At 67.4% G+C, this 55,786-nt stretch carries 54 protein-coding genes, 1 tRNA gene and 1 pseudogene (1 of these 56 only partly in view); 34 read left to right on the top strand and 22 right to left on the bottom strand.

Annotated elements, in window-relative coordinates:
• Nucleotides 1–499 carry the 5' portion of a lipoyl(octanoyl) transferase LipB gene (gene lipB / locus ACRY_RS13905; RefSeq protein ID WP_012039940.1) on the bottom strand. 188 nt of this gene lie to the left of the window's left edge, so the window shows 499 of its 687 coding nt (coding positions 1–499); it begins with the start codon at nt 497–499; its stop codon lies off the left edge, out of view.
• Nucleotides 500–523: 24 nt separating this feature from the next.
• Here lipB and ACRY_RS13900 point away from each other — a divergent pair.
• The 4 genes from ACRY_RS13900 to ACRY_RS13885 all read left to right on the top strand — a co-directional run bounded on the left by ACRY_RS13900 (nt 524) and on the right by ACRY_RS13885 (nt 5,910).
• A tRNA-Leu gene (locus ACRY_RS13900) sits at nt 524–609 on the top strand.
• A 147-nt stretch (nt 610–756) separates the two neighbouring features.
• Entirely contained in the window at nt 757–3,030 is a 2,274-nt protein-coding gene (locus ACRY_RS13895; protein ID WP_012039939.1) for an NADP-dependent malic enzyme, read from the top strand.
• A gap of 84 nt (nt 3,031–3,114) precedes the next feature.
• Nucleotides 3,115–5,049, top strand: a complete 1,935-nt coding sequence (acs, locus tag ACRY_RS13890) for an acetate--CoA ligase (protein WP_007423262.1) — start codon at nt 3,115–3,117, stop codon at nt 5,047–5,049.
• Nucleotides 5,050–5,910, top strand: coding sequence for an alpha/beta fold hydrolase (locus ACRY_RS13885; protein WP_081432891.1), 861 nt, complete (start codon nt 5,050–5,052; stop codon nt 5,908–5,910).
• 296 nt (nt 5,911–6,206) lie between these two features.
• Here the strand turns inward: ACRY_RS13885 and pcp are convergent, their stop codons facing one another.
• Nucleotides 6,207–6,851, bottom strand: coding sequence for a pyroglutamyl-peptidase I (gene pcp / locus ACRY_RS13880; protein ID WP_231295267.1), 645 nt, complete (start codon nt 6,849–6,851; stop codon nt 6,207–6,209).
• A gap of 112 nt (nt 6,852–6,963) precedes the next feature.
• On the opposite strand from pcp, the gene ACRY_RS13875 reads away from it, so the two are divergent.
• The gene (locus ACRY_RS13875) at nt 6,964–7,719 is read left to right on the top strand and encodes an HpcH/HpaI aldolase family protein (protein WP_007423259.1); all 756 of its coding nucleotides are present in this window, start codon (nt 6,964–6,966) and stop codon (nt 7,717–7,719) included.
• A 58-nt stretch (nt 7,720–7,777) separates the two neighbouring features.
• On the opposite strand, the gene ACRY_RS13870 is transcribed toward ACRY_RS13875, so the two are convergent.
• Entirely contained in the window at nt 7,778–7,990 is a 213-nt protein-coding gene (locus ACRY_RS13870; RefSeq protein WP_041665081.1) for a hypothetical protein, read from the bottom strand.
• A 617-nt stretch (nt 7,991–8,607) separates the two neighbouring features.
• Here ACRY_RS13870 and ACRY_RS19190 point away from each other — a divergent pair.
• The 5 genes from ACRY_RS19190 to ACRY_RS19185 all read left to right on the top strand — a co-directional run bounded on the left by ACRY_RS19190 (nt 8,608) and on the right by ACRY_RS19185 (nt 13,219).
• Nucleotides 8,608–8,769 carry a LuxR C-terminal-related transcriptional regulator gene (locus ACRY_RS19190; RefSeq protein ID WP_013640651.1) on the top strand — a complete coding sequence of 54 codons (162 nt, stop codon included), beginning with the start codon at nt 8,608–8,610 and terminating at the stop codon, nt 8,767–8,769.
• A 215-nt stretch (nt 8,770–8,984) separates the two neighbouring features.
• Nucleotides 8,985–9,281 carry a transposase gene (locus ACRY_RS13865; protein WP_196796268.1) on the top strand — a complete coding sequence of 99 codons (297 nt, stop codon included), beginning with the start codon at nt 8,985–8,987 and terminating at the stop codon, nt 9,279–9,281.
• 262 nt (nt 9,282–9,543) lie between these two features.
• Nucleotides 9,544–11,106 carry a magnesium-protoporphyrin IX monomethyl ester anaerobic oxidative cyclase gene (bchE, locus tag ACRY_RS13860; protein WP_012039934.1) on the top strand — a complete coding sequence of 521 codons (1,563 nt, stop codon included), beginning with the start codon at nt 9,544–9,546 and terminating at the stop codon, nt 11,104–11,106.
• Complete coding sequence (gene bchJ / locus ACRY_RS13855) at nt 11,103–11,705, top strand: bacteriochlorophyll 4-vinyl reductase (protein ID WP_331271425.1); 603 nt, start codon at nt 11,103–11,105, stop codon at nt 11,703–11,705. Before bchE ends, bchJ begins: the two co-directional genes overlap by 4 nt.
• Before the next feature lie 839 nt (nt 11,706–12,544).
• Nucleotides 12,545–13,219, top strand: coding sequence for a hypothetical protein (locus ACRY_RS19185; RefSeq protein WP_231295266.1), 675 nt, complete (start codon nt 12,545–12,547; stop codon nt 13,217–13,219).
• Nucleotides 13,220–13,293: 74 nt separating this feature from the next.
• Here ACRY_RS19185 and glmS read toward each other — a convergent pair whose 3' ends face one another.
• Both glmS and glmU read right to left on the bottom strand, forming a co-directional pair.
• Complete coding sequence (gene glmS, locus ACRY_RS13850; RefSeq protein WP_012039929.1) at nt 13,294–15,117, bottom strand: glutamine--fructose-6-phosphate transaminase (isomerizing); 1,824 nt, start codon at nt 15,115–15,117, stop codon at nt 13,294–13,296.
• The gene (glmU, locus tag ACRY_RS13845; RefSeq protein ID WP_012039928.1) at nt 15,117–16,430 is read right to left on the bottom strand and encodes a bifunctional UDP-N-acetylglucosamine diphosphorylase/glucosamine-1-phosphate N-acetyltransferase GlmU; all 1,314 of its coding nucleotides are present in this window, start codon (nt 16,428–16,430) and stop codon (nt 15,117–15,119) included. Before glmU ends, glmS begins: the two co-directional genes overlap by 1 nt.
• Nucleotides 16,431–16,502: 72 nt before the next feature.
• On the opposite strand from glmU, the gene gph reads away from it, so the two are divergent.
• The 9 genes and pseudogenes from gph (at nt 16,503) to ACRY_RS13800 (ending at nt 23,581) form a co-directional block, all read left to right on the top strand.
• The gene (gph, locus tag ACRY_RS13840; RefSeq protein WP_012039927.1) at nt 16,503–17,153 is read left to right on the top strand and encodes a phosphoglycolate phosphatase; all 651 of its coding nucleotides are present in this window, start codon (nt 16,503–16,505) and stop codon (nt 17,151–17,153) included.
• Between the two features lie 121 nt (nt 17,154–17,274).
• Nucleotides 17,275–17,742: pseudogene (locus tag ACRY_RS13835) on the top strand (SUF system Fe-S cluster assembly regulator).
• 8 nt (nt 17,743–17,750) lie between these two features.
• Nucleotides 17,751–19,202, top strand: a complete 1,452-nt coding sequence (gene sufB / locus ACRY_RS13830; RefSeq protein WP_007422813.1) for a Fe-S cluster assembly protein SufB — start codon at nt 17,751–17,753, stop codon at nt 19,200–19,202.
• Between the two features lie 9 nt (nt 19,203–19,211).
• Nucleotides 19,212–19,955 (top strand): Fe-S cluster assembly ATPase SufC, encoded by a 744-nt coding sequence (gene sufC / locus ACRY_RS13825; protein WP_012039925.1) that lies wholly within the window; start codon nt 19,212–19,214, stop codon nt 19,953–19,955.
• The gene (gene sufD, locus ACRY_RS13820; RefSeq protein ID WP_012039924.1) at nt 19,952–21,151 is read left to right on the top strand and encodes a Fe-S cluster assembly protein SufD; all 1,200 of its coding nucleotides are present in this window, start codon (nt 19,952–19,954) and stop codon (nt 21,149–21,151) included. Before sufC ends, sufD begins: the two co-directional genes overlap by 4 nt.
• On the top strand, nt 21,148–22,392 hold the full coding sequence (locus ACRY_RS13815) for an aminotransferase class V-fold PLP-dependent enzyme (RefSeq protein WP_012039923.1): 1,245 nt from the start codon (nt 21,148–21,150) through the stop codon (nt 22,390–22,392). The genes sufD and ACRY_RS13815 overlap by 4 nt, the downstream gene beginning before the upstream one ends.
• Nucleotides 22,389–22,844 (top strand): Fe-S cluster assembly sulfur transfer protein SufU, encoded by a 456-nt coding sequence (gene sufU, locus ACRY_RS13810; RefSeq protein WP_007422209.1) that lies wholly within the window; start codon nt 22,389–22,391, stop codon nt 22,842–22,844. The genes ACRY_RS13815 and sufU overlap by 4 nt, the downstream gene beginning before the upstream one ends.
• Complete coding sequence (locus tag ACRY_RS13805) at nt 22,834–23,199, top strand: DUF59 domain-containing protein (protein WP_012039922.1); 366 nt, start codon at nt 22,834–22,836, stop codon at nt 23,197–23,199. The genes sufU and ACRY_RS13805 overlap by 11 nt, the downstream gene beginning before the upstream one ends.
• Before the next feature lie 10 nt (nt 23,200–23,209).
• Nucleotides 23,210–23,581, top strand: a complete 372-nt coding sequence (locus ACRY_RS13800; protein ID WP_012039921.1) for a HesB/IscA family protein — start codon at nt 23,210–23,212, stop codon at nt 23,579–23,581.
• A gap of 144 nt (nt 23,582–23,725) precedes the next feature.
• Here the strand turns inward: ACRY_RS13800 and hisI are convergent, their stop codons facing one another.
• The 4 genes from hisI to ACRY_RS13780 are packed head-to-tail and all read right to left on the bottom strand — an operon-like array spanning nt 23,726 to nt 27,111.
• The gene (gene hisI / locus ACRY_RS13795; RefSeq protein WP_012039920.1) at nt 23,726–24,076 is read right to left on the bottom strand and encodes a phosphoribosyl-AMP cyclohydrolase; all 351 of its coding nucleotides are present in this window, start codon (nt 24,074–24,076) and stop codon (nt 23,726–23,728) included.
• Complete coding sequence (metC, locus tag ACRY_RS13790) at nt 24,073–25,329, bottom strand: cystathionine beta-lyase (RefSeq protein WP_007422205.1); 1,257 nt, start codon at nt 25,327–25,329, stop codon at nt 24,073–24,075. The genes hisI and metC overlap by 4 nt, the downstream gene beginning before the upstream one ends.
• The gene (locus ACRY_RS13785) at nt 25,326–26,180 is read right to left on the bottom strand and encodes a sulfurtransferase (RefSeq protein WP_012039919.1); all 855 of its coding nucleotides are present in this window, start codon (nt 26,178–26,180) and stop codon (nt 25,326–25,328) included. Before ACRY_RS13785 ends, metC begins: the two co-directional genes overlap by 4 nt.
• Before the next feature lie 52 nt (nt 26,181–26,232).
• On the bottom strand, nt 26,233–27,111 hold the full coding sequence (locus ACRY_RS13780; protein ID WP_007422203.1) for a helix-turn-helix domain-containing protein: 879 nt from the start codon (nt 27,109–27,111) through the stop codon (nt 26,233–26,235).
• Nucleotides 27,112–27,328: 217 nt separating this feature from the next.
• Between ACRY_RS13780 and ACRY_RS13775 the strand changes: the two genes are divergently transcribed.
• Both ACRY_RS13775 and ACRY_RS13770 read left to right on the top strand, forming a co-directional pair.
• Nucleotides 27,329–27,715, top strand: coding sequence for a YraN family protein (locus ACRY_RS13775; protein WP_012039917.1), 387 nt, complete (start codon nt 27,329–27,331; stop codon nt 27,713–27,715).
• A 53-nt stretch (nt 27,716–27,768) separates the two neighbouring features.
• Nucleotides 27,769–29,802, top strand: a complete 2,034-nt coding sequence (locus ACRY_RS13770; RefSeq protein WP_012039916.1) for a hypothetical protein — start codon at nt 27,769–27,771, stop codon at nt 29,800–29,802.
• A 6-nt stretch (nt 29,803–29,808) separates the two neighbouring features.
• Here the strand turns inward: ACRY_RS13770 and gabT are convergent, their stop codons facing one another.
• From gabT to ACRY_RS20270, 6 genes are read right to left on the bottom strand one after another with little or no spacing between them, the layout of a single operon-like run.
• Nucleotides 29,809–31,089: a 4-aminobutyrate--2-oxoglutarate transaminase gene (gabT, locus tag ACRY_RS13765; RefSeq protein WP_007422200.1), complete on the bottom strand. Its 1,281-nt coding sequence runs from the start codon at nt 31,087–31,089 to the stop codon at nt 29,809–29,811.
• Nucleotides 31,086–31,766 (bottom strand): CoA transferase subunit B, encoded by a 681-nt coding sequence (locus tag ACRY_RS13760; RefSeq protein ID WP_007422199.1) that lies wholly within the window; start codon nt 31,764–31,766, stop codon nt 31,086–31,088. Before ACRY_RS13760 ends, gabT begins: the two co-directional genes overlap by 4 nt.
• A gap of 10 nt (nt 31,767–31,776) precedes the next feature.
• Complete coding sequence (locus tag ACRY_RS13755) at nt 31,777–32,478, bottom strand: CoA transferase subunit A (protein WP_012039915.1); 702 nt, start codon at nt 32,476–32,478, stop codon at nt 31,777–31,779.
• Nucleotides 32,479–32,502: 24 nt separating this feature from the next.
• Entirely contained in the window at nt 32,503–33,675 is a 1,173-nt protein-coding gene (locus ACRY_RS13750; RefSeq protein ID WP_007422197.1) for an acetyl-CoA C-acetyltransferase, read from the bottom strand.
• Between the two features lie 56 nt (nt 33,676–33,731).
• Complete coding sequence (locus ACRY_RS13745) at nt 33,732–34,793, bottom strand: alpha/beta fold hydrolase (protein ID WP_231295265.1); 1,062 nt, start codon at nt 34,791–34,793, stop codon at nt 33,732–33,734.
• Nucleotides 34,741–35,124: a hypothetical protein gene (locus tag ACRY_RS20270; protein WP_231295264.1), complete on the bottom strand. Its 384-nt coding sequence runs from the start codon at nt 35,122–35,124 to the stop codon at nt 34,741–34,743. Before ACRY_RS20270 ends, ACRY_RS13745 begins: the two co-directional genes overlap by 53 nt.
• 87 nt (nt 35,125–35,211) lie before the next feature.
• Here ACRY_RS20270 and ACRY_RS13740 point away from each other — a divergent pair, with 87 nt between their 5' ends.
• The 6 genes from ACRY_RS13740 to ACRY_RS13715 all read left to right on the top strand — a co-directional run bounded on the left by ACRY_RS13740 (nt 35,212) and on the right by ACRY_RS13715 (nt 39,326).
• The gene (locus ACRY_RS13740) at nt 35,212–35,982 is read left to right on the top strand and encodes a sulfite exporter TauE/SafE family protein (RefSeq protein WP_012039912.1); all 771 of its coding nucleotides are present in this window, start codon (nt 35,212–35,214) and stop codon (nt 35,980–35,982) included.
• Nucleotides 35,983–36,091: 109 nt separating this feature from the next.
• The gene (gene phaR / locus ACRY_RS13735) at nt 36,092–36,685 is read left to right on the top strand and encodes a polyhydroxyalkanoate synthesis repressor PhaR (protein WP_012039911.1); all 594 of its coding nucleotides are present in this window, start codon (nt 36,092–36,094) and stop codon (nt 36,683–36,685) included.
• 25 nt (nt 36,686–36,710) lie between these two features.
• Nucleotides 36,711–37,643 carry an NAD-dependent epimerase/dehydratase family protein gene (locus tag ACRY_RS13730; RefSeq protein WP_012039910.1) on the top strand — a complete coding sequence of 311 codons (933 nt, stop codon included), beginning with the start codon at nt 36,711–36,713 and terminating at the stop codon, nt 37,641–37,643.
• A 91-nt stretch (nt 37,644–37,734) separates the two neighbouring features.
• A complete protein-coding gene (rplM, locus tag ACRY_RS13725) occupies nt 37,735–38,211 on the top strand; it encodes a 50S ribosomal protein L13 (protein WP_012039909.1) in 477 nt (158 codons plus the stop codon).
• 2 nt (nt 38,212–38,213) lie between these two features.
• The gene (gene rpsI / locus ACRY_RS13720; protein WP_007424752.1) at nt 38,214–38,705 is read left to right on the top strand and encodes a 30S ribosomal protein S9; all 492 of its coding nucleotides are present in this window, start codon (nt 38,214–38,216) and stop codon (nt 38,703–38,705) included.
• A 156-nt stretch (nt 38,706–38,861) separates the two neighbouring features.
• Nucleotides 38,862–39,326 carry a MarR family winged helix-turn-helix transcriptional regulator gene (locus tag ACRY_RS13715; protein WP_007424751.1) on the top strand — a complete coding sequence of 155 codons (465 nt, stop codon included), beginning with the start codon at nt 38,862–38,864 and terminating at the stop codon, nt 39,324–39,326.
• Between the two features lie 95 nt (nt 39,327–39,421).
• Here ACRY_RS13715 and ACRY_RS13710 read toward each other — a convergent pair whose 3' ends face one another.
• Nucleotides 39,422–39,907 (bottom strand): DUF2380 domain-containing protein, encoded by a 486-nt coding sequence (locus tag ACRY_RS13710; protein ID WP_231295263.1) that lies wholly within the window; start codon nt 39,905–39,907, stop codon nt 39,422–39,424.
• A 49-nt stretch (nt 39,908–39,956) separates the two neighbouring features.
• On the bottom strand, nt 39,957–42,689 hold the full coding sequence (secA, locus tag ACRY_RS13705) for a preprotein translocase subunit SecA (RefSeq protein WP_043509192.1): 2,733 nt from the start codon (nt 42,687–42,689) through the stop codon (nt 39,957–39,959).
• A gap of 269 nt (nt 42,690–42,958) precedes the next feature.
• On the opposite strand from secA, the gene ACRY_RS13700 reads away from it, so the two are divergent.
• The 3 genes from ACRY_RS13700 to ACRY_RS13690 all read left to right on the top strand — a co-directional run bounded on the left by ACRY_RS13700 (nt 42,959) and on the right by ACRY_RS13690 (nt 45,853).
• Entirely contained in the window at nt 42,959–43,894 is a 936-nt protein-coding gene (locus ACRY_RS13700) for a peptidylprolyl isomerase (protein ID WP_012039907.1), read from the top strand.
• A gap of 10 nt (nt 43,895–43,904) precedes the next feature.
• Nucleotides 43,905–45,134 (top strand): bifunctional glutamate N-acetyltransferase/amino-acid acetyltransferase ArgJ, encoded by a 1,230-nt coding sequence (gene argJ, locus ACRY_RS13695; RefSeq protein ID WP_012039906.1) that lies wholly within the window; start codon nt 43,905–43,907, stop codon nt 45,132–45,134.
• Between the two features lie 155 nt (nt 45,135–45,289).
• Nucleotides 45,290–45,853 (top strand): fasciclin domain-containing protein, encoded by a 564-nt coding sequence (locus ACRY_RS13690; protein WP_012039905.1) that lies wholly within the window; start codon nt 45,290–45,292, stop codon nt 45,851–45,853.
• A gap of 302 nt (nt 45,854–46,155) precedes the next feature.
• On the opposite strand, the gene ACRY_RS13685 is transcribed toward ACRY_RS13690, so the two are convergent.
• From ACRY_RS13685 to ACRY_RS13670, 4 genes are all read right to left on the bottom strand, one after another.
• The gene (locus tag ACRY_RS13685) at nt 46,156–46,845 is read right to left on the bottom strand and encodes a GntR family transcriptional regulator (RefSeq protein ID WP_007424745.1); all 690 of its coding nucleotides are present in this window, start codon (nt 46,843–46,845) and stop codon (nt 46,156–46,158) included.
• 57 nt (nt 46,846–46,902) lie between these two features.
• Nucleotides 46,903–48,843 (bottom strand): peptidoglycan D,D-transpeptidase FtsI family protein, encoded by a 1,941-nt coding sequence (locus ACRY_RS13680; protein WP_012039904.1) that lies wholly within the window; start codon nt 48,841–48,843, stop codon nt 46,903–46,905.
• A 3-nt stretch (nt 48,844–48,846) separates the two neighbouring features.
• On the bottom strand, nt 48,847–49,104 hold the full coding sequence (locus ACRY_RS13675) for a hypothetical protein (protein ID WP_013640632.1): 258 nt from the start codon (nt 49,102–49,104) through the stop codon (nt 48,847–48,849).
• 214 nt (nt 49,105–49,318) lie between these two features.
• Nucleotides 49,319–50,107 (bottom strand): IclR family transcriptional regulator, encoded by a 789-nt coding sequence (locus ACRY_RS13670; RefSeq protein WP_007424743.1) that lies wholly within the window; start codon nt 50,105–50,107, stop codon nt 49,319–49,321.
• A 266-nt stretch (nt 50,108–50,373) separates the two neighbouring features.
• Here ACRY_RS13670 and ACRY_RS13665 point away from each other — a divergent pair, with 266 nt between their 5' ends.
• From ACRY_RS13665 to ACRY_RS13650, 4 genes are read left to right on the top strand one after another with little or no spacing between them, the layout of a single operon-like run.
• Nucleotides 50,374–51,405: an ABC transporter substrate-binding protein gene (locus ACRY_RS13665; protein ID WP_007424742.1), complete on the top strand. Its 1,032-nt coding sequence runs from the start codon at nt 50,374–50,376 to the stop codon at nt 51,403–51,405.
• 5 nt (nt 51,406–51,410) lie between these two features.
• Entirely contained in the window at nt 51,411–52,925 is a 1,515-nt protein-coding gene (locus ACRY_RS13660; protein WP_012039903.1) for a sugar ABC transporter ATP-binding protein, read from the top strand.
• Between the two features lie 8 nt (nt 52,926–52,933).
• The gene (locus tag ACRY_RS13655; protein ID WP_007421931.1) at nt 52,934–53,905 is read left to right on the top strand and encodes an ABC transporter permease; all 972 of its coding nucleotides are present in this window, start codon (nt 52,934–52,936) and stop codon (nt 53,903–53,905) included.
• On the top strand, nt 53,902–54,888 hold the full coding sequence (locus ACRY_RS13650; RefSeq protein WP_012039902.1) for an ABC transporter permease: 987 nt from the start codon (nt 53,902–53,904) through the stop codon (nt 54,886–54,888). Before ACRY_RS13655 ends, ACRY_RS13650 begins: the two co-directional genes overlap by 4 nt.
• Nucleotides 54,889–55,207: 319 nt before the next feature.
• Here ACRY_RS13650 and ACRY_RS20595 read toward each other — a convergent pair whose 3' ends face one another.
• A complete protein-coding gene (locus tag ACRY_RS20595; RefSeq protein ID WP_196796267.1) occupies nt 55,208–55,384 on the bottom strand; it encodes an RES domain-containing protein in 177 nt (58 codons plus the stop codon).
• Nucleotides 55,385–55,786 lie beyond the last annotated feature (402 nt).

The following is a 55,786-nucleotide window of genomic DNA, read 5'->3' as shown; positions in this document are numbered from 1 at the left end:
AGCTGACCCAGCGCGACACCCGCACGCCGATCGCCGCGATCTTCGATTCGCCGCCCAACGGGTTGGCCACCCAGATGCCGACGCGCCCCTCGCGCAATTCGCCGCGCACGCCGAACCCGGCCAGCGTGTCGATCAGCCAGGCTTCGAGCCCGGCGACGAACCCGCGCACATCCCGCGCCGGAACGCGGCCGTGCGGCCGGGAGAGGTCGAGCATGACATAGGCCACGCGCTGCCCGGGGCCATGATAGGTCCATTGCCCCCCGCGCCCGCTGCGGAAAACCTGCGCATCGCCGGGGTGCAGCAGATCGGCGTCCCGCGCCGAGGTTCCCGCCGTGTAAAGCGGCGGATGCTCGACCAGCCAGACCCGCTCCGCCTCCTCTCCCGCCCGGATCGCCGCCGCGCGGGCCTGCATTTCCGCCAGCGCAGAGGGATAATCGGTCAATCCGGGCGCTTTTGCCCATTCGACCGCATTCGTGGTTGTTGATACCGCGCGATCCATCGGCTATAGCGCTCCCGCTACGAGGCGGTCGTGGCGGAATGGTAGACGCGCAAGCTTGAGGTGCTTGTGGGGGAAACCCTGTGGAAGTTCGAGTCTTCTCGACCGCACCAGATTTCCGAGCCGGGACGCCAGGCTCGCACCGGGCGAGGTCATTTCGCCTGCTGACAAATTCGTCATCGCTATCCTGCCATGTGAAAGCCCGGTTGTCCGGGCCGCCCTGATCGCGCATTCTTGCTCCACTCAGGGGGGCACCGGATATGGATGAAACGCTTCGCAAGGCCGCACTCGATTACCACCGCCATCCGCGGCCGGGCAAACTCGCGATCACGCCGACCAAGCGCATGGAAACCTCGCGCGACCTGGCGCTGGCCTATTCTCCTGGCGTGGCGGCGGCCTGCCTCGCCATCAAGGACGATCCCGATACCGCTTATGACTACACGACGCGCGGCAATCTCGTCGCGGTGATCACCAACGGCACGGCGGTGCTCGGCCTCGGCAATATCGGCGCGCTCGCCTCCAAGCCGGTGATGGAGGGCAAGGCCGTCCTGTTCAAGAAATTCGCCGGGATCGACACGTTCGACATCGAGGTCGACCAGCCGGACCCGGACCGGTTCATCGAGGTGGTGGCGGCGCTGGAGCCGAGCTTCGGCGGCATCAATCTCGAGGACATCAAGGCGCCGGAATGTTTCCGCATCGAGCAGACGCTGCGCGAGCGGATGAACATCCCCGTGTTCCACGACGACCAGCACGGCACCGCCATCATCGTCGGCGCCGCCGTGCAGAACGCGATGATCGTGCAGGGCAAGACGATCGACGATGTCAGGATCGTCACCTCCGGCGCGGGGGCGGCGGCGATTTCCTGCGTGCGCATCCTGATCGCGCTCGGTGCCAACCCCGAGAACATCGTGATGACCGATATCGAGGGGGTGATCTACAAGGGCCGGCCGAACCTGAACGAGACGCTGGAGCCCTTCGCCCGCGACACTGCGGCGCGGACCCTGCCGGAAGTGCTGGACGGGGCGGACATCTTCCTCGGCCTGTCCGCCCCCGGCGTGCTGAAGCCGGAATGGCTGGACAAGTTCGCCGCCAACCCGCTGATCCTCGCGCTGGCCAACCCGGAGCCGGAAATCCGCCCCGAGCTGGTGGCGGAACACCGGCCGGATGCGATCGTCTGCACCGGGCGGTCGGATTTTCCGAACCAGGTCAACAACGTGCTGTGCTTTCCCTTCATCTTCCGCGGCGCGCTGGATGTGGGGGCGACCGCCATCACCGAAGGGATGAAGCTCGCCGCCGTCACCGCCATCGCGGAGCTGACGCGGATCGAGGCCTCCGAGACGGTGGCGGCGGCCTATGGCGGCGTCGCCCCGGTATTCGGGCGGGACTACATCATTCCGAAGCCGTTCGATCCGCGGTTGATCCTGCACATCGCCCCTGCCGTGGCGCGGGCGGCGATGGATGAAGGAGTGGCGCGCCGGCCGATCGCGGATTTCGACGTCTACCAGCACGATCTCGAACGCCTCGTGTTCCGCTCGGGCCTGCTGCTGCGCCCGGTGATCGAGGTCGCGCGCTCGGCGAAGGTGCGGATCGTCTATGGCGAGGGCGAGGACGAGCGCACGCTGCGCGCCGCCCAGAGCGTGATCGACGACCGGATGGGCACGCCGCTGCTGGTCGGCCGCACCGCGGCGATCATGCAGCGGATCGCCGCACTCGGCCTGCGGATGAAGCCGGAGCAGGATTTCCGCATCGTCGATTTCGAGCGCGAGCAGGGGCTGTTCCGCCGGCTGCTGGAGACGTACCAGCACATCGTCAACCGCCGCGGCGTGCCGCCGGATGCGGCGCAGCGCCAGCTCTCGCGCCGGCCGACCGTGGCCGCCGGGATGCTGCTCGCCGCCGGCGAGGCGGATGCGGCGATCTGCGGCGGGCTCGGCGACTGGTCGCGCCAGTTCCGCTACGCGATGCCGATCATCCCGCGCAAGCCTGGGATCAAGCGGGTATCGGCGATGACGGCGCTGATCCTGCAGAGCGGCAACCTCTTCTTCTGCGACACGCACGTGAACGAGGACCCCTCGTCGGAGGACATCGCCGAGATGACCCATCTGGCGGCGGGAATGGTCTCGCATTTCGGGATCACGCCGAAGGTGGCGCTGCTGTCGCATTCGAATTTCGGGGCGTCGAACTCGGCCTCCGCGCGCAAGATGCGCCGGGCGCTGGCGCTGATCCACGCGCAGGATCCGGAACTCGAGGTCGATGGCGAGATGCACGCCGACGCGGCACTGTTCGAACCGATCCGCGCCCGCGCGGTGTGCGACAGCCGGCTGACCGGCTCGGCCAACCTGCTGGTGATGCCCTCGATCGACGCGGCGAATATCGGCTTCAACCTGCTCAAGGCCGCTGGCGAGGCGGTGACGGTCGGCCCGTTCCTGCTCGGCTTGTCGAAGCCGCTGCATATCGCGATCCCGAGCGTGACCGCCCGCGGCCTCGTGAACATGAGCGCTGTCGCCGCGATGGAGGCCGCGCTGATGGCGGGGTAACGGCGCTGCGGTTTTTGCACCGCAGCACTTTCAGATTTCAGGGAAACTTGCCATACTCGAAAGAAATTTTAGGAGGAAACAGGCATGTCGCAGCCCGAAACCATTCCCGTGAAGCCGGAGATCGCCGCTAACGCGCTTGTCGATCGTGCGAGATACGACGACATGGCGCGCCGCGCGGCGGAAAATCCCGAGGCGTTCTGGGCCGAGGAATCCAAGCGCATCACCTGGATGACGCCGCCGACCCGCATCAAGAACGTCACCTTCACCGGCAATGTCTCGATCAAGTGGTTCGAGGACGGCGTGCTGAACGCATCGGCCAACTGTCTCGACCGGCATCTCGCCACCCGCGGCGACCAGGTTGCGATCATCTGGGAAGGTGACGATCCCGGCGAACAGAAGCATGTGACCTATCGCGAGTTGCACGCCGAAGTGTGCCGCATGGCGAATGTGTTGAAGTCGCTCGGCGTGCGGAAGGGCGACCGCGTCACCGTCTACATGCCGATGATCGTCGAGGCGGCGGTGGCGATTCTCGCCTGCGCGCGCATCGGCGCGGTTCATTCCGTGGTGTTCGGCGGGTTCTCGCCGGACAGCCTCGCCAACCGCATCCAGGATTGCGACAGCTCGATCCTGATCACCGCCGATGAAGGCCGCCGCGGCGGCCGCAAGGTGCCGCTGAAGGCCAATGTCGATGCCGCGGCGAAATCCTGCCCGATGCTGAAGAAGGTTGTCGTGGTGAAGGCGACCGGCGGCCAGGTCGACATGCAGGACGGCCGCGACGTCTGGTATCACGAGGCGGCGGCGACCATGCCGCTCGACTGCCCCCCCGAGCCGATGAATGCCGAGGACCCGCTCTTCATCCTCTACACCTCCGGCTCCACCGGCAAGCCCAAGGGCGTGCTGCACACGACCGGTGGTTACATGGTCTGGGCGAGCTTCACCCACCAGTATGTGTTCGATTACCATGACGGCGAGGTCTACTGGTGCACCGCCGATGTCGGCTGGGTGACCGGCCATACCTATATCGTCTATGGTCCGCTCGCCAACGGCGCCACCACGCTGATGTTCGAGGGGATTCCGAACTACCCCGACACCAGCCGCTTCTGGCAGGTGGTGGACAAGCACAAGGTCAACATCTTCTACACCGCCCCGACCGCGATCCGCGCGCTGATGCGCGACGGCGAGGGGCCGGTGAAAAAGACCTCGCGCGCCTCGCTGCGGGTGCTGGGTTCGGTCGGCGAGCCGATCAATCCCGAAGCGTGGCTTTGGTACTATCGCGTCGTCGGCGACCAGCGCTGCCCGATCGTCGATACCTGGTGGCAGACCGAAACCGGCGGCATCCTGATCTCGGCGCTGCCCGGCGCGATCGACCAGAAGCCGGGCTCGGCGACGCTGCCGCTGCCCGGCGTGAAGCCGGTTCTGGTCGATGGCGACGGCAACGTCCTGGAAGGGGCGACTGAAGGCAATCTCTGCCTCGCCGACAGCTGGCCCGGCCAGATGCGGACGGTTTACGGCGATCACGAGCGGTTCATCCAGACCTATTTCTCGACCTTCCGGGGCTTCTACTTCTCCGGCGACGGCGCCCGCCGCGACGAGGATGGATATTACTGGATCACCGGCCGGGTAGACGACGTCATCAACGTCTCCGGCCACCGGATGGGCACGGCCGAGGTCGAGAGCGCGCTGGTCGCGCACGCCAAGGTGGCCGAGGCCGCGGTGGTGGGCTTCCCGCACGACATCAAGGGACAGGGCATCTACGCCTATGTGACGCTCGTCGCCGGCGAGGAGCCGACCGAGGAACTGCGCAAGGAACTGGTGATGTGGGTCCGCAAGGAAATCGGCCCGATCGCTGCGCCGGATGCGATCCAGTGGGCGCCCGGCCTGCCCAAGACGCGCTCGGGCAAGATCATGCGCCGAATCCTGCGCAAGATCGCCGCGAATGAGACCGACAGCCTGGGTGATACCTCGACCCTCGCCGACCCGGCGGTGGTCGACGATCTTGTCCGCAACCGGATGGCCTGATTGACCGGCGCCGAAGTGAGCGGGATGATCGAGCACGAGGCCGGCCGGGTCCATCGGGTGATGGGCTCGGGCGGTGTCGGATTGCATGTGCGGGAATGGGGGAGCGAGCACGCGCAACCCATCCTGTTCATCCATGGCTGGTCGTCCTGCTACCTCGCGTGGCGGTCGCAGTTCGACAGCGCGCTGCGCGAGCGGTTCCGCCTGGTCTGCGTCGACCTGCGCGGGCACGGGTTTTCCGACAAGCCGCTCGACCCCGCGATGTACCAGACCAGCGCCCACTGGGCCGACGATATCGCGGCGGTGATGATCGCGCTCGGGCTCAGGCGGCCGGTTCTGGTGGGCGCGAGCTATGGTGGCTACGTGATCGGCGATTATCTGGCCCGCCATGGCACCAAGAATGTGAGCGCTGTAAACTTCGTGGGTGCCGCCGTGATTTCGTCGAACCCGCCCGTCAATATCGGTCGCCGCTTCATCGAGGGGGCCTTGATGGCGGCCAGCGACGATCCCGCCGTGATGATCGAGGGGGCGCGCAGCGTGATCCACGCCACCACGCATCGCCCGCTGCCGCCGGCCGATGCCGAGCGCGCGCTGGTCGCGTTCGCGCTCACGCCACCCGCGATCCGCGCCTTCCTGCTGATGCGGACGCTCGATTTCACAAGGACATTGGCCGAACTCGACCGTCCGGTGCTGATCACCCAGGGGGATGAGGATGCGATTGTTCTGCCGTCGATGGCCGAGCATATTGCCGCAACCGTCCCTGAGGGACGGTTGTCTCTGTATCCGGAATGCGGTCACACGCCACAATACGAATTTGCCGAACGGTTCAACGGGGAACTCGCCGAATTTGCGGGCGCGGTCTGACGAAAGGCGACTTATGCAGGTTATGCGATAAATTCATGGCGGGTTCACAGAGTGAACCCTTTATTCCCGTCCGTGCCGTCTTATGTGACAGACAGGCCGGTTGCTCCGGTCGAGAGTTCGGCAGAGATGCCGCGAGTGATCCGGTCCTGACCGACCGGATAGGGATCTTCGGATCCCGACGTCTCCCAGACGTGAAGCCTCCCTGTTGACTTCCCCGCCGGTCCGCCGGCGGGGATTTTTTTGTGTCAGATCGGCAACACCATGATTTTGTAGCCAAATGTTGCGGAAATCGCAATCTATGCAATCGTTCCACCGCTAATTCGCGGTCCGGTGTTGCCATCGAGACACGCTTTGATCACGGCGCGGCCTGCCGCGATCATCCGATCGAGTGGCAGGGATGCGGCGCCGTCCTGGGCGGCGGGCATATCCGGCAAGCAGGGCACATGCACGAACCCGACCAGAGCCGGCCGGGCCATCGTCTCCGCGATGTGCCGCGCGAGATAGAAGGTGGCGTTGCACACGAAGGTGCCCGCGGTATGCGAGACGGCGACGGGTATGTCGGCCGCGCGCACCGCCTGCAGCGCGCCCTTGACGGGCAGGGTGCTGAAATACGCCGCGGGGCCGTCGAAGGCGACAGGCTCGTCGATCGGCGCATTGCCGTCATTGTCGGGAATGCGGGCGTCGACCAGGTTGATGGCCACCCGCTCGATGCTGATGCCCGATCGTCCGGTGGCGAGGCCGAAACCAATCACCACGTCGGGCGCCCAGTCCGTCATCGCCTCGCGCAGGGCGCTTTCGAGCGGCGTGAACGCGCAGGGCAGGACGTGCCGGCGGATCTCGGTGCCGGCGACAGGTTCCGCGGCAAGTCGCTCGACGAGCAGGGCGGAGGGATTGACGCTGTCGCCGCCGAAAGGCTCGAACCCGGTGACGAGGATTTTCATGCCTTCGATATAGGCACCGGCGCATGCCGACGCCACCGGGCAGCGGCGCTACCCCAGTTTGTCTCCGCCGCGCGAGTGTGGAATTCTGCCCGCTCATCGAGCGGAGGAGCGGATGACATTCAAGCAAATCTGGGAGTCGGGCCGTGCCGTGCTGAACGGCTGGCTGTCGGTTCCGGCCGGGTTCGCCACCGAACTCATGGCGCGTCAGGGCTGGGACAGCCTGACGGTCGACATGCAGCATGGGCTGATCGAGTATGGCGACGCGGTTCGGATGCTCACCGCGATCGCGACGACCGGGGTGATCCCGATGGTGCGGGTGCCCTGGTTCGAGCCCGGCATCGTCATGAAGTCGATCGACGCCGGCGCGCTCGGCGTGATCTGCCCGATGATCAATTCCCGCGCCGAGGCCGAAGCCTTCGTCTCCTGCCTGCGCTACGCGCCGCGCGGCCGGCGCAGCTACGGCCCGATCCGCGCCGCGCTGATCCATGGCGCCGACTATGCGCAGCGCGCCAACGACATGGTGACAGGCTTCGCGATGATCGAGACCCGCGCGGCGCTCGAGGCGATCGACGACATCGTCTCGCTTCCGGAACTCGACGCGGTCTATATCGGCCCGAGCGATCTCGCGCTGTCGCTCGGCGAGGCGCCGCGGTTCGATCCGGTGGACTCTCCCGTTCACGACGCGATCCTGCATATCCTCGCCCGCGCCAAACACCACGGCAAGCGTGCCGCGGTGCATACGGGCTCGGCCGCCTATGCGCGCAAGATGGTCGATGCGGGTTTCGATCTCGTCACCGTCGGCTCGGATGCCGCCTTCATCGCGCAGGGCGCCTCGGCGGCGGTGCAAGCCTTCCACGGAGGGACCTGACGCCGATGCCGCCGCCCCGGCAAGACTGCCGGATTTGACGCGCCCCGTGCCGGCGAGGTCATGCGCGGCAACTTTCATGTCGCTGCGCATGCGGGTCATGTTCGGCATCATCCTGGTCACGCTTGGCGCCGTCGTCATCCGGAACGGATGACGGCATGTGCATGCCGAGCTGAACGCGGCGCAGGAGGTCGCGAAAGCAACCGTTCTGAACGATTTCCGGCTGTTGCGCGACCGGCCGGATCGCAACGGCGTTCTGCGCGGCCTCGTGCATATCTTCGACGGCTCGCGCAACATCCGCGCCATGCTTTACGATTCCGCGCGCCGGGAACTCGCGGCGTCGCGACTGCGGGAGCCCACGACATCATCGTGCTGGATCTCTCGGCGCGCGACGAGACATCCGAGGTGTGAGCCAACATCTCGGATGACACGCTGTTCGTCGTTCTCTTCGTTGGCGCCTCCCTGCTGCTGGGCTGGCGGCTGATCGGCTGGATCCTGGCGCCGCTCGCCAAGCTGGCAAGCGGCATCGCCGATCTGCGCGCCGGCCGCACCGCCGGCCCGCGTGAACGGCGCTCGTTGGTCGCCGCCTTCAACGGTCTGGTGCGCGGCCTCGCGGCACGCGCGGCCGAGGCACGCCAGCTCAGGATCAGATGGACCGGATTCAGGAGGAAGAGCGGGTCGACCTTGCCGTGACCTGCACGACGATGTCGGTCCGCAACTCTCTCTCACCAAGATAGAGTTCGACACGCCGAGGCCATGCCGGTGCGATGCTGGTGGTGACGGTGTTCAGATCCGGATGTCCTCGCGCGCGCTGGCCAGAAGCCGTCCCGAGAGCCTGAGGTCGACGCCACGCTCTCGCCGCGCCAGGCGGAGATCGTCCATCTGCTCGGCATGGGCAATTCGATCGGCCAGATCGCCGATGCGATGGGGGTGAGCTACAAGACGATCGCCAACAACTGCACGCGGATCCGCGGCAAACTCGGGCTTGCCGATGTAAAGGAGCTGGCGCGCCACGCGGTCGAGCGCCGCTTTCGCGGCACCGGGTTCGGTTAGAGCATCTTTATCAATACAATCGAGCATTACATCCGATCTGGAAGGATCGGAAAATGCTCGAGGTTCTGTACCATTTCCGTGACCACGGAGCGTTAGATTCAAGCCTCCACGCAGGGCTTGGAACATGGCGGACCGCTTCTGACTGAACGACACGCGATGGGCGGCGATCGGCCGATCGAGGGGTGGACGGACGACCAGGATCCATGCCGCCGCGGATGAGCAGGGTGCGCGTCGCCGCCGTCCTCCTGACGCCGGGACAGGTATCCGACATCAGCGGCGCCCGATTGCTTCTGCCGACCATGCCGCCGCCAGAAGACCTGATCGCCGACAAGGCCTACGACGCCGATGACCTCCGCGCCTTCCTCACCAGGCAGGGCACAAGGCTCGTGATCTCGACGACGCCCCACCGCCGCGCCATACCGGCTTTCGACTCCGTCGCCTACAGATTGGGCAATCTCATCGAGTGCGCCTTCTGCAGGCTCAAGGACCGGCGCGCCATCGTCACACGCTAGGACAAAGCCGCACGTGACGTTCTTGCCGTTAGATGTCTCGTCCTCGCCGTCACGGCATGGGTCTGCTGAGTCCAGAACCTAGGACTAACATTCCGTAGTCCCAAATCTTTCGACATGGACACCATATGATCATATTTTATGTAATCAAATGATATACTTCATCTGAAAGCGTCATCACTCGGCATCCCTCCTTGATGCAGATCAAAGTGACATTTTGAATTGTCACTATAACCTGACATATCAAAATCACCGGGAGGGATGGATGCGGATCCTGCTGTTGCATCCGAATTATCATTCGGGCGGCGCCGAAATCGCCGGAAACTGGCCGCCCGCCTGGGCCGCCTACATCGCCGGCGCGCTGAAATCCGCCGGCTTCACCGATCTGCGCTTCATCGACGCGATGACCAACGACCTGTCGGACGACGCCCTGCGCGACATCCTCCGCGCCGAACGGCCGGACATCATCGGCAGCACCGCGATCACCCCCTCGATCTACAAGGCCGAGCGCCTGCTCAAGATCGCGCGCGAGGAACATCCCGGCGCGCTGACGGTTCTCGGCGGCGTGCACGCCACCTTCATGTATGGCCAGGTTCTCGCCGAAGCCCCCTGGATCGACGTGATCGTCCGCGGCGAGGGCGAAGGGATCATCGTCGATCTCGCCCGCGCCGTGGCGGCGGGGAATTTCGCGGCAACCCGCCACGACATCCGCGGCATCGCCTTCCGCGAGGCGGGCAAGGTCGTCGCCACCGAAGCCGCCCCCACCGTCAAGGATCTCGACGCCCTCGCCCCCGACTGGAGCATCCTCGACTGGGACCGCTACCGCTACATCCCGCTCGGCACCCGTGTCGCCATCCCCAACATGGCGCGCGGCTGCCCCTTCACCTGCTCGTTCTGCTCGCAATGGAAATTCTGGCGCGACTACCGCTACCGCGATCCCTCGAAAGTGGTCGATGAAATCGTGCGTCTGCGCGATGAGCACGGCGTCGGCTTCTTCATCCTCGCCGACGAGGAACCGACGATCAACCGGAAGAAATTCGTCGCCTTCTGCGAGGAGCTGATCGCACGCGATGTCGGCCTGCTCTGGGGCATCAACACCCGCGTCACCGACATACTGCGCGACGAGGCGCTGCTGCCGCTCTACCGCCGCGCCGGGCTCATCCATGTCTCCCTCGGCACCGAGGCCGCCGCCCAGATGAAGCTCGACCGTTTCAACAAGGAAACCACGATCGAGCAGAACCGCAAGGCGATCGCCCTGCTGCGCGCCGCCGGCATCGTGGTCGAGGCGCAGTTCATCGTCGGGCTGGAGAACGAAACACGCGAAACGCTGGAGGAAACCTACCGCATGGCGCGCGACTGGGCGCCCGATCTCGCCAACTGGTCGATGTACACGCCCTGGCCCTTCTCCGACCTGTTCCGCGACCTGGCCGACAAGGTCGAGGTGTTCGACTACGAGAAATACAATTTCGTCACCCCGATCATCCGCCCCGCGGCAATGGACCGCGCCGAACTGCTCGACCGGGTGATGCACAATTACCGCCGCTTCTACATGCGCAAGGCGTTCTTCTCCTACCCCTGGGCCGGCTCCGGCGCGCGGCGGCGCTACCTGCTCGGCTGCCTCAAGGCGTTCATGAAATCCGGCTTCGAGCGGAAATTCTACGATCTCGGCCGGGTCGGCTACTGGGGGCCGCAATCGAAGCGCAAGGTCGATTTCCATTTCGACGGCGCGCGAAGCAAGGCCGGCGCGGAACAGGTCGAATGGCGCACCATGCATGACAACAAGCGGCACCCAAGCAAGGCGCCCAGCCCTGCGGAACCACCACCCTGACCGCGCTCGACAATCCGTCGGGGCCGCGCATCGGGCCGAACGCGATCCTCCAGGTCTTCGCCGCCCTCGCCGCCGCCGGCGGGCCAGCCTGCGTTGCCAGGGTCGCGCGCGTGGCCGGCGCCGAATCGCATCTCTCCCATCCGCCCGTCGCGATGGTCTCGGTGGCCGAGGTGCTGGCGCTGCACCGCGCGGTGCGCGCCTGCCTCGGCGCCGGGCCGGGCGGGGCGGTGCTGCGCGCGGCGGGCGAGGCGACCGGGCGCTATCTCCTCGCGCACCGGATTCCGCGCGCGGTCCGCCTCGCGCTCCGCGCCGCCCCGGCGCCGCTCGCCGCCCGCCTGCTGGTCGCGGCGATCCGCCGCCACGCCTGGACTTTCGGCATGCCGGACGGGCTCGATGCCGCCTGGCGCGGCGGGCTGCGCCTGTTCCTCGCGGCAAACCCGATCGCGGTGCCCGGCGCGGCCGGTCCCGGCTGCGACTTTCACGCCGGCACCTTCGAGGTGCTGTTCCAGGCGCTGGTCGACCGCCACCTTGTCGTGCGCGAAACCGCCTGCCGCGCCGCCGGCCACCCCGCCTGCGTCTTCGCGATCCGGCGCGGCTGATCTCCCGGCAATAGACCGGCGGCGCGGATGATGCTCTACCGGCCTGCCCGATACCCACCCGGCCTCGCCGCCGCGAGGGCTTCGCCTTCGATTTCGGCGCCCAGTTCTGGGTCTGAACCAAACGCCGTGCGGCCTTGAGGGGATTGATCTGTGGTCTGCCCACTTCTGCTACCAGATGGCCTGGAGGAAAAGGTCGGTGGGTATAAAGACATGGGACAGCAGTCTGTCGCTGCCGGGCTTGATCGTGGAGCGCAAGATGCTCGTTGGCGGTGTTGTGCAGATGTCGGGCCGGCTGTCCGCTTCGCAGGCAACGTGTCCGGACTACGGCACGCCGTCGACATCCTGCAACAGCCGGCGCGATCGCATGCTCTCGGAAATGCCCGTCAGTGGGAGCGCGGTCCAGCTTCGGCTATTGATACGACGTTTCGGTGCGGACACGCCTCTTGCCGGCGGCAAACGCTCAGCGAGCCGTTAGCACCCGCATTTGGCCGCCGGTACGGTCGGTGGGTCGGGCGCTGCAATGCGCTGGTGTGCGCGGTGACCCGCTGACAGAGCCACCGCCGCCCGCGCGGGTGAATCGGTATCGACGACTTCTCCTGGCGCCGCGGGGATAGCGACGGCGGCGTCGTCGTCGATCTCGAAGTCGTCAGGTCATCGACCTGTTGACGGACAGGTGGCGCGAGACCGTGACCGCCTGGCTTGAGCAGAGCCCGCAGGTCGAGATCATCTGCCCCGTGATCGCGGCCCTGGCTATGGCGCTGCCGCCACCGCAGCGGCGCCCCAGGCGCGTCAGGTAGCCGAGCGCTGGCACATGTTCGAGAATGCGTCTGCGGTGTTCCTTGCGCGGTTCGATCCGAGATGCAGTGCCTGCGCCGTACGCCCGCACCCGCGCGGCCGGTCATCCCGCGACCCTGACCCGCGCCGAGCATATCCAGTGGGATGGCACTCAGCTTCGCCAGGCACTCAACCGACAAATTGTGGATCTTGCCGGGCGAGGCGTGCCGATCAAGGCGATGGAGCGCACCACCGGCGCGTCGTGCCAGACGTTCCGCAAGATCCTGAGCGGCCAGCGCCACGATACATTCTGGCAGCGTCAGAGCGCGCTCGATGCCTGGTCGCTCACGCTCGAGGCCGAGTGGAACGCAGGACGCAGGGTTGGTTCCGAACTCTGGCGGCGCTTGAAGGCATCAGGCTTTACAGGCTCGCTGCGCATGGTCAGCGAACGGACCACGCGCCGCCGCTGTCTCGTCGCCATGGGCCAGCGGTCAGGTCGAAGGCAAAATTACACGCCTCAAATCCATAAAGTGCCAGATGTACGGCCGCGCCAAGATCGATTTGCTCAAGGCGCGGTTCATGGTGCCCGCATGACCACATCTGCAGGGAATTTGAGTCAGACCCTGCCATCCATGCCGGCCACCTTCACCAGTACGGATTCTGGATCAGAATTCTGCGCAAGCTGGAATCGCCCATCAATTCAATCCGATCGCAAAACACCCGAGGATAAATCTCTATGATCTGGAATACATCTTTATTATCTGGTTCACAATTTCATTATCCATCGACAACTAAAATTCGTCCCGATGATTGATTATTCGACGGTTACCGATTTCGCAAGATTACGAGGCTGATCGACATCGGTGCCCTTGAGGACGGCGACATGGTAGGCGAGAAGCTGAACCGGGATCGCGTAGAGAATGGGCGCGACGAACGGATCGCACTCGGTGATGATGATGGTCCGGTTCGCGATGCCAGCGAGGCGGGCGGCGCCGGCCTTGTCGCTGAACAGTATGATCCGTCCACCGCGTGCCGCGGCTTCCTGCAGGTTGGACGCAGTCTTTTCGAAGAGCGGGCCGGAAGGCAGCACGGCGATGACCGGCACCGAGGGATCGATCAGCGCGATCGGCCCGTGCTTCATTTCGCCGGCGGGGTATCCTTCGGCGTGGATATAGCTCAGTTCCTTCAGCTTCAGCGCGCCTTCGAGGGCGATCGGCATCATCGAGCCGCGGCCGAAGAACAGCACGTCGCGCGCATCGCGGATGTCTTCGGCAAGGGCGCGGATCTCCGTATCATCGGCAAGGAGCTGGGCCATCTTGCCGGGAAGCTCCATCAAGGCGGCGACCAGCGGCGCGATTTCCGCATCGCTCCGCGCGCCGCGGGCGCGGGCGAGGGCGAGGGTGAAGCCGGCGAGCACGGCGAGCTGTGCGGTAAAGGCCTTGGTGCTGGCAACACTGATTTCCGGGCCGGCGATGGTTTCCAGCATCAGGTCGCTCTCGCGCGCCATCGTGCTTTCCGGCACGTTGACCACCGACATCACCTTGCAGCCCTGGCGCTTCATGTAGCGCAGCGCCGCCATGGTATCGGCGGTTTCGCCGGACTGGCTGATGACGAGGCCGAGCCCCGCGGGGTCGAGCGGTGGCTCGCGGTAGCGGAACTCGCTGGCTACATCAGCATCGACGGCGATCCGCGCGATCTCCTCCAGCCAGTAACGCGCCGTCAGACCGGCATAGTAGGCCGAGCCGCAGGCCGAGAGGCTGATGCGCGGAATGGCGGCGAGGTCGACCGCGAGGTCCGGCAGGACCGGCAGGCGGGTTGCCGGGTCGATCATGCGGTTCAGCGTGTCGCCGATGATCGCGGGGTTCTCGTGCAGCTCCTTTTCCATGAAATGGCGGAAATTGCCCTTGCCGATGGACGCGCCGGTCAGGCGGGTCAGCTTGACCTCGCGGGTGACCGGGTTGTTCGCGGCGTCGCGGAATTCGGCACCGCTGCGCGACACGATCACCCAGTCGCCATCGTCGAGATAGGCGATGCGGCGGGTCAGCGGCGCGAGGGCAAGGGCATCGGAGCCGAGATACATCTCCTCCTCGCCGAAGCCGACCGCGAGCGGGGCGCCGCGCTGCGCGCCGATGATCAGCTCGGGATGACCGGCGAAGATCAGCGCCAGCGCATAGGCGCCTTCGAGCCGGGCGAAGGCGGCGGCGGCGGCCTCGACCGGGGCGAGGCCGCGGGCGAGATGAAGATCGACGAGCTGGGCAACGGTTTCGGTGTCGGTCTCGGTGGAGAAGACCTGGCCGGCGGCTTCGAGCTCGGCGCGCAGTTCGGCATGGTTCTCGATGATGCCGTTATGCACGACGGCGACGCGGGCGGTGCCGTGCGGATGGGCGTTGCCTTCGGTGGGCGCGCCATGCGTCGCCCAGCGGGTGTGGCCGATGCCGGTGGTGCCGGCGAGCGGTGCCGCGGCGAGGCTGGCGGCGAGGTTGGCGAGCTTGCCCTCGGCCCGGCGGCGGGTGATCGCGCCCTCGACCAGGGTGGCGATGCCGGCGCTGTCATAGCCGCGATAGGCGAGGCGGGAGAGACCGTCGAGCAGCAGGGGGGCGGCGTCGTTCCGCCCGATCAGTCCAACAATGCCGCACATCAGCGTTTTCCCTTCGTCATGCGCAGTTCGGCCGCGCGGCCGGGTTTTTCGACCTGCCGGCCGCGCGCGAGCGCCAGCGCATCCGCCGCCACCGGGTCGGTGATGACGCTGCCGGCGGCGATGATCGCGCGGTCGCCCACCGAAACAGGGGCGACGAGGGCGACGTCCGAGCCGATGAAGGCGTCGGCGCCGATCGTGGTGCGGTGCTTGGCGAAGCCGTCGTAATTGCAGGTGATGGTGCCGGCGCCGATATTGGCGCGCGGACCGATTTCGGCATCGCCGAGATAGGTCAGGTGGTTGGCCTTGGCGCCGGCACCGAGGCGGGCGGCCTTGAGCTCGACGAAATTGCCGACATGGGCGCCGGCGCCGATGTCGCTGCCTGGGCGCAGCCGCGCATAGGGGCCGATGATGGCGCCGGCGGAGATGGCGCAGCCCTCGAGATGGGAGAAGGCGCGGATCGTGACATCCGGCCCGACCGTCACGCCGGGGCCGAAGACGACATGCGGCTCGATCGTGACATCGGCGGCGAGTGCCGTGTCGGCGGCGAGGAAGACGGTTTCGGGGGCGGTCATCGTCACCCCGGCGGCGAGGGCGGCGGCGCGCAGGCGGGACTGCATCGCCGCCTCGGCGGCGGCGAGCTCGGCGCGGGAATTCACGCCCCGGCATTCGTCCCACGGCGCCTCGACCACGGCGACGGAGGCACCCTCGGCGCGGGCGACGGCGACGAGGTCGGTAAGGTAGTATTCGCCTTTCGCGTTGTCGTTGCCGATGTTCCCGAGCCAGCGGCGCATGTCGGCGGCGGCGGCGGAGAAGCCGCCGACATTGCACAGGCCGACGGCGCGCTCGGCCTCGGTCGCGTCGGCGAATTCGACGATGCGTTCGGCGAAGCCGGCGGGCCCGATGATGCGGCCGAAGGCGCCGGGTTCCGGCGGGCGGGTGCCGAGCAGCACCAGCGCCGCATCCCCCGCGCCGAGCCGCGCGCCGAGGCGCTGGAGAGTCGGGCCGGTGACCAGCGGATTGTCGCCATAGACGAGGGTGACGGCGCCGGCACCGAAATGGTCCGCGGCGGCGAGGGCTGCATGGGCGGTGCCGAGGCGCTCGCGCTGGATCACGGTCGGGTGCGGGGCGGCGGCGCGGGCGACTTCGTCCATGTCCGGCCCGGTGACGACCACGGTGGCCGCGAAGGCCGTCTTGCAGGCGGCGAGGAGATGGGCGAGCATCGGCCGGCCGGCGATGTGGTGCAACACCTTGGGTCGGCTCGACTTCATGCGGGTGCCGAGGCCGGCGGCAAGAATCACGGCGGTATTGTGCATGAGCGAAGCGGTAGCCCTGGCCAGCCGCGCCTGTAAAGTGTCCGGCCATCAAATAGGATTTCGGAGTGTGTCATGAATGCTGCACGCGGTGTTGTTTTCGATCTGGACGGCACGGTCATCGACAGCCTGCCGGATCTCGCGGCAGCGCTGAATCGCTCCCTCGCGCGCCATGGCATGGCGCCGGTCCCTCGGGAAGAGGTGGCGCCGATGGTCGGCGATGGCGCGAAAATGTTGCTGAAGCGGGGCTATGAAGCTCGCGGAATGACGCCGGATGACGAGGACGAGGCCATCTTCCTCGCCGATTACGAGGCCCATGTGACCGACCTGACCGAGCCCTATCCGGGCATCGCCGAGGCGCTCGGCACGTTGGCCGCGCGCGGCTACAGCCTGGGGATGTGCACCAACAAGCCGGAGGCCTCGGCGCGCAAGGTGCTGGCGGCGCTGGACCTCGATCGCTTCTTCCCGGTCCTGATCGGCGGCGACGCCACCACGTTCCGCAAGCCCGACCCCCGCCATCTCGGCGCGGTGCTCGAGGCAATGGCGGTCGGCAAGGATGCGGCGGTGATGGTCGGCGACCACCACAACGACATCGCCACCGCGGACGGGCTGGGCGTGGCGTCCATCTTCGTCCGTTGGGGGTATGGGCGCGCGGAAGCGACGGTGTCGATCGACGAAACGGCGGCGCTCGTGCCGGCGGTGGAGCGCCTGCTCGGGGCGGGCTGATCGGCTGCCCCGCGCACGCGGCCGATTCGCGTGGGCGCCATCCCGCAACCGGCCTTGACGGGCGCTGCCCGATAGCCCATGTGCGGAAACAGGACCTGCATTGTCCGCAATCGGGTGAACCATGTTGAGATTGTCACGACTGACCGACTACGCCGTGGTGGTTCTGGTGCGTCTGGCCCAGGCTGGATGCGTCGAGACCGCGCCCTCGATCGCCGCCGGAACCGGCATCCCGGAGCCGACCGTGGCGAAGGTGCTGAAGGGATTGGCGCAATCCGGCCTCGTGTCGTCGCAGCGTGGCGCGCATGGCGGGTATCGGCTCGGGCGGCCGCTCGCCGCGATTCCGATCGCCGATGTGATCGTGGCGATCGACGGACCCATTGCGCTGACCGCCTGCGTCGAAGGCACCGGCGGATCGTGAGACAGCGCTTCGCTGTGCCCGATGGCGGGGCGCTGGGGCGTCGTGAACGATGCGATCAGCGATGCGCTCAACGCGATCTCGCTGGATGACATGCAGGCGGCCGCATTGCCCAGGGCGTTGCGGGTCGAAGGATCGGATGTCGCGGCGCGCGCGCCGTCAACTGTCGAATAGGGGTTTCCATGCCTGCCGTGAACGAGACGATCGAGACCGTCGACCGGATATCCGGCGGCGGCTACAAGTTCGGCTTCGAGACCAATATCGAGATGGAGTTCGCGCCCAAGGGGCTGAACGAGGACATCGTCCGGCTCATCTCGGCGAAGAAGGGCGAGCCGGAATGGCTGCTCGAATGGCGGCTCAAGGCCTATCGCGCCTGGCTCTCCATGGAAGACCCGGCTTGGGCGCGCATCCGCCATCCGAAAATCGACTATCAGGACCTGCATTATTACGCGGCGCCGAAGAAGCCGGCGCCGAAGTCGCTGGACGAGGTCGATCCCGAACTTCTCGCGATGTACGAGAAGCTCGGCATTCCGCTGAACGAGCGCGCGGCGCTGGCGGGAATCGCCGTCGATGCCGTGTTCGACAGCGTTTCGGTCGCGACCACGTTCCGGGAGTCGCTGGCCAAGGCCGGGGTGATCTTCTGCTCGATTTCCGAGGCGGTGCGCGAGCATCCCGATCTGGTACGGAAATATCTCGGCAGCGTCGTGCCGGCGGGCGACAACTATTACGCGGCGCTGAACTCGGCGGTGTTTTCCGATGGCAGCTTCGTCTTCGTGCCGAAGGGCGTGCGCTGCCCGATGGAGCTTTCGACCTATTTCCGCATCAACGCCCGCAACACCGGCCAGTTCGAGCGCACACTGATCGTCGCCGAGGCTGGGGCCAGCGTGTCGTATCTCGAGGGCTGCACGGCGCCGATGCGCGACGAGAACCAGCTTCACGCCGCGGTGGTCGAGCTCGTGGCGCTCGACGAGGCGACGATCAAGTATTCGACCGTGCAGAACTGGTATCCGGGCGATGCCGAGGGGCGCGGCGGCATCTATAACTTCGTGACCAAGCGCGGCGCCTGCCGGGGGCGGAACTCGAAGATTTCCTGGACCCAGGTGGAAACCGGCTCGGCGATCACCTGGAAATATCCCTCCTGCATCCTGCAGGGCGAGGGCTCGACCGGCGAGTTCTACTCGGTGGCGGTGACGAACAATTTCCAGCAGGCCGATACCGGCACCAAGATGATCCATCTGGCGCCGAACACGACGAGCACGATCGTCTCCAAGGGGATTTCGGCCGGACGCTCGAACAACACCTATCGCGGCCTGGTGCGGATCATGCCGCGGGCGACGAATGCGCGGAACTTCACCCAGTGCGACAGTCTGCTGATCGGCGATCGCTGCGGCGCGCATACGGTGCCCTATATCGAGAGTCGCAACCGCACCGCCAAGGTGGAGCACGAGGCGACAACCTCGAAGATCGCCGATGACCAGCTGTTCTACTGCCGCTCGCGCGGGCTTTCGGAAGAGGACGCGGTGGGGCTGCTGGTCAACGGCTTCTGCCGGGACGTTTTGAAGGAATTGCCGATGGAGTTCGCGGTCGAGGCGCAGAAGCTGCTCGCCGTGTCTCTCGAAGGCTCCGTGGGCTGAGGACGCAACATGCTTGAAATCAAGGGACTGACCGCGACCATCGATGGCAAGGAGATCCTGCGCGGGATCGACCTGACCGTGCCGGAGGGCGAGGTGCACGCGATCATGGGGCCGAACGGGGCGGGAAAATCCACCCTGTCCTACGTGCTGTCGGGCCGCGAGGGCTACGAGGTCACCGGCGGCAGCGTGACGTATAACGGCGCCGACCTGCTGGCGATGGAGCCGGAAGAGCGGGCGGCGGCGGGTGTGTTCCTCGCCTTCCAGTATCCGGTCGAACTGCCGGGGGTGGGCAACGCCAATTTCATCCGCACCGCGCTGAACGCGATCCGCCGGGCGCGCGGCGAGGCGGAGCTCGACGCCGTTCAGTTCCTCAAGGAAGCGCGGGCGGCGGTGAAGGCGCTGAAAATGCCGGACGACATGCTGAAGCGGAACGTCAATGTCGGGTTCTCGGGCGGCGAGAAGAAGCGCAACGAGGTGCTGCAGATGGCACTGCTGAAGCCGACCCTGGCGCTGCTCGACGAGACCGACTCCGGGCTCGATATCGATGCGCTCAAGATCGTCGCCGAAGGGGTGAACGCGCTGCGCGGGCCCAGTTTCTCGGCGTTGGTGATCACGCATTATCAGCGGCTGCTCGACCATATCGTGCCGGACCGGGTGCATGTGCTGGCGGCCGGCAAGATCGTCCGCTCCGGTGGGCCGGAGCTTGCGCGCGAACTGGAGGCCAACGGTTATGCGGGGCTGGAGGCGGCATGAGCGGGACTGACCTGCTCGACGGTTTCGATCTCGCCGCGCTGCCGGGCGCGGCCGCGCGGGAGGCGGCGGCAGCGCGGGTGCGCGCCGGCGGCTGGCCGACGAAGCGCGACGAGGCCTGGCACTATACCGATCTCGCGGCCGGGCTGCGCGGTTTTGCTCTCGGCCCCGCCCCGGCGGTGGAGGTCGCGGCTGAACTGCCGGAGGGGCCGCGCGTCGTGTTCGTCAACGGCCGGTTCGATGCCGCGCGTTCGGCGGCGCCCGACTGGGTGAGCCAGCTGGGCGATGCGGCGGCGGATCCGGCGCGCGGCGGCGTGGTCGTCGCGCTGAACACCGCGCTGGCGGAGGATGGCGTGGCCATCACCCTGGCGCCGGGCCAGCAGGGCGGCACGCTGTTCCTGGTGGCGCTGGCGGCGGGCCGGGGCGAGACGATGCCGGCCATCGCGCCGCGCCACCGGATCGTGCTCGGCGCCGGTGCGACGCTGACGCTGATCGAGACGGCGCGTGGCGAGGGCAGCTACCTGCATGCGCCGGTCTTCGAGGTTGACCTCGGCGCGGGGGCGCGGCTCAACCATTATCGGCTCCAGGACGAATCCGCCGAGGCGGTGCATGTCGCGACCATCTTCGCCGAGATCGCGGGCGGAGCGGGCTATGAGAGCTTCACCCTCAATCGCGGCGCCCGGCTCAGCCGCAACGAGACCCATGCGCGGCTGACCGGCCCGGCGGCGGATGTGCATCTCAACGCGGCGCAACTGCTCGCCGGCACCCAGCATGGCGACGTGACCACGGTGGTGCGGCACGACGCGCCGGACTGCGCCTCGCGGCAGACGGTGAAATCGGTCCTGGCCGGGGCGGCGCGCGGTGTCTTCCAGGGCCGGATCGAGGTCGATCGCATCGCGCAGAAGACCGACGGCTATCAGATGAACCAGGCGCTGCTGCTCTCCGACGAGGCGGAGATCGACAGCAAGCCGGAGCTGGAAATCTTCGCCGACGACGTGAAGTGCAGCCATGGCGCGACGATCGGCGCGCTCGACCCCGAACAGCTTTTCTACCTGCGCAGCCGCGGCGTGCCGGCGGCGGAGGCAAAATCGATCCTGATCCGCGCCTTTCTCGACGAGGCGCTGGAGCCGGTGACCGATGAGGCGGCGCGGGCCGTCTTCGAGGCGGCGATCGGCGCCTGGTGGCGGGAGGGGGCATGAGCGCGGCCATCGAGCAGCCCGGCTTCGACATCGCGCGCATCCGCGCCGATTTCCCCATCCTGTCGCAGACGGTGCATGGCAAGAAACTGGTGTTTCTCGATAGCGGCGCCTCGGCGCAGAAGCCGCGCGCGGTGATCGATGCGATGGTCCGCTCGATGGAGACACGCTACGCCAATGTCCATCGCGGGCTGCACTGGCTGAGCGAGCGCGCCTCGGACGACTACGAGGCCGCGCGCGACAAGGCGGCGGCTTTCCTTAACGCGGCGCGGGAGGAGATCGTCTTCGTGCGCAACGCGACCGAGGGGATCAACCTCGTCGCCGCGACCTTCGGCCGGTCGGCGCTGCGTCCGGGCGATGCGGTGGTGGTGAGCGAGATGGAGCACCACGCCAATCTCGTGCCCTGGCAGATGCTGCGGGATTCGCACGGGATCGAGCTGCGCATCGCGAAGATCACCGATGCCGGCGAGCTCGACTTCGCCGATCTGGAGCGGCAATTCGCCGATGGGCGGGTGCGGCTGCTGGCGATCACCCATATGTCGAACGTGCTCGGCACCTACACGCCGGTGGAGCGGCTTGCCGCCTTTGCGCACGAGCGCGGGGCGCGGCTGCTGCTCGATGGCGCGCAGGCGGTGGTGCACCGGGCGGTGGACGTCCGTGCGATCGATGCGGATTTCTACGTGTTCTCCGGCCACAAGCTCTACGGGCCGTCCGGCATCGGGGTGCTGTTCGGCAAGCGCGAGCTGCTCGACGCGATGCCGCCCTTCCTCGGCGGCGGCGACATGATCCGCAGCGTGAGCTACGAAAAATCGACCTGGGCGGAGCCGCCCTACCGGTTCGAGGCGGGAACGCCGGCGATCGTCGAGGCGGTGGGTCTCGCGGCAGCGATCGATTATGTGAACGCGATCGGGTTTCCGGCGATCGCGTCGCATGAGCGGGCGCTGACCGATCACGCGCTGGCGACGCTCGATGCGATCGGCGGCGTCCATGTGGTCGGGCGGGCGCAGGACCGCGGCGGGGTCGTCGCCTTCACCATGGACGGGGTGCATGCGCACGACGTCGCCACCCTGCTCGACAAGCAGGGGATCGCGGTGCGGGCCGGGCATCATTGCGCCGAACCGCTGACCCGCCGGCTCGGGCTCGACAGCACCGCCCGCGCGACGTTCGGCGTCTATACGACGATGGAGGAGATCGACGCGCTGGCGGCGGGGCTGCGGCGCGTGCAGCAGGTGTTCGGCGGATGAGCGGTGCGGCGGATGTCGGCGATCTCTACCAGCGGCTGATCATGGAGCGCGCCCGCGCGCCGCTGCATGCCGGCCGGCCGGCGCGCTTCGATGCCGAGGCGGAGGGCGACAACCCGATGTGCGGCGACCGGGTGCATCTGCGCCTGAGCTGCGCGGGCGGGGCGATCGGCGAGGTGTGGCACGAGACCCGCGGCTGCGCGATCTGCGTCGCCTCGGCCGATCTGATGGCGGATGCGGTGGCCGGGCGCTCGCGCGCGGCGGCCGAGGAGCTTGCCGACGCCTTCGAGGCGATGGTGGCGACCGGGGCGGTGCCCGACCGCGAGGATTTCAGCGAATTGCGGGCGCTGTCGGGCGTTCATGAATATCGCTCGCGCCACCGCTGCGCCACACTTCCCTGGCAGGCGCTGCGCGCCGCGCTGACCAAGACGATGGAGACCGGACATGGCGGATGACATGGCCAGGACCGAACCCGTGACCACCTGGACGCCGGAGGGCGAAACCGCGCCGCTGGTGAGCGAGGAGAACGTGATCGCGGCGATTTCCACGGTCTATGACCCGGAAATTCCGGTGAACATCTTCGAGCTCGGCCTGATCTACGCGATCGAGATCGAGGGTGGGGCGGTGAAGGTGGAGATGACGCTGACCGCGCCAGCCTGCCCCAGCGCGCAGGAACTGCCCGAGGCGGTGCGCCTCGCGGTGGGGACGGTGCCGGGGGTGAGCGAGGTAGAGGTCGAGACCGTGTGGGATCCGCCCTGGGATCCCTCGCGGATGAGCGACGAGGCGCGCCTCGCCCTCAACATGTTCTGAGGAGTCTGCGATGACCACGATCCGCACCGAATCCGCACCGCCCCGCCGCAGCCTGCCGCCGCTGATGCAGCTGACCGATGCCGCCGCCGATCGCCTTCGCGCGCTGTATGAAAACGGCCAGCAGGGCCGGCTGCTGCGAATCAGTGTTGGTACCAAGGGGTGTTCCGGCCTGTCCTACGAGATGAACTGGGTGGACGAGCCGGCGCCGACCGACGAACAGGTGAGCGACAAGGGGGTCACGGTGCTGATCGACCGCAAGGCCACCCTGTTCCTCATCGGCACGGTGATGGACTACAAGGTGGAAAAATTCACCTCGGGCTTCACCTTCGAAAACCCGAACGAGAAGGGCCGCTGTGGCTGCGGCGAGAGTTTCCACGTCTGACGCGCCGCGTTGACGCCGCGGCCTGACGGCCGAAAACTGCTTAGAGCATCATCCGATCAGATGGAGTCATCTGATCGGATGGCGATGCTCTGTTTATCAATATGATAGAGCACTACATCCGATCCGAAAGGATCGGAAAGTGCTCTAGGCGATCTCCTCCAGCCCGTCTTTGGTGACACGGCGGAAGAAGCAGTTATGCGCGCCGGTGTGGCACGCCGGCCCGGTCTGCTCGACAAGGAGCAGCAGCGTATCGCCATCGCAGTCGAGCCGCATCTCTACGAGGCGCTGCACATGGCCCGAGCTTTCGCCCTTGCGCCAGAGCTTCCCCCGGCTGCGGCTGAAGTAGCAGACCTGCCCGGTGGAGAGGCTCTCGGCGATCGACTCCGCGTTCATCCAGGCCATCATCAGCACCTCGCCGGTATCGTGCTGCTGCGCGATGGCGGGAATGAGTCCGGCTTCGTTGAAGCGGGCGGCGGTGATGACGGGGTGGGTCATGCCGTGCCGTCCGGGCTGAAGCCGTCTTGCAATTCCCCGGCCATGCAGGGCGGCGAGGCGCAGGTGGTGCGGGCCTGGCCGCGCAGCACGGCGAGGCCCTGTTCGAGATCGGCGATCAGGTCGTCGGTGTGTTCGAGGCCGATCTGCAGCCGCAGCATCTCGCCGCCGAAGCGGCCGGTGCCTTCGGTGCGGGTGATGGTGTTGGTGGTCGGCAGGGCGAGGCTCTCATAGCCGCCCCAGGACGCGCCGATGCCGAACAGGCGCAGCGCGTCGGCCATCGCGCAGACGGCGTCGTAATCATGCTCGGGCTGGAACACCACGCCGAACAGGCCGCAGGCGCCGGTGAAATCGCGCTTCCAGAATTCGTGGCCGGGGCAGGAGGGCAGGGCGGGATGCAGCACGCGCAGCACTTCCGGCCGGTCCGCGAGCCAGGTGGCGACGGCGAGGGCCGCGCGTTCCTGCTCGGCGAGGCGGACCGTGAGGGTGCGCGCGCCGCGCAGGGCCAGCCAGCAATCGTCCGGCGAGGCGTACTGGCCGAGATCGAGCGCGCCGGCGCGCAGCCAGGCCCAGTCCTCATCCGTCGCGACGGTGATGGCGCCGAGCACGATGTCGGAATGGCCGCCGACATATTTCGTCAGCGCCTGGATCGACACGTCGACCCCGTGGCGGAAGGGCTGGAAGGTGCGGATGCCCCAGGTATTGTCCATGAACAGCTTGGCGCCATGCGCGTGGGCGACGCGGGCGAGCATCGGCACGTCCTGCACCTCGAAAGTGTGGCTGCCGGGGCTCTCGGAAAAGATGGCCGTGGTTTGCGGGCGCATCAGCGCCGCCAGCCGGTCTTCGGCGATAAGCGGATCGTAATAGGTGGTGGCGACGCCATAGCGGGCGAGTACACTGTCGCAGAAGCGGCGCGTCGGGCCATAGACGGAGTCCGGCACCAGCATGTGGTCGCCCGCCTTCAGCCAGGCGAGCAGCGGCACGGTGATGGCGGCAAGGCCCGAGGAGACGATCTGGCAATGCGTGCCGCCCTCGATTTCGGCGACCACGTTTTCCAGCGCGAAATGGGTTTCGCTGCCATAGAGACCGTAGATCTCCTCCTGTTCGAGGCGGCGCTTGCCGATTTCGCGGCGCGCGGCACAGGAGGGATAGAGCACGGTGGAGCCGCGGACGAGCTTGGGATTCACATAGCCGTGCGACTTGACCGGCCGGCGTGAGGCCAGGGAGAGGCGGGTTTCGAAGCGATCTTCAGTCATGCGGGATCCTCTCCGGTGGCAACCGGGGTGTCGGGCAGGGCGCCCCATTCGGCCCATGAGCCGTCATAGAGCGCGCCCATCGGCAGGCCGGCGCGCGCCAGGCCGAGGGTGAGAACCGCGGCAGTGACGCCCGAGCCGCACATCGTGACCGGGCGGCTGGTATCGTCGATGCCGGCGGCGGCGAAGCGGGCGCGCAACGCATCCGGCGGGAGCATGGTTGCGTCAGCGCCCAGAAGTTCGGAATAGGGTAGCGAACGGGCGCCGGGGACGTGGCCGCCGCGCATGCCGGCGCGCGGCTCCGGCACTGTGGCGGCGTAGCGGCCGGCGGCCCGGGCATCGAGCACGGTTTCCGCTCGACACGCCACATTGGCTTCAATCGCCGCGCGGTCCCGCACACGGGAGGGATCGAACCGGGCAATGAAGCGGCCTAGTGGTCTCAGGTTGGCTTTGCCCTGTTCGAGCGGGCGGCCCTCGGCGCGCCATTTCGGTAATCCGCCGTCGAGCACGAAGACGTTCTCGTGGCCAAAGACGCGAAACATCCACCAGCCGCGAGCCGCCGAAAACAGGCCTCGCTGGTCATAGACCACGATCCGGCTGTCATTGCCGACCCCGAGCGCCTCGACGGCAGAGGCAAAACCTCCTTCATCCGGGAGCATATGGGGCAGGTGCGAGGTCGTATCGGCAATGCGCTCGATATCGAAGAAGGCTGCGCCCGGCAGGTGCGCCTCGTCAAACAGCGACAGCGCATCCTGTCGCTCGTTCGGCAGGTAAAACGACGCGTCGAAAACGACGAGGGCCGGGTCGTCGAGCGTTGCAGCGAGCGCTTCCGTCGAGATCAGTGGGGATGACATGCCCGAGCATTAACTCGCCGGCGAAGATTTGTCTCCCCGCCGGCGCGTCGAGTCAGGCCATGGCAGGCTCGAGCATCCGTCGCACCTCCGCGGCGGCGGCGCGGCCCTTGATGGCATCGCGCCAGGCGCCTTCGGCGATACGCTGATGCGTCATCACGGCATCTTCCGCGCTCGTAATCATGGCGACGCCGGTCTGAGCATCCGGCGGCGCGTCGGTCGAGAAGGGATTGATCGACAGCGATGCGCGCTCGCGCGCGCGCAGAATCGTAAAGGGGCCGTTCGGTTCGGCCCCGGACATGAGGCCGAATTGCAGGCCGATCGGCTCGCTCTCCATCAGTTCGACCATGCGTTCGACTTCCCTGCGAGCGGTTTCGCGGCACTTCCGACGCAGCTTTTCGGAAAGCGGCAGCGCGCTGGCGATGCCCTGCTCCATGAATCGTCGTAGCGCGGTGGTCGTGAAAATCGCGATGACCGACGGGCGGCGCGCCACGAACATGCGTTTGCGAACCGAGAGCACGCCCAGAACCTGTTCCGCCGCCGAGCGGGCCATGGCCCGATCCTGTCCGCTCGATTCCGCGTTTTCCTCGAACACCTGGGTCAGGGTCGAGTCATATTCATCCGAGGTCGTCAGGTAGCAGACCGGCCCGAAAAATTGCAGGATTTGATCGGATGTCTCCTCGATCTGTCGCAGCCTTTCGAGGTAGCCGATCGGACGGCTGTAATATTCGATGCCGATCCCGAGCAGGGTCAGCGGCGAGATCTTGAGCAGCTCCGCGAGGCGCTTGACGGTGTCGAGCTTGATGACCTCGCCTTTCTCATAGCGGTAGAGAGCCGCGCGGGATACGCCGAGACGGGCAGCAATTTCCTCGGCCTTGAGACCGGATTCCATGCGGTAGGCCCGGAGTTGCTGACCAATATCGTTAAAATGCATCATCCGTTCTCACTTTTAAAACACGAACTTGTTCCAAATGCGGAGCCTAATTTTCAATCCGTTTCTATCAGAAATAGATCGGGACGCAAAATATTATCGGCATACTAAATTCTGGGCATGAACCTCGATTATCCTGACATCGGACCGAATCGTCATGGCTATGGCATCTGAAAAATTGCATATGCCGTATTCTTATTAATTTGTCGAGACAATCGGTGTGAGAAACGAATCTGAAAGACGGGCAGCCGCCCGTCGGCGGGCCGAGCATCGAGGGCGCGATGCCGAGAGGCGTGTCGCCGGATGGTACGCCGCACAAGGCTTTGTTGTGCTTGCGCAAAGGCTGCGCACGGCGGCGGGCGAACTCGACCTCGTGGTGGCCGACCGCACAACGCTCGTCTTCGTGGAGGTAAAGGCACGGAATGCTCTGCGGTCCGCGATCGAATCGGTTGCGCCGCGCCAGCGCCGGCGTCTTGTCGCCGCGGCGGCCATCGTCCTCGCCGGCCAGCCGGACTGGGGGCGAGCGGAGACACGTTTCGACGTTGTGCTGCTCGTCGGGGATGACGTGCACGCGATACGCGACGCGTTCCGCGCCGATGATCCCTGACCTGTTTGGCCGAGCGGCCCGGGAACGGCTATAAGCCTCTCATGAGTGATCCCATGCCCGAGCCGGCCCGGCTCACCGGTACCCGCGCAGACATGCCGGTGAGTGCCGAACTGCGTCGGAACGTGGCGTTCTGGATGCTTCGCGAAATGGAATGTCGCCTTGGCGAGGCGCGGTCGGACCTCGTGATCGACTTCGCGGCCCGCCGAACGACGATCGATGAAGCCGCGGGGGCGGCCGTTGCGCGCGTTGCCGCGAGACTGGCCGGCGAATGGATGCTCCTGGCGCGCGCGGGCGTTCCGCTTCCTCTGGCCGGACTTGCGGCTGCGCGCGTCGCGGCCCAGTTCGCGGAAGCCGAACATCTGACCCTGCCAGACGGCATGGGCTGGGCAGCGACGATGGCGGCGGAACTGCCGCCCAGTGCCGCCAGCTTGGCAGATGTGTCGCGCCGTCTGGCGGACTATGTGGCCGGCGCCGGGGCGGCCGTGGCGGACGAGGCGGCCATCGCGAGGCTGCGCGCCCTATGGCCGGTGATCGGGATCGCCGAGTCGATCATGGAGACGGGGGGCGACATCCGTCTGATGCGCGATCCCCAGAGCGATCTGAACGGCTATGGTTGCAGCCATCGGCCCCGCCCCTGGGCGGTGACCTTTGCCTCGTCGACCGCATCGTCGGTCTCCGAACGGGGATACGAAGCGGCGGACCGCCTCCGGCTGAAGATCACGGCCGCGATGCTGCTGGAGGGTACGCGTCGCCCGATCGAGCGTCAGGCCATTGCGGTAAGGCGGACGATCGGCCGCGATTTCGGCCTTCCGCGCGGTGGAGCCGTCGTGCTTGCGGCTTCCGGCACCGATAGCGAATTGCTGGCGCTGGCGCTGAGCCATCTGCCGGACGCGGTGCGCCCCATCACGACCATCCTGCTCGCGCCCGAGGAGACGGGAAGCGGCGTGCCGATGGCGGCGGTCGGGCGGCATTTTGCGATCGATACGGCAAACGGGCATGACGTTTCTCGCGCGGCACCCATCGAGGGCTTCCGTCCGGATACCGAACTGGTTTCGATTCCGTTGCGGGACGAACGCGGCGCTCCGCGTCATCGCGATGCGGTCGAGGCGGAGATCGTCGCAGCTGTCGAGGCCGCCGTGGCATCAGGCCGGCGCGTGATCCTGCATGCGCTCGATCTGTCCAAGACCGGCCTGCTCGCACCATCGATGGCGTTGCTGCGGCGGCTGAGGGCCCGCTTCGGCGACAGTCTGGATATCGTCGTCGATGCCTGTCAGCTGCGGATGGCCCCGGCGCGGATCCGCGCCTATCTCGGCCTTGACGCCGTCGTGCAGGTGACCGGCTCGAAGTTTCTCACCGGCCCGCCCTTTGCGGGGGCCGCGCTGATTCCGCCGGCGATCGCCCGGCGGCTGGGGCGCGGCAGGCTGCCCGCGGGGCTTGAGGCCTATTTCAGCCGGGGCGAATGGCCCCCCGCGGCAAAGGCGGCGCGGGCGCTTCCGGAGGGCGCCAATTACGGTCTGCTGTTGCGCTGGCGGGCGGCGCTCGCCGAATTCAGGGCGCTCGCCTCTGTGTCGGATGCGCGCAAGGCCGAGGTGATCCTGCGCTTCCGCAAGGCAGTCGAGGCGGCGGTTGCCCGTCATGATGTCTTCGTGCTGCAGGATGTGCCCGATCCGGCGCGCGAGGGCGAAGGATGGGATACGCTGCGCAGCGTCTTTGCTTTCGCCGTGCGCGCGCCAGGGGCGGCGGAACGCCTGCTCGACCCGGCAGCGGCCCGGCGGCTTTATCACTGGCTGAATGCGGATTGCGCCGCCCTGTTCGACACCGCCGCCGAGCGGCGCGTGGCGGCGCGGATCTGCCATATCGGCCAGCCTGTCGCCCTGCCGGACGGCGCGGGCGGGCAGGTCGGCTGGCTCAGGGTCTCGGCGGGGGCGCGGCTGATTTCCGGCGAGCCGTCGCATCGCGGCCTTGCCACCGAGCGGCGCCTTGCGCGCGAAATGGCGGACCTCGCACTGGTGTTCGACAAGATCGCGCTGCTGCGCGCGCACTGGGAGCGGGTGGCCGAGGCCGACCCGCGCCCGTGTTACCGATAGGCCGGCTCAGCCGGCGAGGGCGGCTTCCAGCGCGTCCATCCCCTCGCCCAGAACCGTGTCGCTCACCGTCAGCGGCACCAGCAGGCGGATGGCGTTGCCATAGACGCCGCAGGAAATCACGATGAGCCCGTGTTCGCGGGCGCGCGCGATGACCTGCTTCGTAGTGTCGGGGTCGGGCTCGTAGCTGCCGCGCTGCCTGACGATGTCGAAGGCGATCATCGCCCCCGGACCGCGGATCGCGGTGATCGGCGCCACATCGTTGCGCGAGGCGATGCGTTCCAGCCGGCTCTTCATCGTGGCGCCGATCGCATTGGCGCGCTCCACCAGGTTTTCATCCCGGATGACGTCGAGCACGGCAAGGGCGGCGGCGCAGGCGAGCGGATTGCCGGCATAGGTGCCGCCGAGGCCGCCGGGCTCCGGCGCATCCATCACCGCGGCGCGGCCGATCACGCCGGAGAGCGGGAAGCCGCCGGCGAGGGATTTCGCGATCGTCATCAGGTCCGGCTTGACGCCCGAATGCTCGATGCCGAACATCTTCCCGGTGCGGCCGAAACCGGTCTGCACCTCGTCGACGATCAGCAGGATACCGTGGCGGTCGCAGATCTCGCGCAGCGCCACCAGCAGCTCGGTCGGCGCCGGGATGAACCCGCCCTCGCCCTGGACAGGCTCGATCACGATGGCGGCAACGCGCTCGGGCTCGATATCGGCACGGAACAGCATGTCGATGCCGCGGATACTGTCGGCCACGCTGACGCCGAAGGGCTCGTACGGGAAGGGCGCGTGGTAGATCTCGGCCGGCATCGGCGCGAAGCGCTTCTTGTAGGGAATGACCTTGCCGGTCATCGCCATGGTCAGCAGGGTGCGGCCGTGATACCCGCCGGCGAAGGTGATCACGCCGGGGCGGCCGGTGGCGGCGCGGGCGATCTTGATCGCGTTTTCCAACGCCTCGGCGCCGGTGGTCAGGAACACGGTCTTGGCCGGCCCCTCGATCGGCGCGATCGCGTTGAGCCGTTCGGCGAGCGCCACGTAAGGCTCGTACGGCGTGACCTGGAAGCAGGTATGGGTAAAGCGGTCGAGCTGCGCCTTCACCGCCTCGATCACCTTCGGATGGCGATGCCCCGTGTTGAGCACCGCGATCCCGCCGGCGAAGTCGATATAGCGCTTGCCGTCCGCGTCCCACAGCTCGGCGTTCTCGGCGCGGGCCGTGTAGGCCATCGGGTGGCTGATGCCCACACCGCGGGCCACGGCGGCCTCGCGCCGCGCATGAAGGTCGGTATTCGTGCTCATTCCTCGATCTCCGCAGCGGCGGGGTTACGGTGCATCGTGCTGTGCACCACGAAATCGGCTTCGGTCGCGTCGCGGATCTGCTCGATCGTCACATCGTCGGGCTTGTCGACCAGGACGAGCGACGGGGATCGTGCATGGTCGACCTCGAACACCGCCATGTCGGTGACGATCATGCTGACCACACCCTTGCCGGTGAGCGGCAGAGTGCATTTCTTCAGGATCTTGGGCTCGCCCTTCGCCGTGTGCTCCATCAGCACGACGACGCGCGGCACGCCGGCGACGAGGTCCATCGCCCCGCCCATGCCCTTCACCATCTTGCCGGGGATCATCCAGTTCGCGAGATCGCCGTTCTCGGCCACCTGCAGCGCGCCCAGGATCGAAATATCGATATGCCCGCCGCGCACCATGGCGAAGGACTGGGCAGAATCGAAATAGCTCGTGGTCGGCAATGCGGTCACGGTCTGCTTGCCGGCGTTGATCAGGTCGGCGTCCTCCTCGCCCTCGTAGGGGAAGGGGCCGATGCCGAGCATGCCGTTCTCCGAGTGCAGCTGCACGGAGATGCCCTCGGGAATGTGGTTCGCCACCAGCGTCGGGATGCCGATGCCGAGATTGACGTAGAAGCCGTCCTTCAGTTCACGGGCGGCGCGGGCCGCCATCTGATCGCGTGTCCAGGGCATGTTTCCCTCCTCAGGCCCGCTCGCGGACGGTGCGTTTCTCGATGTGCTTCTCGACGTGCGCGAGCTTGACGATGCGTTTGACGTAGATGCCGGGGGTGACGATGTGGTCGGGGTCGATCGTGCCGGGTTCGACGAGTTCCTCGACCTCGGCGACCGTCACTTTCGCGGCGGCAGCGCAGATCGGATTGAAGTTCCGCGCCGTCTTCCGGTAGACGAGATTGCCCTCGGTATCGCCCTTCCAGGCATGGACCACGGCGAGATCGCCGAAAATGCCGCGTTCCATCACGTAGTGCCGGCCGTCGAACTCGCGGGTTTCCTTGCCTTCGGCAACCTGGGTGCCATAGCCGGTGGCGGTGAAGAAGGCCGGGATGCCGGCACCGCCGGCGCGGATGCGCTCGGCCAGCGTGCCCTGCGGGTTGAACTCGATCTCCAGCTCGCCGGCGAGATACTGCCGGGCGAAGGTGGCGTTCTCGCCGACATAGGAGGAGATCATCTTCTTCACCTGCCGCGTGTCGAGCAGGATGCCGAGACCGACCCCGTCGATCCCGGCATTGTTGGAGACGATGGTCAGGTTGCGCACCCCGCTCTCGCGGATGGCCTCGATCAGCGCCATCGGCACGCCGCACAGGCCGAAGCCGCCGGCGAGGATGGTCATGTCGTCGCGCAGCAGACCGGCGAGCGCCTCGACGGCGCCGGAATAGACCTTACGCATCCGGTTGGTTTCCTCCCTGGTGTTTCAGCGTTCGACGCACATGGCCACGCCCATGCCGCCGCCGATGCACAGCGTGGCGAGCCCCTTGCGGGCGTCGCGCTTCTGCATCTCGAAAAGGAGCGTGGTGAGCACCCGCGCGCCCGAAGCGCCGATCGGGTGGCCGATGGCGATGGCGCCGCCGTTCACGTTGACCTTCGCCGGGTCGAGATTGAGGCCCTTGTTCACCGCGCAGGCCTGTGCCGCGAAGGCCTCGTTCGCCTCGATCAGGTCGAGATCGGCGACCGACCAGCCGGCGCGGGCGAGCGCTTTCTGCGAGGAGGGGATCGGCCCGGTGCCCATCACCGCGGGATCGACGCCGGCGGTGGCGAAGCTGGCGATGCGGGCCAGCGGCGTCAGGCCGCGCTTCGCCGCTTCCTTCGCCGACATGACGACGAGGGCGGCGGCGCCGTCGTTGATGCCGGAGGCGTTGCCGGCGGTCACGGTGCCGTCCTTCGAGAAGGCGGGCTTGAGCTTCGCCATGCTCTCGGCCGAGGCGTCATGGCGGATGTATTCGTCATCGGCGATCACGACCTCGCCCTTGCGTGTGACGATCGTCACCGGCGCGATCTCGTCGCGGAAGCGGCCGGACTTCTGCGCCGCCGAGGCCTTCTGCTGCGAGGCGAGGGCGAGGGCGTCCTGCTCCTCGCGGGTGATCTGATAGGACCGGGCGACGTTCTCGGCGGTGGTGCCCATGTGGTAGCCGTTGAAGGCATCCCACAGCCCGTCCTTGATCATGGAGTCGATGAACTTGACATCGCCCATCTTGGTGCCGGCCCGCAGATGGGCGACATGGGTGCTGAGCGACATGCTCTCCTGGCCGCCGGCGATGACGATATCGGACTGGCCGGACATCACCTGCTGCGCGGCCAGCGCGACGGCGCGCAGGCCGGAGCCGCAGACCTGGTTGATGCCGAACGCGGTCTTGGCATCCGGGATGCCGGCATTGCGCGCGGCCTGGCGGGCGGGGTTCTGGCCCGCGCCGGCGGAGAGCACCTGGCCGAGGATCACCTCGTCGACCTCGTCGGCGGAAAGTCCGGCACGCTCCATGGCGGCCCTGATGGCAACCTCGCCCAGCACATGCGCCGGGGTGGCGGCAAAGGCGCCGTTGAAGCTGCCGACCGGCGTGCGGGCGGCCGCGGCGATGACGATGTCGTCCATTGTGCTCCTCCTCTCGGTTCCGTGCGGTGCAGCATAGACCTTTGCCGCCGCAAGGGCTACAGCCCGGCCACCCATTCGCCGAATGGTTGCCATAGGGCTTGCGGCGCGCTCATGCCGGCGATCATGCCGATGTGGCCGGCCTTCGGCGCGATCACCGTAGCGTGCGGAACGACCGTGGCGAGGGCGGCGGCGGAGGCCGGGGGCACCAGCCGGTCGCGCGCCGGTGTCGCGATCAGGGTGGGACAGGTGATGGCGGCGGGGTTCACCGGCAGGCCGGCGATGCGCCATGCGCCCTGCGCGGTCGCGTTCTCGCCATACCATCCGCCAAGGGTTTCCCGCGCCACCGGGGCGGCGAGCGGCACGCCGTCGTTCAGCCAATCCTCGAGCGCAACGAAGCGGACCGCGCGCGGGCTCGCGGGGTCGAGGGCGGCGAATGCGCGGTATTTCGCGGTGACGCCGAACGGATCGAGGGTTGCGAACAGCGTCTGCAGAGCGTCGATCGGCACTGTGCCGGTGGCCGCCATCAGCGGTTCGAGGATGGGCAGGCTGGTGGCGAGGCTGCGCGCCGCCTCCTCGTCCTCGGCATGGAAATCCCACGGCGTCGCCAGCAGGGCGAGGGCACGGATACGCTCCGGCGCGCGCAGGGCGGCGGCCAGGGCCAGCAGCCCGCCCATGCAGTAGCCGACCAGGACGACCGGGCCGGCCACCGCCTCCAGCGCCCGTTCAAGGCGGCCGGCGACATAGTCGGTCAGCGTGAATTGCCGTTCGATGGCGCCGGGCCAGCCCCAGTCGAGCAGCAGCGGATGGGCGCCATGCGCCGCGAGAAAACGCAGGAACGAGGCGTCCTCGGCGAGATCGAGGATATGGGCGCGGTTGACGAGGCTGGGGACGAAGAACAGCACGGGTCCGGTGCCGCCGTAGTCGAGCAGACGCGAAGAGCCCTCGGCCCATACGGCAGGCGGATCGGCCAGGGTGCGGCGCCACGGGTGGCGGCGATAGGCGGCGATGCCGGCGAGCAGGGCGGCATCCTGCGCAAGGGCCTCGCGCACCACCGCCGCGGCGAAATCAGGATCCGCCAGACTGTCCGTCGCGTTCCAGTGCGGCCAGACGTGCCTCAAGTTCGGCAATGCGGCGATGGAGGCGTTCGACCGCATCGCCGCCAGCATCAGGTGCAGCAGGAGAGGACGCGGGCCGCGGCGCTCCATCGGGCCGGGCGCGTCGGGGCGGGTCATGGCGGGACAGCGCCTCGGCCGTGCCGATCGCGGCGGTCGCGGCGCCGGCCCAGAGCGTCATCAATCCGGTCCAGCCCTCGCGCCACTCGCGATCCTGCGCGAGGGCGGTCAACTCGCTCTGCCAGAGCGTGATCCAGTCGCGCGCAAGCTCGCCGAGGCGCGATTCGGCGTTCGGAGGTTCGGCTTCGTGCTTGTCGCCCTGTCCGGCGTCTGTCATGAGGCATCCTGGCAACCGCGCTATACCGAGGATTTTCTAGCGCGAAAGGCGTCCCTTCTGCCAGTGGTCGCCTGACAAGGAGTGGCCATGTCGCCGGCATTCGTGCTCACCGGGTTCGTCGTCGGCCTGCTCATCGGGCTCACCGGCGTGGGCGGCGGATCGGTGATGACGCCGATCCTCGTTCTGCTCTTCGGCATCCGCGCCTCCACCGCAATCGGCACCGACCTGCTGTTTGCGGCCTTCACCAAGGCGGTCGGGACCGCGGTTCACGGCGCGAACCGCACCGTGGCGTGGCCGGTGGTCTGGCGCCTTGGCGCCGGCAGCGTGCCGGGCGCCGCGCTGGCGATCCTGCTGCTTGCCCGCCTCGGCGTTCACGGTGCCGCGGCGAACCGGCTCAGCCTGCTGCTGCTCGGCGCGATGCTGCTGTTCGCGGCGGCTTCGCTTGCTGTGAAGCCCTGGGTCACGCATCGCGGCGCCGGCGGATTGCATCGTGCGCCACCGGCATGGATGACCATCGCTCTCGGGATCGTGCTGGGCGTGACGGTGACGCTCTCCTCGGTCGGCGCCGGCGCGCTCGGCACGGTCGCGCTCATCTATCTCTACCCGCGGCTGTCGATGCGGGAGGTGGTCGGCTCCGACATCGCCCATGCGCTGCTGCTGACGCTGGTTGCCGGGTTTGGCCGGCTCTGGCTGCACGGAATCGATGCGCCGATGCTCGGCGCCCTCCTCGCCGGATCGCTTCCCGGCGTCGTGATCGGCAGCCTGTTCGTGAAGCGCGCCCCCGAGCGCCTGCTGCGGTTGCTGCTCGCCGCGATGCTCGGCCTGGTCGGACTGCGGATGCTCCTCGAACTGGCATGAGGCGGTGCTGGCCTTTGCCGTTCGTCTCTGTCATGGTGTTGCATTGCAAACTGCCGAATCAACGGCGACCGGATTCCACGCCTTGCGACGAGGGGAAAGGGCGAAGAAAATGCCTCAGACGCCGGACGGCACCAAGCCGATCGTCATCAAGAAATACGCCAACCGGCGCCTGTACAATACCGAAAGCTCGACCTACATCACGCTCGAAACCCTTTCGGAAATGGTGCGGGAAGGGCGCGATTTCGAAGTATTCGACGCCAAGACGGGCGAGGACATCACCCGGGCGGTGCTCACCCAGATCATCGTCGAGGAGGAGAGCAAGGTTGGCCAGGCCATGCTGCCGACCAATTTCCTCCGCCAGCTTATCGGTCTGTACGGAAACAACATGCAGGGCGTCGTGCCGCGCTTTCTCGAGCAGGCGATGAGCCAGTTCAGCCGCCAGCAGTCGCAGATGCGCGCGGCGATGCAGCAGACGATGGGAAATTTCATCCCCCCCGGCATGGAAGAGATCGGCCGCCAGAACATGGCGATGATGGAACGGGCCATGAGCCTGTTCTCGCCGTTCGGGGCGCAGGGCGAGGCATCCGCCGCCGGTGCGGACGATCATGGCGCCGCCGAGGAAATCGAGACCCTGCGCGCCGAGGTCGAGAGGCTGCAGGCGGAACTTGCCGCGCTCAGGGCGAGGGCGCCGAAGCGGGCGTGACGACGTCCCGCCGACGGAACGGCTCATGAGCGAACGGACGGTACTGGTCAGCGGGGCCGCCGGGTTCATCGGCCGGGCGGTGACTGCCCGCCTTGCCCTGTCGGGCGCGGAAGTCGTCGTCGCGCTGCGTCGCGCGCGCGCGGTGCCCGGGGCGGCGCGCGCGGTCGACGCCGGGGACCTTGCCGCCCCCGCTCCCGCCCTCGTCAACGCGATGCGCGGGGTCGGCGCGGTGGTTCACGCGGCGGGACTGGCGCATCGCACCGGCGTTGATCCGGCGGCGCTGGCGGCGGCGAATGTGACGGCGGCCCGCCGGGTGGCCGAGGCCGCGGTCGCGCGCGGGGTGCCGCGCCTGGTTCTGGTTTCCTCGGCGGCGGTGTTCGGCAAGCGGCGGGACGAGATGTTCGACGAGATCAGCGCCCCCCGGCCGGACGACGCTTATGCCGCAAGCAAGCTCGAAGGCGAGGCCGCCGTGCGGGCGGCGGTGGCCGGCAGCGCGACGCGGCTGGTGATCGTGCGGCCCTGCGCGGTGATCGGGCCGGGATGTGCCGGCAACATTCCGCGACTTGTCCGGCTGATCCGCCGTGGCTTGCCGCTGCCCTTCGGCGCCATCAGCAATGCCCGCAGCTTCATCGCGGTGAACGATCTCGCCCTCCTGATCGAGCGGGCGGTGAGCGCGGAAGATCCGCCGGACTGCGTGATCGGCGCGCATCCCGAGCCGGTTTCAACGACAGGGCTGATCCGCGCGCTGGGCCGTGGCCTCGGCCGGCGGGTCACGCTGCTGCCGTTTCCGCCCTCATGGCTGGGCGCGGCCGCACGCATGGCCGGGCAGGGTGAGTCGTGGCGAAGCTTCGCCGGCTCGTTTCATGCCGATGTCGCCCTTGCCAGGGATTCCCTCGGATTTTCGGCATCCACGCCGGTGCCGACGGCCCTGGAAGCGACCGCGTCCGCTTTGCGGTAATCGGTTACCGCTCACTGATCCGCTTGACGCGATGGCGCATTTCGCGCATACGCGCCGCCATCGTATGGATGATGTCACGAGGACTCCCGTCATGAAGACCACCGTTTCGCTGAAACCGGCGGACGTGCAGAAGGACTGGGTGCTGATCGACGCCGACGGGCTTGTGCTCGGCCGGCTCGCCGCCCTGATCGCCAATCGTCTGCGCGGCAAGCACAAGCCGCAATTCACCCCGCATGTCGACTGCGGTGACCACATCATTGTCGTCAACGCGGAAAAGGTGAAGGTGACGGGCAAGAAGATGGACGATTCCGTCTTCTACTACCACACCGGCTATCCGGGCGGCATCAAGGGGCGGTCAATCCGCCAGCGCCTCGAAGGCAAGAATCCGGAAAGCGTGATCGAAAAGGCGGTCGAGCGAATGATCACCCGTGGACCGCTGCAGCGCCAGCAGATGAAGAACCTGCACATCTATGCCGGTCCGTCGCATCCGCATCATGGCCAGCAGCCGCAGGCGCTCGACGTCGCGGCGCTGAACCGCAAGAACACCAACCGTAACGCGAGGGCGTGAACATGTCCGGAACCGGTACGCTCGCCGATCTGAAGACCATCATCACCCCGACCGCCGGCACCGCCGCCGACGCCGAGGCCCCCAAGCGCGAGCCGAAGCGCGATGCGTTGGGCCGCTCCTACGCAACCGGCCGCCGCAAGGACGCGGTCGCCCGGGTCTGGATCAAGCCGGGTAAGGGCGAGATCGTGATCAATGGCCGCAAGGCGGCACAGTATTTCGCGCGGCCGGTGTTGCGGATGCTGATCACCCAGCCGTTCCTCGTCGCCGACCGCTACAATCAGTTCGACGTGATGGCGACCGTCACCGGCGGCGGGCTTTCGGGCCAGGCCGGCGCGGTGCGGCACGGCATTTCCCGCGCGCTGACCTATTACGAGCCGGACCTGCGCGGCATTCTCAAGGCGGCGGGCTTCCTCACCCGCGACCCGCGCACGGTGGAGCGCAAGAAATACGGCAAGGCGAAGGCCCGCCGGAGCTTCCAGTTCTCCAAGCGCTGAGCGAAGCGGATTTCGGCATGCAGCCGCCCCGGCACCGTCCGGGGCGGTTCGTATTTGTGCCGTTTCCATTTTTTTGTCATTTAGGCTCTGGCGGTGGTGCACGGGGCGATTCGGAACGCGCCTGCCGATTTGGCAAAAGCAACGGGATCGGGTCAGATGGCCGCAGCGCGTGAGGGTTTCAGCAATCTGTGTCTGGGCGAGCAGCTCTGTTTTGCGCTCTATGCCGCGACACATGCGATCACGCGGGTATATCGCCCCCTGCTGGCCGAGTTCGGCCTGACCTATCCGCAATACATCGTCCTGCTCGTGCTGTTCGAGCGCGCCGAGTCCACGGTCAACGGCATTGCGGAGGCGCTCCGCCTCGATGCGGCGACGGTAACGCCGCTGCTCAAGCGTCTGGCCGAGGCCGGGTGGGTGTCACGGGAACGCAGCCAGGCCGACGAGCGCGTGGTTGTCGTCAAGCTGACCGCCAAGAGCCACGCTGCCGCCGCCCAGCTTTCCGCCGTGCAGCATAAGGTGCGCTGCCGCGCAGGTCTCGACGATCTGCAGTTTGAACGGCTGCGGACGGAACTCATCGACCTTACGCAAAGGCTCAGTGTCGAGGTCGAAGAGCCTGCGTGATCGCGGGACTCCGGCGCTCGTGCCCGGCATGACGACGGGCATCGGGCGCAATATCGGGCAATAGGCAGGGCCTCCCCTGGCCAGCCTCAGGAAAATCAGTGCGGCAGATGGCGTTCGATGGCTGTGGCCATCCGGTCGGCCACGCGGTCGAGCATGATGTGGTCGTCGGATTTCACTTCGAAGGTTCTTCCCATCAACTCGCGCCCGGAACGCAGGTCGAGCAGATAGCCCTTCAGATAGACGATCAGATCGCTGACCCGGTGCAGGGTGCCGACGAAGAGGAACCGGGCGTGCGCCTTCCTCGCGGCGGTGGCGAGGCATTCCGGGCAGGTCGACGGATGATCGTAATCGTCGTTGATCGGCGCCATTCTCGCGCGCGTCTCCACGGTACCGACGGCCTTGACCGGACCGGCATGGTCGAGATCGGCCCGGATCCTGGCGGCGGCCTCATGCAGCCAAAGACGCTGGTCGGCGACGACGGCCGGCCTTTGGTCGGCCGCCGTGTCGAACAAGTCGATCGGGGCGACGAACACCGTCGCCCGCGGTGCAGCGGTTGCGGTGGGAACGATGCCGGCCAGCATCGAGGGCAGAAAGAGCGGTGCGGCAAGAAGAGGCCGGAGCCGCATCCGATCAGGTCACCCTGCCGTGGCAGTATTTGTATTTCTTGCCCGAGCCGCATGGGCAGGCGGCATTGCGCGGCGTGGACGCCCAGGTCTCCGGTCGGTTGGGATCAACCGATTCGGCCCGGTAGGTGCTGACCGCCATCTCCGGCGCGAGCGTCGGCTGCGGTTCCGCCAGGGCGACGCCGTCATACGGGCCGCTGGCGGGATGGCTGGTGAACATCGATGCCGGATCGAAGGCGGGCGCCGGTGCCGTGGCCGGGTCGGAGCCGAGTTCAACATGTGCGAGCACCGACGAGACCTGTTCCTTCAGGTCCTCGAGCATCGCGGTGAACAGGGCGAAGGCCTCGGCCTTGTATTCGTTGAGCGGGTCGCGCTGGCCATAGGCGCGCAGGCCGATGCCCTGACGCAGATGGTCAAGCGCGAGCAGATGTTCCTTCCAGAGATGATCCAGCGTTTGCAGCAGGATCGATTTCTCGAGGAAGCGCATGAAATCCGGGCCGAAATTGGCGGCCTTGGCGGCCATGTGGGCCTCGACCGCCTCGCTGATGCGCTCGCGCAGATGGCTCTCGTCGATGCCTTCCTCGGCGGCCCAGTCGACGACCGGCAGCTCCAGGCCGAACACGCGCTTCACGTCCTCGGCGAGTTCCGCGCTTTCCCACTGCTCGGCATAGGCCTTCTCGGGGATTCGCCGCTCGACCATCTGGGCGATCGTGTCGGCGCGCATTTCGCCGATCACATCGGCGACGCTTTCGGCGCGCATGAACTCGCGGCGCTGGGCATAAACCTCCTTGCGCTGGTTGTTCATCACGTCATCGTATTTGAGAAGGTTCTTGCGGGTGTCGAAGTTCCGCGCCTCGACCTTCTTCTGGGCCTTTTCGAGGGCCTTGTTGATCCACGGATGGATGATCGCCTCGCCGTCCTTGAGACCGAGCTTCTCCAGCATCGGGCCCATCCGGTCGGAGCCGAAGATCCGCATCAGGTCGTCTTCGAGGGAGAGGAAGAAGCGCGAGGCGCCGGGGTCTCCCTGGCGGCCGGAGCGGCCGCGCAGCTGGTTGTCGACCCGGCGGCTCTCGTGCCGCTCGGTACCGATCACGAACAGGCCGCCGGCGGCATGGACGATGTCGTGCGCCGCCTCGATCTCGGCGCGGATCTCCGCCTCGCGTGCCGGGCGGGCGGATTCGGGCAGCCTTTCGAGTTCGGTCTTCAACCGCATCTCGAGATTGCCGCCGAGCTTGATGTCGGTGCCGCGGCCGGCCATGTTTGTCGCGATCGTGACAGCACCCGGCGCGCCGGCTTCGGCGACGATCGCCGCTTCCTGCTCGTGAAACCGCGCGTTCAGCACGGCGTGGGGAATTTTCCGGCTGTTGAGCAGGTTCGAGATGATCTCCGATTTCTCGATCGAGGTGGTGCCCACCAGCACCGGCTGCTGGCGCTGGCGGCATTCCTCGATCAGCGCGGCGACGGCCTCGTATTTCTCGTCGGCCGAGCGGTAGACCTCGTCATCGCCGTCCTTGCGGGCGACCGGCACGTTGGTCGGGATTTCGACCACCGCGAGCTTGTAGATCTCGTCGAACTCGTCGGCCTCGGTCATCGCCGTGCCGGTCATGCCGGAGAGCTTGGGGTAAAGGCGGAAATAGTTCTGGAAGGTGATCGAGGCGAGGGTCTGGTTCTCGCGCTCGACCGTGACGTGCTCCTTGGCTTCCAGCGCCTGGTGCAGCCCGTCGGAATAGCGGCGGCCCTCCATCATGCGGCCGGTGAACTCGTCGATGATGATGACCTGGCCGTCCTTGACGATGTAATCCACATCGCGGGTGAACAGCGTGTGCGCGCGCAGCGACTGGTTCGTGTGATGCACCAGCGAGACGTTGAAGACGTCGTAGAGATTGCCCTCGGTGAGCAGCCCGGCCTCGGAGAGCATCTGCTCGACCCGCTCGGAGCCGAGCTCGGTGAGGTTCACCGTCTTGAACTTCTCGTCCTTGTCGTAGGTATCGGGGTCCTCGACAAGCTGCTTCACGATGCCGTCGACCTGGTTGTAGAGTTCGGTCGGCTCGTCGGAGGGGCCGGAGATGATCAGCGGGGTGCGGGCCTCGTCGATCAGGATCGAGTCGACCTCGTCGACGATCGCGTAATTGAAGTCGCGCTGCACCATGTCGGCCAGCGCGTATTTCATGTTGTCGCGCAGATAGTCGAAGCCGAACTCGTTGTTGGTGCCGTAGGTGATGTCGGCCGCGTAGGCGTCGCGCCGCGCATCGTCCTCCAGCCCGGGCACGATCACGCCTACGGACAGGCCGAGGAAGTTGTAGAGCTGGCCCATCCAGCCGGCGTCGCGTTTGGCGAGATAATCGTTGACGGTGACGACATGCACGCCCTTGCCGCTGAGCGCGTTGAGATAGACCGGCAGGGTGGCGACGAGCGTCTTGCCCTCGCCGGTCTTCATCTCGGCGATCTTGCCATCGTGCAGCACCATGCCGCCGATCAGCTGCACGTCGAAATGGCGCATGCCGAGCACGCGCTTCGCGGCTTCGCGGCAGACGGCGAACGCCTCGGGCAGCAGGCGGTCGAGGCTTTCGCCGGCGGCGAGGCGGTCGCGGAATTCGGAGGTCTTGCCCTGGAGGGCCGCATCATCGAGCGTGGCCAGGGCGGCTTCGTGGCCATTGATTTCGGCGATGCGGCGGCGATAGGCTTTCAGCGCGCGGTCGTTGCTGGTGCCGATGATGGCGCGGGCGATGCTTGAGAACATGTTGGAGCGAGCTTCCGGTCTATCCGCGAGTCTGAAACTGTCTGTCCCGAGTGGTCTGGGTGTGAAGGCAGCCCGCCCGCGCGCCATTCTGCGCGGCGGCCGGACTGCGGGCGCTGATCTGACATAAGAGTGTGCGCCGATCTGGTCAAATCAAGCATCGTTACGGGTGGGGGCATGGCCGCAAATGTAAGCGAAGCCGGAGGCGGGCGGGTTGCGGGCGATGCGCGCTTCAGTCATGGTGCGGCCGATTTCCACTAGGGACCAGCAGCATGAAGCGTTCTCTCTCAGGATATTCGGTCGGTTTCGCCTTCGCCGCGGTGATTGCGCTGGGGTTGGCCGGCCCCGCGCAGGCGGCCACCGGCGGCGATGCGGGTGCAGCGGCACCGGCGGCCGCAACCAAGGCCCAGCCCGCCGCGAAGGCGCAGAAGGACACGGTTGTCGCGATCGTCGATGGCCATGACATCCACCTTTCGGACGTCGCCAAGGCGGCGCAGGATCTCCCGCCGCAGTTGCAGAACGCGCCGCCGCAGGAGCTTTTCCCGGTGCTTCTCAACCGCCTCGTCGATGAGCGCGCCCTGCTGGTCAAGGCCCGCAAGGCCGGCACCGCCAAGGATCCGAAGGTGGCCGCCGAAATGAAGGCGGCAGCGGACCAGGCGCTTGAACGCGCCTATCTCCGCGCGCTGGTCGAGCCGAAGCTGACGGATGCGGCGGTGAAGGCCTATTACGACGCGCATTACGTGAAGGCGAAGCAGCCCGAGGAAGTAAAGGCGCGGCAGATCCTGGTGAAGACCCAGCAGGAAGCCGAGAAGATCATCGCCCAGCTGGGCAAGGGTGCGAAGTTCTCCGCCCTCGCGAAGAAGTACAGCATCGATCCCGGCGCCAAGAACGGCGGCGAACTGGGCTGGTTCACCAAGGACGAGATGGTGAAGCCCTTCGCGGATGCGGCCTTTGCCCTGAAGCCGGGCACCTACACCAAGACACCCGTTCATTCGCAGTTCGGCTGGCATGTCATCGAGAGCCAGGGCAAGCGCGAGAAGCCGGTGCCGCCGCTGGCGGATGTGAAGGACCAGATCCGGCAGCAGATCACCAACAAGGCGGTCACCGCCGCGCTGGAGGATGCGCGCAAGGGGCTGGATATCAAGCTCTTCAATCCGGACGGCACGCCGGTGCAGGGCGGCGCTTCCGCCGCGCCCGCGAAGAACTGAGCGGGACGCCGTGGCGAAGGACCTGCCGGTATCGCCGCTGGCGGTGCCGTTGCCCGAGCTTCCGGCCATCGGCGGCGTGCGGTTTGCGACCGCCGCCGCCGGCATCCGTTACCGCGGGCGGGATGACGTGCTGCTCGCTTCCTTCGCGCCCGGCACGACGGTTGCGGGCGTCTTTACCCGCAACAAGTGTCCCGGCGCGCCGGTGACCTGGTGCCGCGACATCCTGCCCGGCGGAACCGCGCGGGGCCTCGTCGTCAATGCCGGCAACGCCAACGTCTTCAACGGCGCGGCAGGTGCGGCGGCGGCGCGGCTGAGCGCCGAAGCTGCGGCGCGCACGCTCGGATGCGCTCCGGAGCAGGTGTTCCTGGCGTCGACCGGCGTGATCGGGGAGCCGATGCCGGCGGAGCGGATCGTCGCGGTCATGGATGGGCTCGCCGCCGATCTGGCGCCGGAGCGCTGGGCGCAGGCCGCGCGCGCGATCATGACGACCGACACCTTTCCCAAGGCGTCGACCCGCACGGCGAAGATCGGCGGGGTCGAGGTGCGGATTTCCGGGATCGCCAAGGGCAGCGGCATGATCGCGCCCGACATGGCGACGATGCTCGCCTGCATCGTGACCGACGCGGCGGTGCCCGCCGCGACCCTGCAGGCGCTGCTCCGCCGCGGCGTCGGCCCCAGCTTCAATTCGATCACCGTGGATTCGGACACGTCGACGTCCGATACGGTGCTGCTGTTCGCGACCGGCGCGGCCGGAAATCCACCCGTCGAAGACGCGCGCGACCTGGCCGCCTTTCGCCGGGCGTTGAACGCCGTGCTGCATGATCTGGCCCTGATGGTGGTGCGCGACGGCGAAGGGGCGCGGAAACTGATCGAGATCAACGTCGCCGGCGCCGTCTCCGCGCGCTCGGCGCGGCGGATCGGGCTCGCAATCGCGAATTCGCCGCTGGTCAAGACCGCCGTGGCGGGCGAGGACGCAAACTGGGGGCGGATCGTCATGGCGGTGGGCAAGTCCGGCGAGCCGGCCGACCGCGACCGGCTGGCGGTGGCCGTCGGCGGCGTCTGGATGGCCCGCGACGGGCGGGTGGTCGAGGGCTACGACGAGGCGCCGGTGGTCGCGCATATGCGCGGGTCGGACATCCGTATCGATGTCGATCTCGGCTTGGGGCGCGGGCGCGGGCGGGTTTGGACCTGCGACCTCACGCATGGCTATATCGACATCAACGGCAGCTATCGCAGCTGATCTGCCGGCGGGGCGGCACGAATGGCCGCCTCGCACTCCTGTCCTCACGATCTCGTGACCGAGGAAATCTTTCCGCAACTCATCCGTTTGAATGCCCGCTGCGTAACCGGGGCATGAGATCGCCGCCGGCGATCGAGCAGAGGAGATGACGGACCATGAAACTCAGCCATCTGGCCCTGGGCAGCGCGCTTGCCCTCGCCGCCTGCGGCGCGGCCTTCGCCGCGATGACGAACGATTCGGTGATGGTCGGCGGCGCGCCGATGTATCCCACCCGGAACATCGTGCAGAATGCCGTGAACTCGAAGGACAACACGACGCTGGTGGCCGCCGTGAAGGCCGCCGGCCTCGTGAAGGCGCTCGAGGGCAAGGGGCCGTTCACCGTTTTCGCGCCGACCAACGAGGCTTTCGACATGCTGCCGAAAGGTACGGTCGCCACGCTTCTCGAGCCGAAGAACAAGGCGGAACTCACCTCGATCCTGCTTTATCACGTCGTCCCTGGTGACTTCACCTTCGACACCCTGCGCGCCGACATCGAAGGCCATGGCGGCATGGTGAAACTGCCGACCCTCGACAAGGGGCACGACCTCACCTTCCGGATGAACGGCCCGCACAATATCGAGGTCGTCGATGGCAAGGGCAATGTGGCGCAGATCGAGACATACGACGTCAATCAGTCGAACGGCGTCATTCAGGTGATCGACCGTGTTCTGATGCCCTGAACCGGGTTTCCCGCGATCCGGCGGGGCCCCGCCCGGCCGGAATTCGAGCCAGCGGCATGCACGCCGCTGGCTCTTTTTTGATGCGGAACGCATCCGGATGTCTCCCGGGGCAGGCGCATCGTGGATCTGAATCGGCGAGCGGTCTTCTGCGGCAAGGGAATATCACGAAGCAGGGGGAGTGCCGCGGCTACCGGTTTGGAGCACCATCCGATCCATCCGGATCGGATGTAGTGCTCTATGATATTGATAATTAGAGCATCTTTATCCGATCAGATGACTCCATCTGATCGGATAAAGATGCTCTAGCCGGGCGCGCGGAGGATACGGGCACGGTAGGCGGCGCGGATATGGGCGCGGGCCTCGCGCTCGGCGCCGGCGGAATCCCGCGCGGCGATCCGCTCGACGACCGCGCGGTGCTCCGCGACGGAGTCGGCTCCGCGCCCCTGGACCGCGAGGGTGGTGCCGCCCAGCAAAGCGAGCGAGAGGCGCATGCTTTCGAGCATTCCGTTGAGGTAGCGGTTGCGCGCCGCGTTCCGGATCTGCCGGTGAAAGATGCGGTTGTTGGCCGCCAGCTCCTCGGGCCGGTCGACCAGCGCCGCGTCGCGCTCGACGAGGGCGGCCAGAAGCGAAATCTCCGCCTCGGTCGCGTGAAGCGCGGCGAGGCGCGCGGCGGTTCCTTCCAGGACCTCGCGCATTTCATAAAGCTCCGCCAGCTGGGTATCGTCGAGTGTCGCCACGATCGCGCCGTGATGGGGTTCGTGGACGACAAGCCCCTGATGCTCGAGGCGCTTCAACGCCTCGCGGACCGGCGTGCGGCTGATCCCGAAGCGTCGCGCGAGTTCGACCTCGCGGAGCCGGGCGCCGGGCGCGAACTCGCCGCCCTCGATGGCCGAGAGCAGGCTTTCATAGGCATCCAGGGAACTCGGCCGGCCGGCGGCCTTTGCGCCGGCCGGTTCCGTCCCACCCAGCTCGTGCTCACCGGCAGGCGTCATCCCGCACTCATACGCGACCGTGGTGAGGCCTCCAAGCCTGGCCCGCCGCCTTCCGCATCATGCGTGGGGGGCGGCGTCCCGCGTCGCGATGCGCTGGACGGTGGGCGGCGCGGCGGGCAGCGCCACGCCCGGCGTTGCCAGTTCGACACGTTTCAGGGCCTGCCGCGCCGCGAGCCGGTCCGGATGGCGCGGCGGCTTCCTGTGCGCGAGGATATAGGCGTAGGCATTGGCGCCGGGCGGAAACGGATGACCCGGGCCGAGCGCGGTGCGCCCCGGCGGAACGGGAGGGTCGAGCGGAATGTCGAACCGCCGGTTCACCTCGGCAAGCCGTGCGCCTTCCAGGGGGGCGATGCCGAGCATCGGGCCGATCCGCGCAATGATCCGCCCGACCGCCGGCGCGGCGACATAGCCGCCGGTGGTGAAGCCGTGCGAAAATCCGGCCATCTTCTTCGTCGGCCTCGGATGGATCACCAGCACGTAGATGACGTAGCGCGGATCGTCGGCCGGAAACACCGCCATGAAGGACGAGTTGTTGAGATGGTTCCGATAGCGGCCATCCCGGCCGACGACCTGCGCCGTGCCGGTCTTGCCACCGACGCGATATCCCTTCACCCGCGCGTAGACGCCGGTTCCCGACAGCACGACGCCCCGCATCAGCCGCCTCATCGTTTCCGATACGCCCGGCCGCATGACCCGGACGCCCGTGCGCGGCGGCGCGCCGGGCCGGCGCGCGAGCAGCGTCGGGCGGAAGAGGATGCCGCCGTTCACGTCCGCGACCACGGCATTGACAAGCGTCAGCGGCGCCATGGCGATGCCGTTGCCGAAGCTCACCGTCATCGTCGTCAGCAGCTTCCAGGTATCGGCGGGATGCCAGATCGGCGGCTGGGCGCCGGTCATCTGGATCGGCGGCGGCTTGAAGAATCCCATCTTGCGCAGCCAGGCGCGCTGCAGTTTCGGCCCGAGGATGGTCGCGATCCGCGAGGCCCCGATATTCGACGAATACGCAAGGATCGACGGCATCGCCAGCCAGCGGTGCACCGGCTCGTAGTCGGTGATCGCGAAGCCGTTCATGACGAGCGGATGGGTCGTGTTGAACTTGTCCCAGTAATGCATCAGCCCCGATTGCAGCGCCGCCGGCAGGGTCATCAGCTTCATCACGCTGCCAGGCTCGTAGTCGCCCGAGATGCAGCGGTCGAACAGGGAGTCGGCCGGCGCGTCGTGGTAATCGTTGGCGTTGTAATCCGGCAGGCTGACCATGGCGACGATCCGCCCGCTCATCGATTCCACGATTCCGCAGGCGCCGCGTGCCTTGTAGTCGCGCATGGCGCGCGCGACCTCGTGGTGGACGATGGCCTCCACCCGCAGGTCGATCGACAGGCGCAGCGGCTGGCCGGGCTTGCTCAGCAGCCGCTTGTCGTAATAGGCCTCAACTCCGGAAAGGCCGTGCTGGCCCGGGGTGACGCCGCCCAGGATATGCGCGGCAAGGTCGCCCTGCGGATAATGCCGCTGCCAGGTTCTCTGGAAATACAGGCCGGGAATGCCGAGCCGGTTCACCGCGAGCTCCTGCGTGGCGGTGAGGTGCCGGGAGATATAGACGAATCCGTAATGCTTCATGCCGAGCCGGCGCGCCGTCGATCTGACGTCCAGGCCCGCGATCTTCGTGGCCAGCGCCCTGGCGTCGCGCCACGGATGGCGAATCTGGCGCGGATCGGCATAGAGCGAGGCGCCGGGCAGCGAGACGGCCAGCAGCCGCCCATTGCGATCGAGAATGGCGGCGCGGTCCGGTTCCAGGGGTCTGGTGCTCAGGTCGGGCCTGAGCGCCGAGAGCGCCGCCTGGTTCGGCGGAAGCGGATCGATGACCGTGGCATCGGTCAGCTTCACCGCGACCGCCACGAACAGCACGACGAATCCGGCGGCGCCGAGGCGCATCCGCCGCCGGAACCGGCGCGCCCAGCCGGACGTCGCGGACTCGCCGGAAGCAGGAGGTCTCGGCGTCATTGCTCACCGCGAGGTGAAGAAGTCACAATAGCCTCGCGCCCCCACGAGACCCGCGACGACCATGCAGTTTCCGGTCGGCGCCCCCGGGTGTGCGGGTTCGTAGAACTGGCATACGGCGCAATCGGCACCGCCCGGCCCCGGATGCGGCACGTAGCGGGCGCTGGCCTTCGACTGCATGTCGGCCGCGGCGAAAGAGATCGGCAGCCCCCGCAACGCCCAGCCAGAGCGCCCCTGCGGCGCGGTCCCGGCATCTGCCCCCATGTTCGGCATCCTCGCAAATCCATCCCGCGGGCGGCCCCAATGCGCCCGCGCGCCGCGAGTGTAGCCCGAACTCGTCAAAAACGATCATCAAATATATGATATTAAATAATATTCCCGGCCAGTTCCGGAAATTCCGGCAGCCGGGCCGCGAAACCGGCCTGCCTTGGGGCGGGGCATTGTCCGGCGGCGGTGCTCCGGGCGGGCGCGGGGGCGATCAGACCGGGCAGTTGGAGAAGGCGAGGTCGCGCGAAATCCGTTCCGCGGCGCTTCTGACCTCGGGCGCCAGCGCGGCGACGCGATCGTCATTCATGCGAACGGCCGGTGCGGTCACGCTGACGCTGGCGACGGGATGGCCCTGCCGGTCGAAGATCGGCGCCGCGACGCAGACGATGCCTTCCTCATGCTCGGCGCGGTCGAACGCGACGCCGTCGCGGCGGATCCGCTCGAACTCCGCGCGCAGGCCGGCCCGCGACGTGATGGTGCTCGGCGTATGGCGCGTCAGGGTGAGGCGGGCGAGGACATCGTCGCGCTCGGCGGCGGGAAGATGCGCGAAAATCGCCTTGCCCACGCCGGTGCAGTACAGCGGCCCGCGCCGCCCGATCGAGGAAAACAGCCGCAGCGCCTTCGGACTTTCCCGCTTGTCAACATAGATGATCTCGATGTCGTCGCGCACGGCGACGTGCACCGTCTCCTGAGTGCTGTGCCACAGCGCGTCGACATGGCGGGCAGCCACCTGCCGCAGGTCGATCGAGTCCCAGGCGCGGCTGGCGAGTTCCAGCAGGCCGAGCGCCGGCCGATAGGTGCGGTCGGGCGAATGATGGCGGACCAGCCCGGCATCGGCGAGTTCGCGCAGCAGCCTGTGGAGCGTCGCCTTCGGCAGGCCGGTCCGCTCCAGCAGGGCGTTGAACCCGGCGGGCGGCTCGGCGAGGCTGACGGCACGCAGCAGCGCCAGGGCCTTGGCAACGCTCGATGACGCCTCGTTGGCGGGAGTGTCGATCCTCATGGGACCTTCAGCGTAGAGCGGGACGTTGCGCTGTCAATTCGCTAACCCCCCTTGGTTGCAAAAAACCGAATTTATCCGCAGCGGCCCGAACGGGCTGCGAAATCCCCGCCATTCGCGGCGGCATCCAGGGCCGTGGCGCCGATGTCCGATCCGCATTTGACAGCTTGTAACAGCCCGCTTAGCATGAATATAGAACTAAGTTCCATTATACGGAACTACAACGGCCAACCGGCCCGATAACGCCGAAGAGAGCGAATGGAGGGGACATGAAGACCAGAACGATATTGCTTGCGGCCACGTGCATCGGCGCTGCCATGCTGACGGTCGCATCCGCACAGGCGGCGAAGCAGACTGCCGCGCAGATGATCCTGGGAACGTCGAAGGCGGTGTGTGTGAACCCGCACCCGAGCCACGCGAAGCTGTCGAGCCTCGTGGTCGGCTTCTCCCAGTCGCAGGGCAACCAGAACCCGTTCCGCGCCGAAGAGACGCGGTCGCTGCGGGAAGCCGCGCATCAGGTGCACGCGAAGCGCTACATCTACACCAACGCGCATTCCAACGAGGCGAAGCAGGTCGCCGATGTCGAGAGCATGATCAACCAGGGCGCGCAGGCCCTGGTCATCGCGCCGCTCAACTCGACCGGGCTGCAGCCGGCCTTCGCCCAGGCGGTCGCGAAACATATCCCGATCATCACGATCGACCGCGAGACGGCCGGAACCCATTGCTCCGACTTCCTGAGCTTCGTCGGGTCGGATTTCTACAACCAGGGTGTGATCGACGGCCGCGAACTGGCCAAGGCGACGGGCGGGCACGCCGTGATCGCCGAGATCCAGGGCGCCTACGGCAATTCGGTGGAAACCGCGAGAACCAAGGGCTTCGCCGCCGCGATATCGAAATATCCCGGCATGAAGGTCATCGCCGCGCAGACCGGCAACTGGTCGACGACCGACGCGCAGAAGGTGGTCAGCCAGATTCTGCTCGCGCATCCCGATGTCAACGCGATCTACACGCAGAGCGACACGATGGCCTACGGCGCCATCACCGCCCTGCGCGACGCCGGCAAGAAGCCGGGGCAGGTCAAGATCGTGACCATCGACGGCACCAAGCAGGGCGTGCAGGACATCGTCTCCGGCTGGATCTATGCCGATGACGAGACCAATCCGCGCTTCGGGCCGATCGCCATGCACGAGATCCAGAACTGGCTCGACGGCAAGCCGGTGCCGCAGAAGATCACGATCCGCGATCATCTCTACACGCCCGCCAATGCCAAGGCGGCGCTGGCCAGCGGCGTTCCCTACTGACGCCCATGTCTGTGCCGGTTCTTGAAACGGTCGCCGTTTCAAGGCGTTTCGGTGCGGTGCGGGCGTTGGAGGGGGTGTCGCTGACGCTCAATGCCGGCGAGGTGCATGGACTTGCCGGCGAGAACGGCGCTGGCAAGTCGACGCTGATCAAGCTGCTGACCGGGTTCCATCAGCCTGACGACGGAACGATCAGGCTGGGCGGCGCGGCGGTGCGGTTCGACTCCCCCCGCACCGCCCAACGCCACGGCATCAGCGCCGTCTACCAGGAGATCAACCTGATCCCCGAACGGGACGTGGCCGAGAACCTCTTCCTCGGCCACGAGCCGAGGCGGTTTGGCTGGCTGATCGACCGGCGCCGGATGGAGGCGGAGGCGCAGTCGCTGCTGGCGCGCTACGAGTTGCGCATCGACCCGCGGGCGCGGCTCGGCACGCTCGGGCTCGGGCTCCAGCAGATGGTCGCGATCGCCCGCGGCATCCGGCTCGGCGCGAAGGTCGTCATTCTCGACGAGCCGACCTCCGCGCTCACCGGCGGCGAGGTCGAGACCCTGTTCCGCGTGGTCGACCGGCTGAAGGCCGAGCGCATCGCGATCCTGTTCGTCAGCCACCGGCTGTCGGAATGTTACCGGCTGTGCGACCGCTTCTCGGTGCTGCGCGACGGCCGCCTGGTCGCCAGCGCGCCGGCCGCCGACCTGCCGCGCCAGGCGCTGATCGCCGCGATGCTGGGGCGGAGCGCGGAAACGCTGCAGCGCCAGCACGCGCCGCGCGCGGCGGCTTCGGGCGCCCCTGCGCTGGCCGCGCGCCATCTCACCTGGCGCAACCGGGTGCGGGACGTGTCCTACGAGGTCATGCCCGGCGAGGTGGTCGGCCTGGCCGGCCTGCTCGGCTCCGGCCGCACCGAGACGATGAAGGCGAGTTTCGGGATCGAGACGCCGGGTGCCGGCACGGTCGAGGTCGGCGGCCGGCCGCTGCCCGCCCCCGCGCCGGAGCGGTCGATTGCCGCCGGCCTCGCCTTCCTGTCGGAAGACCGGCGGGCGGAGGGGATCTTTCCGAAGCTCTCGGTCGCGGAGAACCTGACGGCCTGCGCGCTGCGGCGCATCTCCCGCTACGGCTTCGTCTCCCGCCGCCGGCAGGCCGAAATGGTGGCCGAGTTCGTCCGCCTGCTGGGGATCAAGACGGCGGGCGCCGATGCGCCCATCACCTCGCTTTCGGGCGGCAACCAGCAGAAGGTCCTGCTGGCCCGCTGCCTCGCCACCGACCCGCGCGCCATCATGCTCGACGACCCGACGCGGGGGATCGATGTGGGCGCCAAGGCCGAGGTGCACGACGCGATCCGCCGCCTGGTCGAGCGCGGCCTCGGTGTGCTGGTGACGTCTTCGGAAATGGAGGAGCTGATGGTGCTGGCCGACCGGCTGGTGATCCTCGACGAGGGACGTGTCGCGGACACGATGGAAACCGCCGGCGCCGGCGTGCAGGACGTGCTCGACCGGCTGGCCGCCCCGCACGAGCGGGCGGGAGCATGAGCGCCGTCATGAACAGGCCGTCCCGCCTTGCCGGGCTTGCGGCGCGCGCCGGCCACGACACGCCGGCGGCGATGCTGCGCGCGCAGAGCGTCTACATCGCCTTCGCCCTGCTGGTGATCGTCGACCTGATCTTCACGCCGGGGTTCCGCAACCCGATCGTGATCCGCAACCTGCTGTTCCAGGCCGCGCCGATCATCCTCATCACGCTCGGGCAGAGCCTGGCGATCGGCACGCGGGGGATCGACCTGTCGGTCGGCTCGTCGATGGCGCTCGCCGCATCGGTGATGGCCCTGGCGCTGCCGGGCGGCGCGGGTGTTTCCGTCGTCGCGGCGCTGGGCACCGGCCTCGCGGTGGGCCTGCTGAACGGCGCGCTCATCGCCTTCCTCGACATCAATCCGCTGATCTCGAGCCTGGCGCTGCTGGTCACCGCCCGCGGCCTGGCCGAGGCGCTGCTCGATGGATCGCGCGTGTCGCTGCCCACGGGCGGGGTGTTCGACTGGCTCGGCATCGGCGCCGTGTCGCTGGTGCCGATGGTCGCGATCATCGCCCTCGCGCTGGCCGCCACGGTCGCCCTCGTCGTGCGCACCACCGTCTTCGGGCGCAGCCTCGTCTTCATCGGCGCCAACCAGGCGGCGGCGGTGATCGCCGGCATCAAGGTGCGGCGGACGCTGTTCGCCGTCTATGCGGCGAGCGGCCTGCTTGCGGGGCTTGCCGGCCTGTTCGCCGCCGCCCGGCTCGGCGCGGCGGATCCCAACTATATCGGGCTGAATTTCGAGCTTGACGCGATCGCCGCGGCCGTGATCGGCGGCACGCCGCTCTCCGGCGGCCGGGTCTCGATCGCCGGCGGCGTCTTCGGCGTCCTGCTGCTGCAGGTCCTGGGAGCGAGCTTCATCATGAACGACATCAATTTCAGCTACGCGCAGATCCTCAAGGCGGCCTTCATCGTCGCCGCGCTGTACCTGCAGCGGGCCGGCGGATGAGCGGCGCGCCAGCCGCCGGTGCGGGCATCGCGGCACCGGACACCGAACGCCGCGCGCGGATCATCGCGCTGATCCGGTCGCGCGGCGCCATCGTGGTCCTCGCCATCGCCGCGGTCATCGCCAGCGCGGTCTTCCCGTATTTTGCGACGGTCAACAATTTCGAGAATATCGGCGTCGCGGCGAGCTTCGTCGGCCTGGTGACGATCGGCCAGACCTTCGTGATCATTCTCGGCGGGTTCGACCTGTCGGTCGGCTCGGTCATCGGCCTCGGCTCGGTGCTGGCGGCCTATGCGGTGCCCTATGGCTGGGTGCCCGCCCTGCTGGTGCCCTGCCTGGCGGGCGCGGCGGTCGGGCTGATCGACGGGCTGCTGATCGCCCGCGCCGGCATGGCGCCGTTCATCGTCACGCTCGCCGCCCTGCTCGGCGTGCGCGGCCTCGATCTCGTCCTGGCCAGGAGCAGCATGGTCATCGTCCACCCCGGCCTGTTCGGCCAGATCGCCAACGGCACGTTGCTCGGGGTCGGCAACCTGATCTGGATCCTGCTCGCCGGCTTCGCGCTGGCGGCGCTGGTGCTGAACCGGTCGCGCTTCGGCGTCGCCGTGTTCGCGATCGGCGGCAACGAGGAGGCGGCGCGGATGCTCGGCGTCCCGGTCGCCACCGTCAAGGTCGCGACTTACGTGCTGTCGGGCACGCTGGCGGGCCTCGCCGGCGCGCTGCTGGGCGCGCATCTCTCCTCCGGCCTGTCGACGGCGGGGCAGGGCGACGAACTGCGCTCGATCGCCGCCGCCGTCATCGGCGGGGTGCTGCTGACCGGTGGCGTCGGCACCATGACCGGCGCCCTCTCGGGCGTGCTGCTGCTCGGCGTCATCGAGAACGTGATCGACCAGATCGGCAATCTCAGCTCGTATTACCAGAACCTCGCCTCCGGCCTCTTCCTGCTGGTCGCCGTCCTGATCCAGACCGGGCTGGTGCGGAAGCGGTGATAGGCTCCGCTGTCCCGACGCTGGACTCAGCGCCCTGCGCAGGCCCGGGAATCAGGGGCTGGCTGGCGGTGGAGGCGCGGGTCGAGCGCAAAGCGCTCTTGATGCCTGATCGTATAGCCGGACTAGTCTGCTTCTCCGAGGAAGATCAGATTCCAGCTATACGTCGACACGGCGCTCGGGATCAGAAAACACCGATGTTGCCTTAACAGTTCGTCCCCGAATTTCTGCTGGCCAGCCGACGGTATACCCGGACGAAGTCAGTTGCGGTTTGGAACCATGCGGCGGTCCACAACGTAAACCTGCGCCGGGTCGTCCACGGTTATTGCCGTGAGCGTGTGGGGGGTGTGTCGAGTATGCCAAATCCCTTGTGCACGGCGACCTCGAGAATCGCGGTCGCCGGATCTAGCGAATAATAGACTGCGCGCACGCCTCTGCTGTTCCAGCGCCCTCCGCCGAGGTGGGCGCCTTCGCCGTTATCCCAACTGGCCGCATACACCTCCTGGTCAATGCGCCACGTTCCCGCGCCCTTCCGGCGGAAAAATTGATGGCTGAGTTGATCGCTGAGACGCAGTTGGCATGAGGGCCGATAGCGGATTGGAACGTTACGGATAGCGTACAAGCCAAAGCAGATGTTTAGACACCTAACGTCTAGATATACATTGGCTGTCCAGGATCAATTACGCACCGCCAGGTGTGCAGGTATACGGAAGGATATCGGGATGACGTGTGAGGTGGACGGAGTGTTTTTTCGGACTGCGCCGCCCCCTTCCCCGCCGACCTTCCACCAGCGCCATCCGGTGGCGTCCTGCCCCGGTTCGCGTTCGACTTCAGCGATCTGGAGGAGGTCATGGCGGCAGCCGACGCCGCGATCCGCGAGACCAGGATCAGCCTCGATCGG

It is taken from the genome of Acidiphilium cryptum JF-5 (assembly GCF_000016725.1).
GTDB lineage: Bacteria > Pseudomonadota > Alphaproteobacteria > Acetobacterales > Acetobacteraceae > Acidiphilium > Acidiphilium multivorum.
Note: the sequence above shows the minus strand (reverse complement) of the source record. Positions and strands in the feature narration are given on the sequence as shown.

Coding starts and splice junctions, on each gene's coding strand:
- ACRY_RS13895 (WP_012039939.1), top strand. CDS start 757: ATGGATGAAACGCTTCGCAAGGCCGCACTCGATTACCACCGCCATCCG.
- acs (WP_007423262.1), top strand. CDS start 3,115: ATGTCGCAGCCCGAAACCATTCCCGTGAAGCCGGAGATCGCCGCTAAC.
- pcp (WP_231295267.1), bottom strand. CDS start 6,851: ATGAAAATCCTCGTCACCGGGTTCGAGCCTTTCGGCGGCGACAGCGTC.
- ACRY_RS13875 (WP_007423259.1), top strand. CDS start 6,964: ATGACATTCAAGCAAATCTGGGAGTCGGGCCGTGCCGTGCTGAACGGC.
- ACRY_RS13870 (WP_041665081.1), bottom strand. CDS start 7,990: ATGCACGAGGCCGCGCAGAACGCCGTTGCGATCCGGCCGGTCGCGCAA.
- ACRY_RS19190 (WP_013640651.1), top strand. CDS start 8,608: ATGGGCAATTCGATCGGCCAGATCGCCGATGCGATGGGGGTGAGCTAC.
- ACRY_RS13865 (WP_196796268.1), top strand. CDS start 8,985: ATGAGCAGGGTGCGCGTCGCCGCCGTCCTCCTGACGCCGGGACAGGTA.
- bchE (WP_012039934.1), top strand. CDS start 9,544: ATGCGGATCCTGCTGTTGCATCCGAATTATCATTCGGGCGGCGCCGAA.
- glmS (WP_012039929.1), bottom strand. CDS start 15,117: ATGTGCGGCATTGTTGGACTGATCGGGCGGAACGACGCCGCCCCCCTG.
- glmU (WP_012039928.1), bottom strand. CDS start 16,430: ATGCACAATACCGCCGTGATTCTTGCCGCCGGCCTCGGCACCCGCATG.
- gph (WP_012039927.1), top strand. CDS start 16,503: ATGAATGCTGCACGCGGTGTTGTTTTCGATCTGGACGGCACGGTCATC.
- sufB (WP_007422813.1), top strand. CDS start 17,751: ATGCCTGCCGTGAACGAGACGATCGAGACCGTCGACCGGATATCCGGC.
- sufC (WP_012039925.1), top strand. CDS start 19,212: ATGCTTGAAATCAAGGGACTGACCGCGACCATCGATGGCAAGGAGATC.
- sufD (WP_012039924.1), top strand. CDS start 19,952: ATGAGCGGGACTGACCTGCTCGACGGTTTCGATCTCGCCGCGCTGCCG.
- ACRY_RS13815 (WP_012039923.1), top strand. CDS start 21,148: ATGAGCGCGGCCATCGAGCAGCCCGGCTTCGACATCGCGCGCATCCGC.
- sufU (WP_007422209.1), top strand. CDS start 22,389: ATGAGCGGTGCGGCGGATGTCGGCGATCTCTACCAGCGGCTGATCATG.
- ACRY_RS13805 (WP_012039922.1), top strand. CDS start 22,834: ATGGCGGATGACATGGCCAGGACCGAACCCGTGACCACCTGGACGCCG.
- ACRY_RS13800 (WP_012039921.1), top strand. CDS start 23,210: ATGACCACGATCCGCACCGAATCCGCACCGCCCCGCCGCAGCCTGCCG.
- hisI (WP_012039920.1), bottom strand. CDS start 24,076: ATGACCCACCCCGTCATCACCGCCGCCCGCTTCAACGAAGCCGGACTC.
- metC (WP_007422205.1), bottom strand. CDS start 25,329: ATGACTGAAGATCGCTTCGAAACCCGCCTCTCCCTGGCCTCACGCCGG.
- ACRY_RS13785 (WP_012039919.1), bottom strand. CDS start 26,180: ATGTCATCCCCACTGATCTCGACGGAAGCGCTCGCTGCAACGCTCGAC.
- ACRY_RS13780 (WP_007422203.1), bottom strand. CDS start 27,111: ATGCATTTTAACGATATTGGTCAGCAACTCCGGGCCTACCGCATGGAA.
- ACRY_RS13770 (WP_012039916.1), top strand. CDS start 27,769: ATGCCCGAGCCGGCCCGGCTCACCGGTACCCGCGCAGACATGCCGGTG.
- gabT (WP_007422200.1), bottom strand. CDS start 31,089: ATGAGCACGAATACCGACCTTCATGCGCGGCGCGAGGCCGCCGTGGCC.
- ACRY_RS13760 (WP_007422199.1), bottom strand. CDS start 31,766: ATGCCCTGGACACGCGATCAGATGGCGGCCCGCGCCGCCCGTGAACTG.
- ACRY_RS13755 (WP_012039915.1), bottom strand. CDS start 32,478: ATGCGTAAGGTCTATTCCGGCGCCGTCGAGGCGCTCGCCGGTCTGCTG.
- ACRY_RS13750 (WP_007422197.1), bottom strand. CDS start 33,675: ATGGACGACATCGTCATCGCCGCGGCCGCCCGCACGCCGGTCGGCAGC.
- ACRY_RS20270 (WP_231295264.1), bottom strand. CDS start 35,124: ATGACAGACGCCGGACAGGGCGACAAGCACGAAGCCGAACCTCCGAAC.
- ACRY_RS13740 (WP_012039912.1), top strand. CDS start 35,212: ATGTCGCCGGCATTCGTGCTCACCGGGTTCGTCGTCGGCCTGCTCATC.
- phaR (WP_012039911.1), top strand. CDS start 36,092: ATGCCTCAGACGCCGGACGGCACCAAGCCGATCGTCATCAAGAAATAC.
- ACRY_RS13730 (WP_012039910.1), top strand. CDS start 36,711: ATGAGCGAACGGACGGTACTGGTCAGCGGGGCCGCCGGGTTCATCGGC.
- rplM (WP_012039909.1), top strand. CDS start 37,735: ATGAAGACCACCGTTTCGCTGAAACCGGCGGACGTGCAGAAGGACTGG.
- rpsI (WP_007424752.1), top strand. CDS start 38,214: ATGTCCGGAACCGGTACGCTCGCCGATCTGAAGACCATCATCACCCCG.
- ACRY_RS13715 (WP_007424751.1), top strand. CDS start 38,862: ATGGCCGCAGCGCGTGAGGGTTTCAGCAATCTGTGTCTGGGCGAGCAG.
- ACRY_RS13710 (WP_231295263.1), bottom strand. CDS start 39,907: ATGCTGGCCGGCATCGTTCCCACCGCAACCGCTGCACCGCGGGCGACG.
- secA (WP_043509192.1), bottom strand. CDS start 42,689: ATGTTCTCAAGCATCGCCCGCGCCATCATCGGCACCAGCAACGACCGC.
- ACRY_RS13700 (WP_012039907.1), top strand. CDS start 42,959: ATGAAGCGTTCTCTCTCAGGATATTCGGTCGGTTTCGCCTTCGCCGCG.
- ACRY_RS13690 (WP_012039905.1), top strand. CDS start 45,290: ATGAAACTCAGCCATCTGGCCCTGGGCAGCGCGCTTGCCCTCGCCGCC.
- ACRY_RS13685 (WP_007424745.1), bottom strand. CDS start 46,845: ATGACGCCTGCCGGTGAGCACGAGCTGGGTGGGACGGAACCGGCCGGC.
- ACRY_RS13680 (WP_012039904.1), bottom strand. CDS start 48,843: ATGACGCCGAGACCTCCTGCTTCCGGCGAGTCCGCGACGTCCGGCTGG.
- ACRY_RS13675 (WP_013640632.1), bottom strand. CDS start 49,104: ATGGGGGCAGATGCCGGGACCGCGCCGCAGGGGCGCTCTGGCTGGGCG.
- ACRY_RS13670 (WP_007424743.1), bottom strand. CDS start 50,107: ATGAGGATCGACACTCCCGCCAACGAGGCGTCATCGAGCGTTGCCAAG.
- ACRY_RS13665 (WP_007424742.1), top strand. CDS start 50,374: ATGAAGACCAGAACGATATTGCTTGCGGCCACGTGCATCGGCGCTGCC.
- ACRY_RS13660 (WP_012039903.1), top strand. CDS start 51,411: ATGTCTGTGCCGGTTCTTGAAACGGTCGCCGTTTCAAGGCGTTTCGGT.
- ACRY_RS13655 (WP_007421931.1), top strand. CDS start 52,934: ATGAACAGGCCGTCCCGCCTTGCCGGGCTTGCGGCGCGCGCCGGCCAC.
- ACRY_RS13650 (WP_012039902.1), top strand. CDS start 53,902: ATGAGCGGCGCGCCAGCCGCCGGTGCGGGCATCGCGGCACCGGACACC.